Annotated in this window: 43 protein-coding genes (2 of these 43 running past the window's edge); 22 read left to right on the forward strand and 21 right to left on the reverse strand. The window is 61.8% G+C overall.

Going from position 1 to position 57,671, the window contains the following annotated elements; all coding sequences use genetic code 11:
* Positions 1-467: the 5' portion of a WbqC family protein gene (locus QIW53_RS07120; RefSeq protein ID WP_371048927.1), read on the reverse strand. The gene continues 235 nt to the left of window position 1, outside the view; the window shows 467 of its 702 coding nt (coding positions 1-467); the start codon lies at positions 465-467; the stop codon falls past the left edge of the window.
* Between the two features lie 198 nt (positions 468-665).
* Positions 666-2,225, reverse strand: coding sequence for a sigma-54-dependent transcriptional regulator (locus QIW53_RS07125; RefSeq protein ID WP_371048928.1), 1,560 nt, complete (start codon positions 2,223-2,225; stop codon positions 666-668).
* Positions 2,226-2,496: 271 nt separating this feature from the next.
* Between QIW53_RS07125 and phhA the strand changes: the two genes are divergently transcribed.
* The 6 genes from phhA to QIW53_RS07155 all read left to right on the forward strand — a co-directional run bounded on the left by phhA (position 2,497) and on the right by QIW53_RS07155 (position 6,961).
* Positions 2,497-3,282 (forward strand): phenylalanine 4-monooxygenase, encoded by a 786-nt coding sequence (phhA, locus tag QIW53_RS07130; RefSeq protein WP_371048929.1) that lies wholly within the window; start codon positions 2,497-2,499, stop codon positions 3,280-3,282.
* Positions 3,283-3,386: 104 nt separating this feature from the next.
* Positions 3,387-3,743 carry a 4a-hydroxytetrahydrobiopterin dehydratase gene (locus tag QIW53_RS07135; protein WP_371048930.1) on the forward strand — a complete coding sequence of 119 codons (357 nt, stop codon included), beginning with the start codon at positions 3,387-3,389 and terminating at the stop codon, positions 3,741-3,743.
* Positions 3,743-4,936 (forward strand): amino acid aminotransferase, encoded by a 1,194-nt coding sequence (locus tag QIW53_RS07140; RefSeq protein WP_371048931.1) that lies wholly within the window; start codon positions 3,743-3,745, stop codon positions 4,934-4,936. Before QIW53_RS07135 ends, QIW53_RS07140 begins: the two co-directional genes overlap by 1 nt.
* 319 nt (positions 4,937-5,255) lie before the next feature.
* Positions 5,256-5,387: a hypothetical protein gene (locus tag QIW53_RS07145; RefSeq protein WP_274610415.1), complete on the forward strand. Its 132-nt coding sequence runs from the start codon at positions 5,256-5,258 to the stop codon at positions 5,385-5,387.
* A 73-nt stretch (positions 5,388-5,460) separates the two neighbouring features.
* Complete coding sequence (locus tag QIW53_RS07150) at positions 5,461-5,643, forward strand: hypothetical protein (protein WP_371048932.1); 183 nt, start codon at positions 5,461-5,463, stop codon at positions 5,641-5,643.
* Positions 5,644-5,746: 103 nt separating this feature from the next.
* Positions 5,747-6,961: an MFS transporter gene (locus tag QIW53_RS07155; protein WP_371048933.1), complete on the forward strand. Its 1,215-nt coding sequence runs from the start codon at positions 5,747-5,749 to the stop codon at positions 6,959-6,961.
* On the opposite strand, the gene arfB is transcribed toward QIW53_RS07155, so the two are convergent.
* The 7 genes from arfB to QIW53_RS07190 all read right to left on the reverse strand — a co-directional run bounded on the left by arfB (position 6,958) and on the right by QIW53_RS07190 (position 14,140).
* Complete coding sequence (arfB, locus tag QIW53_RS07160) at positions 6,958-7,371, reverse strand: alternative ribosome rescue aminoacyl-tRNA hydrolase ArfB (RefSeq protein WP_192302172.1); 414 nt, start codon at positions 7,369-7,371, stop codon at positions 6,958-6,960. The two genes, QIW53_RS07155 and arfB, sit on opposite strands and share 4 nt — an antisense overlap.
* Before the next feature lie 174 nt (positions 7,372-7,545).
* A complete protein-coding gene (locus tag QIW53_RS07165) occupies positions 7,546-8,961 on the reverse strand; it encodes an amino acid permease (RefSeq protein WP_371048934.1) in 1,416 nt (471 codons plus the stop codon).
* 431 nt (positions 8,962-9,392) lie between these two features.
* A complete protein-coding gene (gene rluB, locus QIW53_RS07170) occupies positions 9,393-10,604 on the reverse strand; it encodes a 23S rRNA pseudouridine(2605) synthase RluB (protein ID WP_371048935.1) in 1,212 nt (403 codons plus the stop codon).
* Between the two features lie 218 nt (positions 10,605-10,822).
* Positions 10,823-11,800, reverse strand: a complete 978-nt coding sequence (scpB, locus tag QIW53_RS07175) for an SMC-Scp complex subunit ScpB (protein ID WP_371048936.1) — start codon at positions 11,798-11,800, stop codon at positions 10,823-10,825.
* Between the two features lie 11 nt (positions 11,801-11,811).
* A complete protein-coding gene (locus tag QIW53_RS07180) occupies positions 11,812-12,633 on the reverse strand; it encodes a segregation and condensation protein A (RefSeq protein WP_371048937.1) in 822 nt (273 codons plus the stop codon).
* On the reverse strand, positions 12,634-13,263 hold the full coding sequence (locus QIW53_RS07185) for an L-threonylcarbamoyladenylate synthase (RefSeq protein ID WP_371048938.1): 630 nt from the start codon (positions 13,261-13,263) through the stop codon (positions 12,634-12,636). It abuts the gene before it with no gap.
* A gap of 13 nt (positions 13,264-13,276) precedes the next feature.
* The gene (locus QIW53_RS07190) at positions 13,277-14,140 is read right to left on the reverse strand and encodes a PHP domain-containing protein (protein WP_371048939.1); all 864 of its coding nucleotides are present in this window, start codon (positions 14,138-14,140) and stop codon (positions 13,277-13,279) included.
* Positions 14,141-14,227: 87 nt separating this feature from the next.
* Between QIW53_RS07190 and QIW53_RS07195 the strand changes: the two genes are divergently transcribed.
* The 6 genes from QIW53_RS07195 to QIW53_RS07220 all read left to right on the forward strand — a co-directional run bounded on the left by QIW53_RS07195 (position 14,228) and on the right by QIW53_RS07220 (position 18,431).
* Positions 14,228-14,824 carry a septation protein A gene (locus QIW53_RS07195; RefSeq protein WP_371048940.1) on the forward strand — a complete coding sequence of 199 codons (597 nt, stop codon included), beginning with the start codon at positions 14,228-14,230 and terminating at the stop codon, positions 14,822-14,824.
* 1 nt (position 14,825) lies between these two features.
* Positions 14,826-15,125 carry a YciI family protein gene (locus tag QIW53_RS07200; RefSeq protein ID WP_371048941.1) on the forward strand — a complete coding sequence of 100 codons (300 nt, stop codon included), beginning with the start codon at positions 14,826-14,828 and terminating at the stop codon, positions 15,123-15,125.
* Between the two features lie 111 nt (positions 15,126-15,236).
* Entirely contained in the window at positions 15,237-15,650 is a 414-nt protein-coding gene (locus tag QIW53_RS07205) for a translation initiation factor 2 (protein WP_371048942.1), read from the forward strand.
* Positions 15,651-15,657: 7 nt separating this feature from the next.
* On the forward strand, positions 15,658-16,335 hold the full coding sequence (locus tag QIW53_RS07210) for a response regulator transcription factor (protein ID WP_371048943.1): 678 nt from the start codon (positions 15,658-15,660) through the stop codon (positions 16,333-16,335).
* A gap of 125 nt (positions 16,336-16,460) precedes the next feature.
* Positions 16,461-16,910: a Spy/CpxP family protein refolding chaperone gene (locus QIW53_RS07215; RefSeq protein WP_371048944.1), complete on the forward strand. Its 450-nt coding sequence runs from the start codon at positions 16,461-16,463 to the stop codon at positions 16,908-16,910.
* A gap of 180 nt (positions 16,911-17,090) precedes the next feature.
* Positions 17,091-18,431 carry a sensor histidine kinase gene (locus QIW53_RS07220; RefSeq protein WP_371048945.1) on the forward strand — a complete coding sequence of 447 codons (1,341 nt, stop codon included), beginning with the start codon at positions 17,091-17,093 and terminating at the stop codon, positions 18,429-18,431.
* Between the two features lie 108 nt (positions 18,432-18,539).
* On the opposite strand, the gene QIW53_RS07225 is transcribed toward QIW53_RS07220, so the two are convergent.
* Positions 18,540-19,106 carry an NAD(P)H nitroreductase gene (locus tag QIW53_RS07225; protein ID WP_371048946.1) on the reverse strand — a complete coding sequence of 189 codons (567 nt, stop codon included), beginning with the start codon at positions 19,104-19,106 and terminating at the stop codon, positions 18,540-18,542.
* 121 nt (positions 19,107-19,227) lie between these two features.
* Here QIW53_RS07225 and QIW53_RS07230 point away from each other — a divergent pair, with 121 nt between their 5' ends.
* Positions 19,228-20,682, forward strand: a complete 1,455-nt coding sequence (locus tag QIW53_RS07230) for a TrkH family potassium uptake protein (RefSeq protein WP_371048947.1) — start codon at positions 19,228-19,230, stop codon at positions 20,680-20,682.
* Here QIW53_RS07230 and QIW53_RS07235 read toward each other — a convergent pair.
* Positions 20,639-21,700 (reverse strand): AraC family transcriptional regulator, encoded by a 1,062-nt coding sequence (locus tag QIW53_RS07235; protein ID WP_371048948.1) that lies wholly within the window; start codon positions 21,698-21,700, stop codon positions 20,639-20,641. The two genes, QIW53_RS07230 and QIW53_RS07235, sit on opposite strands and share 44 nt — an antisense overlap.
* Before the next feature lie 160 nt (positions 21,701-21,860).
* On the opposite strand from QIW53_RS07235, the gene QIW53_RS07240 reads away from it, so the two are divergent.
* On the forward strand, positions 21,861-22,172 hold the full coding sequence (locus QIW53_RS07240; RefSeq protein WP_371048949.1) for an Mpo1-like protein: 312 nt from the start codon (positions 21,861-21,863) through the stop codon (positions 22,170-22,172).
* A gap of 44 nt (positions 22,173-22,216) precedes the next feature.
* Positions 22,217-22,807: an HD domain-containing protein gene (locus QIW53_RS07245; protein ID WP_371048950.1), complete on the forward strand. Its 591-nt coding sequence runs from the start codon at positions 22,217-22,219 to the stop codon at positions 22,805-22,807.
* Positions 22,808-22,921: 114 nt separating this feature from the next.
* Here QIW53_RS07245 and QIW53_RS07250 read toward each other — a convergent pair whose 3' ends face one another.
* Entirely contained in the window at positions 22,922-23,737 is an 816-nt protein-coding gene (locus QIW53_RS07250) for a UDP-2,3-diacylglucosamine diphosphatase (protein WP_371048951.1), read from the reverse strand.
* Positions 23,738-23,872: 135 nt separating this feature from the next.
* Here QIW53_RS07250 and QIW53_RS07255 point away from each other — a divergent pair, with 135 nt between their 5' ends.
* The gene (locus tag QIW53_RS07255) at positions 23,873-24,637 is read left to right on the forward strand and encodes a helix-turn-helix transcriptional regulator (protein WP_371048952.1); all 765 of its coding nucleotides are present in this window, start codon (positions 23,873-23,875) and stop codon (positions 24,635-24,637) included.
* An 86-nt stretch (positions 24,638-24,723) separates the two neighbouring features.
* Positions 24,724-25,617 (forward strand): DMT family transporter, encoded by an 894-nt coding sequence (locus QIW53_RS07260; RefSeq protein WP_371048953.1) that lies wholly within the window; start codon positions 24,724-24,726, stop codon positions 25,615-25,617.
* Here QIW53_RS07260 and QIW53_RS07265 read toward each other — a convergent pair.
* From QIW53_RS07265 to recQ, 4 genes are all read right to left on the reverse strand, one after another.
* Positions 25,611-25,898 carry a SelT/SelW/SelH family protein gene (locus tag QIW53_RS07265; protein WP_371048954.1) on the reverse strand — a complete coding sequence of 96 codons (288 nt, stop codon included), beginning with the start codon at positions 25,896-25,898 and terminating at the stop codon, positions 25,611-25,613. The two genes, QIW53_RS07260 and QIW53_RS07265, sit on opposite strands and share 7 nt — an antisense overlap.
* Before the next feature lie 45 nt (positions 25,899-25,943).
* The gene (locus tag QIW53_RS07270) at positions 25,944-27,725 is read right to left on the reverse strand and encodes a FimV/HubP family polar landmark protein (RefSeq protein WP_371048955.1); all 1,782 of its coding nucleotides are present in this window, start codon (positions 27,723-27,725) and stop codon (positions 25,944-25,946) included.
* Between the two features lie 127 nt (positions 27,726-27,852).
* On the reverse strand, positions 27,853-28,287 hold the full coding sequence (locus tag QIW53_RS07275; protein WP_371048956.1) for a MarR family transcriptional regulator: 435 nt from the start codon (positions 28,285-28,287) through the stop codon (positions 27,853-27,855).
* Positions 28,288-28,416: 129 nt separating this feature from the next.
* The gene (gene recQ, locus QIW53_RS07280) at positions 28,417-30,543 is read right to left on the reverse strand and encodes a DNA helicase RecQ (protein WP_371048957.1); all 2,127 of its coding nucleotides are present in this window, start codon (positions 30,541-30,543) and stop codon (positions 28,417-28,419) included.
* Between the two features lie 356 nt (positions 30,544-30,899).
* Here recQ and QIW53_RS07285 point away from each other — a divergent pair, with 356 nt between their 5' ends.
* The 3 genes from QIW53_RS07285 (at position 30,900) to QIW53_RS07295 (ending at position 36,503) form a co-directional block, all read left to right on the forward strand.
* On the forward strand, positions 30,900-31,487 hold the full coding sequence (locus QIW53_RS07285; protein WP_371048958.1) for a UPF0149 family protein: 588 nt from the start codon (positions 30,900-30,902) through the stop codon (positions 31,485-31,487).
* A 40-nt stretch (positions 31,488-31,527) separates the two neighbouring features.
* Positions 31,528-31,893, forward strand: a complete 366-nt coding sequence (locus QIW53_RS07290) for a YbaN family protein (protein ID WP_371049080.1) — start codon at positions 31,528-31,530, stop codon at positions 31,891-31,893.
* Positions 31,894-32,006: 113 nt separating this feature from the next.
* On the forward strand, positions 32,007-36,503 hold the full coding sequence (locus QIW53_RS07295) for a hypothetical protein (RefSeq protein WP_371048959.1): 4,497 nt from the start codon (positions 32,007-32,009) through the stop codon (positions 36,501-36,503).
* A gap of 8 nt (positions 36,504-36,511) precedes the next feature.
* On the opposite strand, the gene QIW53_RS07300 is transcribed toward QIW53_RS07295, so the two are convergent.
* On the reverse strand, positions 36,512-36,787 hold the full coding sequence (locus QIW53_RS07300; protein WP_371048960.1) for a hypothetical protein: 276 nt from the start codon (positions 36,785-36,787) through the stop codon (positions 36,512-36,514).
* On the opposite strand from QIW53_RS07300, the gene QIW53_RS07305 reads away from it, so the two are divergent.
* Positions 36,786-41,783: an Ig-like domain repeat protein gene (locus tag QIW53_RS07305; protein ID WP_371048961.1), complete on the forward strand. Its 4,998-nt coding sequence runs from the start codon at positions 36,786-36,788 to the stop codon at positions 41,781-41,783. The two genes, QIW53_RS07300 and QIW53_RS07305, sit on opposite strands and share 2 nt — an antisense overlap.
* Before the next feature lie 70 nt (positions 41,784-41,853).
* Here QIW53_RS07305 and QIW53_RS07310 read toward each other — a convergent pair whose 3' ends face one another.
* The 4 genes from QIW53_RS07310 to QIW53_RS07325 all read right to left on the reverse strand — a co-directional run bounded on the left by QIW53_RS07310 (position 41,854) and on the right by QIW53_RS07325 (position 56,492).
* Positions 41,854-44,148 (reverse strand): autotransporter outer membrane beta-barrel domain-containing protein, encoded by a 2,295-nt coding sequence (locus tag QIW53_RS07310; RefSeq protein WP_371048962.1) that lies wholly within the window; start codon positions 44,146-44,148, stop codon positions 41,854-41,856.
* Between the two features lie 185 nt (positions 44,149-44,333).
* Positions 44,334-46,256 carry a hypothetical protein gene (locus QIW53_RS07315; protein WP_371048963.1) on the reverse strand — a complete coding sequence of 641 codons (1,923 nt, stop codon included), beginning with the start codon at positions 46,254-46,256 and terminating at the stop codon, positions 44,334-44,336.
* Positions 46,257-46,356: 100 nt separating this feature from the next.
* Positions 46,357-48,294, reverse strand: coding sequence for a hypothetical protein (locus QIW53_RS07320; protein WP_371048964.1), 1,938 nt, complete (start codon positions 48,292-48,294; stop codon positions 46,357-46,359).
* A 323-nt stretch (positions 48,295-48,617) separates the two neighbouring features.
* Entirely contained in the window at positions 48,618-56,492 is a 7,875-nt protein-coding gene (locus tag QIW53_RS07325) for a retention module-containing protein (protein ID WP_371048965.1), read from the reverse strand.
* A gap of 589 nt (positions 56,493-57,081) precedes the next feature.
* Here QIW53_RS07325 and QIW53_RS07330 point away from each other — a divergent pair.
* On the forward strand, positions 57,082-57,671 hold the 5' end (the start) of the coding sequence (locus QIW53_RS07330; protein ID WP_371048966.1) for a TolC family outer membrane protein. 769 nt of this gene lie beyond the right edge of the window; 590 of the gene's 1,359 nt are visible here — the first part of the coding sequence; it begins with the start codon at positions 57,082-57,084; its stop codon lies beyond the right edge, outside the window.

Genomic DNA, 57,671 nt, shown 5'->3' on the forward strand with positions numbered 1-57,671 from the left:
ATCAGACGCTCATTCCTGCCCTCCACACCGCCCAGCTCCTCCGACCGGTAGAGCGGTGTATGAATGCCCAGCAGTGGACACAGCCCCGCGATAAACAGATGGTTGATGGCGCTCAGGTGGGTCAGGTCGGCAGCCTGCTCGTAGAGCGCGCGAATCGGCGCCTCCATCTGGGTGAAGCACGGTGCGCGCCGGTAACTCTGTTCGATGGTCTTCCAGTGCGCTGAAGCCCACCCCGGATCGCTGACCTGCACCTCGTTGATCAACTGACCCAGGAGCCCCTTCTTTTTAACCGGGATACTCAGCCAGTGCTCACCCTGCGCCGTCTTGATCTTGTTGCGGTTGCGCCAGTCACTGCGGGTGTACTGAACATCGTCATACAGGACGAATGCATCGACGCTGCGAATCAGATCGAAATAGCCCTTCCAGGGGATATAGTTCGACTGCACCACAGCAATTTTCTTTTGCATCCTGAACCTCATGCAGGCAGCGGAAACCGGGGCGGTGCCCTGTCAAAATATCGCCACCGAACATGGAATAGCGGGGACTAGCCCCGATATAGCAAATCCCATACCACCCCCACTGCCTGCACGGGCAGCCCAAGGCACGGCAATCACTGTGGGAGTGGCTTGTCCGCCAGAGGGCCGGCACTGCCCAAGCAGTGAGCGCTAAGTTTCAGCCTTGCCCACCTCATACCCGCGCAACTTGTTGGCAATGGTCGTATGCGAAACCCCCAGCCGCTTGCCCAACTGCCGACTGCTCGGGTGTTCGGCATATAGACGCTCCAGCACCGCTTTTTCAAAGCGCCCGACGATGGCGTCCAGCCCGCCCTCGAGCGAGAAATCGCCAAGCGGCTGACGCACGCCGTAATCCGGCAGGCGAATGTGCTCGGCCTTGACCGTCCCGCCCTCGCACAGCGAAACCGCCTGAAACAACACGTTTTCCAGCTGCCGGACATTGCCCGGCCAGTGGTAATGGCTGAGTCGCTCCATCGCCGCCGGCGCCAGTTTCGGCAGCGGGCAACCGATCTGCCGGCTGGCCTGGTCGAGGAAATGCTCCACCAGTGGCGGCAAGCCGTCGAGGCATTCGCGCAGGGGCGGGATGTGCAACGACAGCACGTTCAAGCGGTGATACAGGTCCTGGCGAAATTCGCCGCGCGCGCACAGCTCCGACAGATCGACCTGGGTCGCGCAGATCACCCGCACATCCAGGTAAACCTCTTCATCGCTGCCGACACGCCGAAAGCAGCCATCCTGCAGGAAGCGCAGCAGTTTCACCTGCAGGCGCGGGCTCATTTCCGCGACCCCGTCGAGAAACAACGTACCGCCGGCCGTCAATTCCAGCAGACCGAGTTTGCCTTCTGCCCGCGCCCCTTCAAACGCACCCGGTCCGTAGCCGAACAACTCGGTTTCGGCCATCGACTCCGGCAGCCCCGCGCAATTGAGCGCCATCAACGGCGATTGCCCACGCGGGCTGGCCAGGTGGCAGGCGCGGGCCAGCAACTCTTTGCCGGTGCCGGTTTCACCCTCGATCAACAGCGGCGCATCCAGCGGTGCCATGCGCCGGGCTTCACGCACCACCGCCGCCATCACCTTCGAACTCTGGAAGATGCTGTCAAACCCCCGCAACTCCTGCTTGCGCACGTTGTAGATGCGCTCGCCCACCCGGTCGGCGCGGTGCAGCGTCAACACGGCACCGGCCATGGCTTCGCTGTCGTCATGCTCCGATTGCAGCGGCGCGATGTCCGCCAGAAACACATCACCCCTGACCTTGACCCGCAGCCCGTTGATCCGTGACGGGTTGGCGCGCACCAGCGCCGGCAAGTCGAAGTCCTCGGCATAGCGCGACAAGGGAATCCCCGGCACCTCGTCCACGCGCACCCCGAGCAACTGTGCGGCGGCGCGGTTGGCCGCGACGATCGAGCCGCCCATGTCGATCGACAGCACCGGGAACTCCAGGGCCCCCAACAAGGCATTGAGCTCCATGTGCCGACGCTCGCTGGGCATCAGCCCGACACGCTTGACGCCGAAGACACCGGCTATCGACTCGAATTTCGGACGCAGTGCCTGGAACTGCAGGTTCACCAGGTTCGGACAGTGCAGGTAGATCGCGTTGCCGTGCTCGCCACCGACTTCCCCGCGAGCCACGTTGACGCCGTACTCCACCAGCAGATTGAGGATGTCGCGCAGGATGCCGATGCGGTTCTGGCAGTGGACTTTGATACGCATAAAAGAACCCGAAAAAGCGAGCAGGATCAGGAAACCGTGAAAGCACTTTTTTCACAGGCAGCCAAACAGTCGTAAAGATTATGTGACACCTGCGGGCTGTTTGACACTCAGGAAATCCAGCAATATCGCTGAAAACCAAGAGACGTAACGAAAACTTTACGAAACAGGCGAGACAAGACCGACTATCGAGCAGGCTCTCCCACTCCAATCACGAAACAAATGCGCTACTTCTAAGCTCATAACAAGAGCGAATCCCCAGCAGGAGAACAGCATGAAGCAGACGCAATACGTGGCCCGCGAGCCCGATGCGCAAGGTTTTATCGACTACCCCGCCGAAGAACACGCGGTGTGGAATACGCTGATCACCCGCCAATTGAAAGTGATCGAGGGCCGTGCGTGCCAGGAGTACCTGGACGGCATCGAAAAACTCGGCCTGCCCCACGACCGCATTCCGCAGCTCGGTGAAATCAACAAAGTCCTCGGTGAAACCACCGGCTGGCAGGTGGCCCGCGTCCCTGCGCTGATTCCCTTCCAGACCTTCTTCGAACTGCTGGCCAGCAAGCAGTTTCCGGTGGCCACCTTCATTCGCACCCGCGAAGAACTGGATTACCTGCAAGAGCCGGACATTTTCCACGAGATTTTTGGCCACTGCCCGTTGCTGACCAACCCGTGGTTTGCCGAATTCACCCACACCTACGGCAAACTTGGCCTGCAGGCGACCAAGGAAGAACGCGTGTACCTGGCGCGCCTGTACTGGATGACCATCGAGTTCGGCCTGATGGACACACCCCAAGGCCTGCGCATCTACGGCGGCGGCATTCTCTCCTCGCCCAGGGAAACCGTTTACTGCCTGTCGGACGAGCCCGAACACCAGGCCTTCGATCCGCTGGAATGCATGCGCACGCCCTACCGCATCGACATCCTGCAACCCCTGTACTTTGTCCTGCCCAACCTCAAGCGCCTGTTCGACCTCGCCCACGAAGACATCATGGGCATGGTCAGGCAGGGCATGCGGTTGGGCCTGCACGCGCCGAAATTTCCGCCGAAAGCTGCGTGATACGCCACTTTCAGTCACACGTGAACCTGTCCGGAACTGTCGCCATGGTTTAGCGTGGCGTCACTGACGGCAGATTTTCAATCATTCGAATTCAGGAACACATCATGTCCACTTTGAACCAAGCCCACTGCGAAGCCTGCCGCGCCGACGCTCCACAGGTCAGCGACGAAGAACTGCCGGTGCTGATCAAGCAGATCCCCGACTGGAACATCGAAGTTCGCGACGGCATCATGCAGCTGGAAAAGGTCTATCTGTTCAAGAACTTCAAACACGCCCTGGCGTTCACCAACGCGGTCGGTGAAATCTCCGAAGCCGAAGGTCATCACCCGGGCCTGCTGACCGAATGGGGCAAGGTGACCGTGACCTGGTGGAGCCACTCGATCAAGGGCCTGCACCGCAACGATTTCATCATGGCAGCGCGCACCGACGACGTGGCCAAGAATGCCGAGGGCCGTAAATAATGCATTTCGACGCCATTGGTCGAGTACCCGGCGACCCGATCCTGGGCCTGATGGAGGCCTACGCGCAGGACCCGAACCCGCGCAAGTTCGACCTTGGCGTCGGTGTCTACAAGGATGCCCATGGGCTGACGCCGATCCTGGCGTCGGTAAAACTCGCCGAGCAGCGCCTGGTGGATCGCCAGAACACCAAGACCTACATCGGCGGACATGGCGAGCCGGCGTTCGGCAAAGCCATCAATGAGCTGGTGCTGGGCGCCGACTCGTCGCTGATCGCCGAACAACAGGTTGGCGCCACCCAGACACCGGGCGGCACCGGCGCGTTGCGCCTGAGTGCGGACTTCATCGCCCAGTGCCTGCCCGGTCGCGGCGTGTGGCTGAGCAACCCGACCTGGCCGATTCACGAAACCATCTTCGCCACGGCCGGGGTCACGGTGAAACACTACCCCTATGTCGGCAGCGATAACCGTCTCGACGTGGAGGCGATGCTGGCGGTATTGAAGACAGCGCCCATCGGCGATGTGGTGTTGCTGCATGCCTGCTGCCATAACCCGACCGGCTTCGACCTCACCCACGAGGACTGGCGCCGTGTGCTGGAGGTGGTGCGCGACCGCCAACTGCTGCCGCTGATCGACTTCGCCTACCAGGGCTTTGGCGATGGCCTGGAACAGGACGCCTGGTCGACCCGGCTGTTTGCCGCGCAGTTGCCGGAAGTGCTGATCACCAGTTCCTGCTCGAAGAACTTCGGCCTTTACCGCGACCGCACCGGCGCGTTGATCGTCTGCGCCAGCGCTGCTGACAAGCTGCTGGACATCCGCAGCCAACTGGCCAACATCGCCCGCAACCTGTGGTCGACGCCGCCGGATCATGGCGCTGCCGTGGTGGCGACGATCATCGGCGACCCGGAACTCAAAAGCCTCTGGAGCGATGAAGTGGAAGCCATGCGCTTGCGCATCGCACAACTGCGCAGCGGGCTGCTCGAAGCCCTGGAGCCGTATGGATTACGCGAGCGTTTTGCGCACATCGGCGTGCAACGCGGGATGTTTTCCTACACCGGATTGACGCCGGAGCAGGTCAGACAGCTGCGTGACCGTCACAGCGTGTACATGGTCGGGACGGGACGGGCGAACGTGGCAGGAATCGACGCGACGCGCCTGGACTCGCTGGCAGAGGCGATTGCCGAAGTCTGCAAGTAAATCGGCTCACTGCTGGCTCATCCACCGCCATCGCTGGCAAGCCAGCTCCCACAGTGATCTCGGTGGATTCGAGATTTCTGACTGACGCAAAGTCTGTGGGAGCTGGCTTGCCAGCGATGGACTTCAACGAAAATGCGGGCTGTCTGAAGACCCGCACCATGCCCGCGCCCACAGACACAAACCTGTCTAGACAAGCCCATCCGTCGAAACAAACGGATATAAAAGTCTATTTGTCATTTCTCCTGCTGTATCCTGCCCAGGCTTTTTCAAAAGCGCGGATCTACCAGATCTATCAACAGACTTAGCGAGGAGCGCGACTATGCACGAGATTCCCAATCTCCCCTTCCCAAGCCTGCACGAACCTGAGCAGACGACCACGCAACAAGCCGGCGCCCAACAGCCCGAGCCGAAAGAAGCCACTGACAGCCGAACAGCTGACAGCGAAGACTGAAACACCCGCCGTACAGACCGTGTGGAAAGCGCTAACATGCGCTTTCCACACTGCCTGAACCCTGAGCCCTCCCATGACCGATGAATTCGACGAACAGCAAGCGAGCGTTCTGATCGGCACCGCCGAAAAAATGATCGATATCTGGAACCGCCTCTCCCCGGAAAAACAGGCCGCGTTGCTCGCCCGTTTCGGCAGCGAAGAAAATGCCCTGGCTGCACTGGTCACCACGCAGCTGGTGGCACCCGCAAAACCCTGACGCGCCCGCCCGGCAAATAGTTTTACTTTTCCACGCCTGATCGCCGCTCGCGCCGCTATCATAAGCAGCCTATCTATCCTGCTTTCCCGTGGACCTTTACCCCATGTCTGAAAACCAGCGCCCCCTGGCGGTCACGCTGCAAGTCGTTTCCATCGTTCTGTTCACGTTCATCGGCTACCTCAATATCGGCATTCCCCTGGCCGTGCTGCCGGGCTATGTCCACAGCGAACTGGGTTTCAGCGCGGTGATCGCGGGCCTGGTGATCAGCGTGCAATACCTGGCCACCCTGCTCAGCCGCCCTTACGCGGGCAAAATCATCGACAGCCTGGGCAGCAAGCTTGCGGTGATGTATGGCCTGGCCGGTTGCGGTTTGAGCGGCGTATTCATGCTGATATCAGCCTGGACCCAGAGCCTGCCGATGCTCAGCCTGATCAGCCTGTTGATCGGTCGCCTGGTGCTCGGCAGTGCAGAAAGCCTGGTGGGCTCCGGTTCGATCGGCTGGGGCATTGGCCGGGTCGGCGCGGCCAACACGGCCAAGGTCATCTCCTGGAACGGCATCGCCAGTTACGGCGCCCTGGCCGTCGGTGCGCCGCTGGGGGTGTTTCTGGTCAGCCGGATGGGGTTGTGGAGCATGGGCGTGAGCATTGTGCTGCTGGCCATCCTCGGGCTGGCCCTGGCCTGGCCGAAAACCGCTGCGCCCATCGTGGCCGGTGAACGCTTGCCGTTCATGCATGTGCTGGGACGCGTGCTGCCCCACGGTTGCGGCCTGGCGCTGGGCTCGATCGGTTTCGGCACCATCGCCACCTTCATTACCCTGTATTACGCCACGCAACATTGGGATAACGCGGTGCTGTGCCTGAGCCTGTTCGGTGCCAGTTTCATCGGAGCGCGCCTGCTGTTCGGCAACCTGATCAACCGTCTTGGCGGTTTTCGCGTGGCGATTGCCTGCCTGTCGGTGGAAACCCTGGGTCTGTTGCTGTTGTGGCTGGCGCCGGATGCCCATTGGGCCTTGGCGGGGGCAGCGTTGAGCGGCTTCGGTTTTTCGCTGGTGTTCCCGGCGCTGGGCGTGGAGGCCGTCAACCTGGTGCCCGCTTCAAGTCGTGGTGCTGCGGTGGGTGCCTATTCGCTGTTCATCGATCTGTCGCTGGGCATCACTGGCCCGCTGGCCGGTGCGATTGCCGCCGGGTTCGGCTTCGCCTCGATCTTCCTGTTCGCCGCGCTCGCCGCGTTGAGCGGACTGATCCTCAGCGTCTACCTGTACCGGCAGGTACCGAGGCAACTGGATGAAAAGCACCGCGAAGAACGATCGGCCCGCTAGAAGTCGACTTTGCCACGACCGGCCTTGATGCTGCCGCGCTTGCTCTTGGTTTCGAGCCGGCGCTTTTTCGAGCCGAGGGTCGGCTTGGTCGGGCGGCGTTTCTTTTCGACCTTGGTGGCACTGAGGATCAATTCGGCCAGCCGCTCCAGCGCATCGGCGCGGTTGGCTTCCTGCGTGCGGTATTGCTGGGCCTTGATGATCAACACGCCGTCACTGGTGATGCGACTGTCGCGCAAGGCCAGCAATCGCTCCTTGTAGAACTCGGGCAGGGACGAGGCCGGAATGTCGAAGCGCAGGTGCACGGCGCTGGAGACCTTGTTGACGTTCTGCCCACCCGCCCCCTGGGCGCGAATGGCCGTCAACTCGATCTCGCTGTCCGGGAGGTGCACGTTGTTGGAAATCACCAGCATGGCAAAGCGTCCGTGTCGGAACCAGCAGGATACCGCGAAAAAATGGGGTGAATGCGGTCCCTGTGGGAGCGGGCTTGCTCGCGAAGGCGGTGTGTCAGTCTGTAAATTCTGCTCTGACACACCGCCTTCGCGAGCAAGCCCGCTCCCACAGGGTAGCTGTTTACATCCGAATGATTACTTCAACCCAGCCCCAGCCAACTCACGCTGCACACTGCGCTTGTTCTTGACCCAGTAGCACAGCCACATGAACACCAGCCACACCGGGATCGCATACACGGAGATGCGGATGCCCGGGATCAGCAGCATCACGCCCAGGATGAACAGCACGAAGGCCAGGCAGATGTAGTTGCCGTAGGGATACCACAGCGCCTTGAACAGCGGCGTCTGCCCGGTTCTGTCCATGTGCTGACGGAACTTGAAGTGCGAGAAGCTGATCATCGCCCAGTTGATCACCAGGGTTGCCACCACCAGCGACATCAGCAACTCCAGGGCGTTCTGCGGGATCAGGTAGTTCAGCAGCACTGCAATCAGCGTCACCGCTGCCGACGCCAGAATCGAACGCACCGGCACACCACGCTTGTCGATCTTCGCCAGAGCCTTGGGCGCATCACCCTGCTCGGCCATGCCCAGGAGCATGCGGCTGTTGCAGTACGTGCCGCTGTTGTACACCGACAGCGCCGCCGTGAGGACCACGAAATTGAGGATGTGCGCGGCGGTGTTGCTGCCAAGCATCGAGAACACCTGCACGAACGGGCTGCCGCTGTAGGAATCGCCGGAAGCGTTCAACGTGGTCAACAAGGTGTCCCACGGCGTCAGCGAGAGCAGGATCACCAAGGCACCGATGTAGAAAATCAGGATCCGGTAGATCACCTGGTTGATGGCCTTGGGGATCACGGTTCTCGGCTTGTCCGCTTCGGCTGCGGTGAAACCGAGCATTTCCAGACCGCCGAAGGAGAACATGATGATCGCCATGGCCATCACCAGGCCGCCGACGCCATTGGGGAAGAAGCCACCGTGGGCCCACAGGTTGCTCACCGACGCTTGCGGGCCACCGTTGCCACTGACCAGCAGGTAGCTGCCCAGGGCAATCATGCCGATGATCGCCACGACCTTGATGATGGCGAACCAGAACTCGGCTTCGCCGAAGATTTTCACATTGGCCAGGTTGATCAGGTTGATCAGCACGAAGAATCCGGCCGCCGTGACCCAGGTCGGGATGTCCGGCGCCCAGTAATGGATGTATTTGCCGACAGCGGTCAGTTCCGACATGCCCACCAGGATGTACAGGATCCAGCAGTTCCAGCCCGACAGGAACCCGGCGAACCCACCCCAGTATTGGTGGGCAAAGTGGCTGAAGGAGCCGGCCACCGGTTCTTCGACGATCATTTCGCCGAGCTGGCGCATGATCATGAACGCGATGAAACCACAGATGGCATAGCCGAGGATCATCGACGGGCCAGCGGATTTCAGGACACCGGCAGAGCCCAGGAACAGGCCGGTACCGATCGCGCCACCGAGGGCGATCAGTTGAATATGACGATTTTTCAGGCCGCGTTTCAGCTCGCCTGACTGCGAGGTTTGCCCGCTCATGAATGGAGTCCCACGTTCAGCGTATTTACAACGGTCATGCGTCACCTGTTTGTTTTTATCTGTGACGAAATCGAACCCGACACGCTTGTGACGTGGCGGAGTGAACAAAGCGGGTAGCCTTGAGGGTTGCGCAGCGGCGCAGGAGGTCACAGGTAAAACGGGGCGCATTGTACACGCCTGGCCTCTTGCTGCCAGACGCCGGCTGATCAACGCAGTGTTGCGGGGATTGTCCGGGCTTGATTCTGATTCAGCGATATTGGCGGTGTGCTCACCGGCCCCTTCGCGGGCAAGCCCGCTCCCACAGTGAACACTGTCCCTTGTGGGAGCGAGCCTGCTCGCGATAGGGCCATAAAAACCATCAAATCACCCCAGCCGAGCGGCCCAAAAAAACGCCAACCCGAAGGTTGGCGTTTTTCATGTGGCGCCGGCGATCACTCCGGCTTGCGACGGCCAAAGCCCGGACGCTGGCCCGAACCGGCCGGTCCGCCACGACGCTTGCCCGACGGCGCATCGCCGTCGACCAGTTTGATCCCCGGACGTTTCGGCGCCGGCTTGGCCGGGCGCTTGGTCTCGACCGGACGATCGGCAACCGGCGTGCCGCGACCTTCGCCCCGCTCGGTCCGGCCATTGGCCGGACGCGGTGTACGCGGACCCCGTTCGCCATCCTGACGCGCGGCCGGCTTGCGCCCCGCACGTTCGCCTTCCAGCTGTGGCTCGCGGCTGGCGCGTGGGGCAGCAGGCCCGTCTGCGGCCGGACGCAGGGTACGCACGCGCTCGGTCCTGGCCATCGGGCGGGACGATTTACGCTGCATCCGCTCCAGCTTGTCCTTGCTCTTGGCGTTCATTTGCGGCATCTCCACCGGCGTCAGGCCCACTTCGGCACTGAGGATATCGACTTCGTACTGGCTCATTTCGCGCCAGCGGCCCATCGGCAGGTCGGAATTGAGGAACACCGGACCGAAACGCACACGCTTGAGGCGGCTGACCACCAGGCCCTGGGATTCCCACAGGCGACGCACTTCGCGGTTACGACCTTCCATCACCACGCAGTGATACCAGTGGTTGAACCCTTCCCCACCCGGTGCCTGCTGGATGTCGGTGAAACGCGCCGGGCCGTCTTCGAGGACGACACCGGCTTTCAGGCGCTCGATCATTTCGTCGTCGACTTCACCACGCACACGCACGGCGTACTCGCGGTCCATCTCGAAGGACGGGTGCATCAGGCGGTTGGCCAACTCGCCGTCGGTGGTGAACATCAGCAGGCCGGTGGTGTTGATGTCCAGGCGGCCGATGTTGATCCAGCGCCCTTCTTTGGGCTTGGGCAACTTGTCGAACACGGTCGGACGGCCTTCCGGATCGACACGGGTGCAGATTTCGCCGTCGGGCTTGTTGTACATGATCACGCGGCGGACCGACTCGGCAGCCTCTTCGCGCTTGATCACCTTGCCATCAATGGTGATGGCGTCGTGCATGTCGACACGTTGACCCAGGGTGGCGTCTTTGCCATTGACCTTGATGCGGCCGTGGCTGATCCACGCTTCCACGTCACGGCGCGAGCCGACGCCGATACGGGCGAGGACTTTCTGCAGTTTTTCGCCTGCTGGGCCGATTGGCTGGTCGTCGTTCTGGTCGTTGATACTCATCTGGGCACCTCCCGGTGTGGTCTGTTCAGGCTTGGCCTGAAGTGTTGTAAAGCGGTTGCCTGGGCGAAGGGATCGCCGAAGGGTCGCGAATCATACGCTCATCGAGGCGTTTGCGCATCAGAGCGTAGTCGAGAAATGAACCGGTCGGTTGTGCGCCGACCGGTGGAGAGCTGTGTCAATACATCCAGCACCCCAATCCCTGTGCAACACAATGAGGTTCAGTCCTCGAACTCGCGGCGCTCGGCCTCGATGGCTTCGGCCAGGGCGCGGGCTTCGGCTTCTTCTTCGGTCAATTCGGGTTCGGGATGGGATTGCTCCAGGGCGGCGACGGCTGCCAGGAGTTTTTCACGGGCCTCGGCGACACCCAGCACATCGTCGTCCTGCTCCGGTTCGGGCTCGGGCTCGGCTTGAGCTTCAGGCCCGATTTCCACGCCGTCGGTTTCGGGCGGAGCGTCGGCCACATCAGTTCCCGACACCTCACCATCGCGCAACACATCATCGAAATCGGTCTTGAGCCCCTCCTCCATGCTGTCCAGTTCGAGCAGCAGCGTGTGGAAACTGGTTTCTTCCCTGGGCTCCTCCGGTTCGGCGCTGGCGTCCGCCAGTTCCTGCAAGCCGGCGGGCACTGGCGCGTCGTCGAAGTCGAGCACCGGGTCGGGCTCCAGCTCGCGCAGGTCGGCAAGCGGCGGCAAGTCGTCGAGGTTTTTCAGGTTGAAATGGTCGAGAAACGCCTTGGTCGTGGCAAACATTGCCGGTTTGCCCGGCACGTCGCGGTAGCCGACGATGCGAATCCACTCGCGTTCCAGCAGCGTCTTGACGATGTGGCTGTTGACCGCCACGCCCCGCACGTCTTCGATCTCGCCACGGGTAATGGGCTGGCGATAGGCGATCAAGGCCATGGTTTCGAGCATGGCGCGGGAATAGCGCTGCGGGCGTTCTTCCCACAACCGGCCCACCCACGGCGAGAATTTTTCGCGAATCTGCAGGCGATAACCGGACGCCACTTCCTTCAGTTCGAAGGCCCGGCCGTCACAGGATTTGGCGAGCAGGGTCAGCGCCTTCTTGAAGACGGGGGGCTCGGGGCGCTCGCCTTCCTCGAACAGTTCGAACAGGCGTTCAAGCGATTGCGGTTTTCCCGAGGCCAACAGGAAGGCTTCAAGCAGTGGCGCCAGCTCGCGGGGTTCAGTCAGGTTCATGATTCAACTCGTTATTCGGCTCGGGCTCGCACGTGGATCGCCGCGAATGGCTCATTCTGCACCAGCTCGACCAGAGATTCCTTGACCAGTTCAAGGATGGCCATGAAGGTCACCACCACCCCCAGGCGTCCTTCTTCGGCGGTAAAAAGCTCGATAAAAGGCACGAAACCGCCGCCCTTGAGGCGCTCCAGCACATCGCTCATGCGTTCGCGGGTGGACAGCGCCTCGCGGCTGACCTGGTGGCTTTCGAACATGTCGCCACGGCGCAGGACCTCGGCCATGGACATCAACAATTCCTCCAGACTGACGTCCGGCAACAACTTGCGCGCCCGGGCCTCCGGGGCGTCGAGCTTGGGGACGACCAGGTCGCGACCGACGCGGTTCAGGCCGTCGATGCCTTCGGCGGCGTTCTTGAAGCGTTCGTATTCCTGCAAGCGGCGGATCAGTTCGGCGCGCGGGTCGTCTTCTTCCTCTTCGACGGTTTCGGCCCGGGGCAACAGCATCCGCGACTTGATTTCGGCCAGCATCGCGGCCATCACCAGATACTCGGCGGCCAGCTCCAGGCGCACCGACTGCATCAACTCGACATAGCCCATGTACTGGCGGGTGATTTCCGCCACCGGGATGTCGAGGATGTTGATGTTCTGCTTGCGGATCAGGTACAGCAGCAGGTCGAGCGGGCCCTCGAAGGCTTCGAGAAACACCTCGAGCGCATCCGGCGGGATGTACAGGTCCAGCGGCATTTCCAGCACTGCCTGGCCATAGACCATGGCGAAGGGCAGCTCCTGCTGGGCGCCGGCCTGGCTGTCGACAACGGGTTCCACGGCGGACATCTAGGCCTCGGCCATGAACGGCGAGGGGTCGCCGCAACCGACGCGAATCACTTCCGGCTCGCCGTCAGCGAGGTTGATCACGGTGGACGCCTTGATCCCGCCGAAACCACCGTCGATGATCAGGTCCACCTGATGCTCCAGCAACTGGCGCATTTCGTAGGGGTCGCTCAGCGGATCACTGTCGCCGGGCATGATCAGCGTGACGCTCATCAGCGGCTCGCCAAGCTCCGCCAGCAGCGCCAGGGCAATCGGATGGCTGGGCACCCGCAGGCCGATGGTGCGCTTTTTCGGGTGCAGCAACAGGCGCGGGACTTCACGGGTGGCGTTGAGAATGAAGGTGTAAGGCCCCGGCAAATGCGCCTTGAGCAGGCGGAAGGTGCCGGTGTCGATCTTGGCGAACAGCCCGAGCTGCGAAAGGTCGCTGCAGATCAGCGCGAAATTGTGCTTGTCGTCGAGCCCGCGCAATCGTCGAACGCGCTCCACAGCCACCTTGTCGCCGATCTGGCAACCAATGGCGTAGGAGGAGTCAGTGGGATAAATAACCACCCCGCCCTTGCGGATGATTTCGACAGCCTGCTTGATCAGGCGCGCCTGCGGGTTTTCCGGATGAATCTGGAAAAATTGACTCACATTCTCTACCTGTTCAGACAGCGACGATATTTGGGTCATGTTTGAACCGACACCACAATGGCGGCAGATCCTCCGGGAGCGGGCGGTATTCACCGATCTCGGACCAGCCTCCAGGGCCATGGAAATCACTGCCGGCACTGGCCAGCAGGCCAAACTCGCGGGCAAGTATGGCCAGGCTGCCCACTTGCTCGGCGGGCTGATGGCCATTGACGACTTCGAGCGCCTGGCCTCCCGCTTGAATATAGTCAGAAATCAGCCGACGCCGCTTGCTGCGCGTGAAATCGTAGTGCCAGGGGTGCGCCAGACTGACCCAGGCATCCGATGCCCGCAGGGTCTCGACGGTCTCCTCCAGGCTCGGCCAGTGCTGCTTGACGTCGCCCAGCTTGCCGGCCCCGAGCCATTTGCGGAACGCCTCCGCACGGTCCTTGACGAAACCCTCGCGGACCATCCAGTCCGCGAAGTGCGGCCGGGCCGGCGCATTGCCGCTGTCGCCCAGCGCCTGCTGAATGGCGCGTGCACCTTCCAGCGCACCCGGCATGCCCTTGAGCGCCAGCTTGCGACTTATCTCTTCAGACCGCAGCCAACGGCCGTCGTGCAATTTGGCGATGGCCTCGACCAGTGGCGGCGCACTCACATCGAACCCGTAGCCCAGCACATGAATGGTCGCGCCGCCCCAGGTGCAGGACAACTCGACACCGTTGACCAGATGCATGCCCCGTGCGGTGGCTGCGCTGCGGGCCTCTTCAAGGCCTTCGACGGTGTCGTGATCGGTCAGCGCCAGCACTTGCACGCCTTTCTCGTGCGCGCGCGCCACCAGGGCAGCGGGCGCGAGCGCACCATCGGAGGCGGTGCTATGGCAGTGCAAATCGACGTTCACGGGGAGTCTTGACCTCAAATCAGCTGGCGCTATCGCGCGCCCATATGTTTGTTATTATGCCGCCACATCCTGCTTCTGGCTGCCACTGTGAAACAATTCATCGATTTCATCCCGCTTCTGCTGTTTTTCATCGTGTTCAAGATCGAGCCACGGGTCGTCGACATTGCCGGCCATCCGGTCACTGTAGGCGGTATCTACAGCGCCACCGCGATGTTGATCATCAGCTCCCTGGTGGTCTACGGCACGCTCTTCATCAAGCAGCGCAAGCTGGAGAAGAGCCAGTGGCTGACCCTCATCGCCTGCCTGGTCTTCGGCAGCCTGACCCTGGCGTTCCACAGCGAGACCTTCCTCAAATGGAAAGCTCCGGTGGTCAACTGGCTGTTCGCCCTGGCGTTCATCGGCAGCCACTTTATCGGCGATCAGTTGCTGATCAAGCGCATCATGGGCCACGCACTGACCCTGCCGGACCTGATCTGGACGCGCCTGAACATCGCCTGGATCGCGTTTTTCCTGTTCTGCGGCGCGGCCAACCTGTTTGTCGCGTTCACGTTCCAGGACTACTGGGTCGACTTCAAGGTTTTCGGCAGCCTGGGCATGACGGTGCTGTTCCTGGTCGCCCAGGGCATTTATCTGTCGCGCCATCTGCACGACGCCGAGACCACCACGCCAAAAACCGAGGACTGACATGCTTTACGCAATCATTGCCACAGACGTCGCCAACTCCCTGGAAGCCCGCCTGGCCGCACGGCCTGCACACCTCGAGCGCCTGCAGGCGCTCAAGGGCGAAGGCCGCATCGTGTTGGCCGGTCCGCATCCGGCCGTCGACAGCAACGATCCAGGCGCGGCGGGTTTCACCGGCAGCCTGATCGTCGCGCAATTCGATTCCCTGAGCGCTGCCCAGGCCTGGGCCGATGCCGATCCGTACATCGCCGCCGGCGTCTACGCCAACGTGACGGTCAAGCCGTTCAAGCAAGTCCTGCCGTAATCCTGTCCCCGCGCGATGAACCTTCCCGGTTCATCGCGTTCTCAATCGCTCATTATTCTCGTTTGCCTGCCGACAACCTGCCCAATACTTGATTGGAATTCAGGAGTTGCCATGCGCAAAGGTCCGTTGTGTCTGTTGTTGGTCACGTTGTCGATGGTGGCCCCCGCCCACGGTGAGGAAAGCACCGAGGGCGGCCATTCGACGCCGCTGTCCTTGAGCGCTGGCGCCCAGATCACCGAGTTGCAGCAACGCTTGAAGGCAAGCGAACAGCAACGGGAAGAGTTGAGCAAACAACTGCACAATGCCGATGCCGAACGTGAAAGCGCCCAGCTGGGCCGCTTGCGCCAGGAGAACCAGCGATTGAAGCTGCAACTCAAGGAAGCCCAGGCCGGCAGTCCGCTTCAGCATTTTCTCACCGACCAGCAGCAATGGTTCGTGATCGGTGCGGGAGTTGCGCTATTGGCCCTGCTCTGCGGTATCTTCGCCAGTGGTGCAAGTCGCAAACGTCGACAATGGCTAAATTGAGTGAGTCATGAGCGAGCTGTTATTAATTGATGACGATCAGGAGCTGTGTGAGCTGCTGGTCAGTTGGCTGAGCCAGGAAGGTTTCCTGGTGCGTGCCTGCCACGATGGGCAGAGCGCCCGTCGGGCGCTGGCCGAAACGTCCCCCGCCGCCGTGGTGCTGGACGTGATGCTGCCCGACGGCAGCGGCCTTGAACTGCTCAAGCAATTGCGCAACGACCACCCGGACTTGCCGGTGCTGATGCTCTCGGCGCGCGGCGAACCGCTGGACCGCATTCTCGGCCTGGAACTGGGCGCCGACGATTACCTGGCCAAACCCTGCGACCCCCGGGAACTGACCGCCCGCCTGCGCGCCGTGTTACGCCGCAGCCATCCGGCGCCAGCGTCCAGTCAGCTGGAACTGGGTGACCTGTGTTTCAGCCCGGTGCGCGGCGTGGTCAGCATCAATGAACAGGAATTCACCCTCACCGTCTCCGAGAGCCGCTTGCTCGAAGCCTTGCTCAAGCAGCCCGGCGAGCCGCTGGACAAGCAGGAACTGGCGCAGATCGCCCTCGGCCGCAAGCTGACCCTGTACGACCGCAGCCTGGACATGCACGTCAGCAACCTGCGCAAGAAGATCGGCCCCCACCCCGACGGCCGCCCCCGCATCGTCGCCCTGCGCAGCCGGGGTTATTACTACAGCCTCTGAGTATTGTCAGTCCGTTGCCAAATCGTCTTTACCCAAGCTTTACGCTCCGCTGACCGCCGCTGACCTTGAACTCCGTAATCTGAACTCATCCGGAACGTACCGGGAACGAGACAAGGAGATTCACCATGCGCAAGACTCTTATCGCCCTGATGTTCGCTGCTGCCCTGCCCACCGTTGCCATGGCCATGCCTGAAGGCGCCGGCCCGATGGGTGGCCCGCTGGACGGCCCGCGTCACGGCGGCCAGATGCACGAGATGCGCGGCAAGGGCCCGTACAGTCAACTGGACCTGAGCCGTGAACAACGCGAGCAGATCCGCAAGATCATGGGCGAGCAGATGCACGAGCGTAAGCAGGTCGTCGACAAGTACCTGGAGAAACTCTCGCCAGCGGACCAGAAGGCCATGAAGGACGAGATGGCGGCCAACCACAAGAAAGCCGAATCTGACGTGCGGGCCCTGCTGAAACCGGATCAACAGAAGCAATTCGACGAGATCCAGAAGAAAAAGGCGGAACGCCGTGCCGAATGGGCTGAATTCAAGGCCTGGAAAGCGCAACAACCGCAAAAGGCGCAATAATGCGCTGACCCCGACCCGGCGGCCTGCACCGCCGGGTTTGTTTTCATATCCCCCCTCTGTAGGAGCGAGCATGCTCGCGATGGAAGTCCAGACTCCGCGGGCATTCATGCAGCACGCGTTATCGTTGACGTCCATCGCGAGCATGCTCGCTCCTACAGGGGCCTTTTCAGAGGGCTTTCTGTGCGTTCACTGTTCTGGCGAATCCTGGCCAGCTTCTGGCTGGCCATCGCCCTGGTTGCGGGGTTGTCCATTCTGCTCGGGCACATGCTCAACCAGGATGCGTGGATTCTCAGTCGGCATCCGGGGCTCAATACCCTGGCCGAAGAATGGACGCAAACCTACGAAACGAAGGGTGAAGAGGCGGCGCAGGACATTCTCGAACAGCGCAAACGCCAGTATCACATCGACGTGCAAGTGCTCAATGAAACGGGTGACCCGGTGGTGCGCGGGACCTTTCCGCGCCGGGCCGCCGCCTTCGAGGCACGCCAGAACAACGATGACCGACGCCTGCCGTGGCGGCGCCTGACCGATGAATACACCAGTGCCAAGACCGGCGACACCTACCTGCTGATCTACCGCATCCCCCACCCGGAGCTGGACGCCTGGCACCGTGGAAGCCTGCTGTGGCCAATCAGTGCGCTGGGGATCGCTCTGGTGGTACTCACCCTGTTCAGCCTGCTGGTGACCTTGTCCATCACCCGCCCATTGGGCCGCCTGCGCGGTGCGGTGCATGACCTGGGGCAGACCACTTATCAACAGAACAGCCTGGTGAAACTGGCCAACCGCCGTGATGAATTCGGCGTGCTGGCCAACGACTTCAACCGCATGGGTGCGCGCCTGCAAAGCCTGATCGGCAGCCAGCGACAACTGCTGCGCGACGTCTCCCACGAATTGCGTTCGCCCCTGGCCCGACTGCGCATTGCCCTGGCATTGGCCGAACGGGCCAGCCCCGAGGAACGGGAAAAGCTCTGGCCGCGCCTGACCCGCGAGTGTGACCGACTCGAAGCACTGATCAGCGAAATCCTCGTGCTGGCGCGGGTGGATGCCGACAACGCCAGCGCGGAAGAGGTCGATCTGAATGCGCTGCTCAATACCCTGCAAAAGGACGCACAACTGGGCTCGCCGGAACAGACCGTGGCACTGGACGCCGAGGCGGACCTCAGCCTCAGGGGCTGGCCAACGATGATCGAGCGCGCCGTGGACAACCTGCTGCGCAATGCCCAGCGCTTCAACCCGGTCGGGCAATCGATCGAAATGCAGGCACTGCGTCAGGGCGAGCGGATTGTGGTGCGGGTGCGCGACCATGGCCCCGGCGTGGACGCCGAGCACCTGAACCAGCTGGGCGAGCCGTTTTACCGGGCGCCCGGGCAAACCGCGCCAGGGCACGGCCTGGGTTTGGCCATCGCCCGCCGCGCGGCGGAGCGGCATGGCGGTAGCCTGGTGCTGGCCAATCACCCGGAAGGCGGGTTCATTGCCAGTCTGGAGTTGCCGCTGGTGCCGGGGGCCGTCGTCCAGTCCTGACCACTTGTGGGAGCGGGCTTGCTCGCGAAAGCGGGGTGTCAGTCACCATCGATATTGACTGACCCACCGTATTCGCGAGCAAGCCCGCTCCCACATTTGATCGTTGTATCAGCTCTTGCCCGGCCAGGCGCTGACAAATTTCCCCAGATTTTCTTTCTCCGCCACCCGCGGTTCCTTTTGCGGTGTCCCCAGGTACAGAAAGGCAATCACCTCCTCGCCTTCCGCCAGGCCCAGGCCGTTGGCCACATGGGGCGAATAGGCCAGCTCACCGGTGCGCCAGACGGCGCCGATGCCCTGGGCGTATGCCGCCAGCAAGATCCCGTGGGCCGCACACCCCGCCGCCAGCAGTTGTTCGGACTTCGGATACTTGACGTGATCCTGCAACCGCGCAACGACCACGACCACCAGCGGTGCCCGCAGCGGCCCGTTGCGCGCCTTGTCCAGCGCAGCCTCCGACACTTCGCTGTCCTGCAGTCTGGCCGCCTCGGCCAGCAACTCGCCCATCTGTTCCCGTGCTGCGCCCTCGACGGTGAGGAAGCGCCACGGCTGCAAGTGGCCGTGGTCCGGCGCACGCATGGCCGCGTTGAACAGCACTTCACGCTGTTCGGCGGTTGGTGCCGGATCCAGCAATCGTGGGACGGAAACACGGTTGAGCAACGCGTCGAGAGCCTGCATCGGCCACCTCCTGAAAAAATTGTCCGGCTATTCTAGCGGTAAGCGCCCGGCAGTGCCGGTTTACATGCCCTGCCCCATGGGTAGAATGGCGCCCTCCCCACTTTCAGCCCGAGCGGACTTCATGGCGTTGCCGACCTTACGAACCATTGGTTTCATCATCGGCCTCTTCCTGATCACGCTGGCGATCGCCATGGTCGTGCCCATGGCCACCCTGGTGATTTTCGAACGCACCGGCGACATGCCGTCGTTCCTCTGGTCCAGCATGATCACCTTCCTGGCGGGCCTGGCCCTGGTCATTCCCGGTCGTCCAGAGCACGTGCACCTGCGCCCTCGGGACATGTACCTGCTGACAGTCAGCAGTTGGCTGGTGGTGTGCATCTTTGCCGCGTTGCCGTTCCTGCTGACCCAGCACATCAGCTACACCGACTCGTTCTTCGAAAGCATGTCGGGGATCACGGCCACCGGCTCGACAGTGCTCAACCACCTGGACGACATGTCACCCGGCATCCTGATGTGGCGGTCGCTGCTGCACTGGATCGGCGGCATCGGCTTCATCGGCATGGCAGTCGCCATTCTGCCGTTGCTGCGCATCGGTGGCATGCGCCTGTTCCAGACCGAGTCCTCGGACCGTTCGGAAAAAGTCATGCCCCGCTCGCACATGGTGGCGCGGTTGATCGTGGCGGCCTATGTCGGCATCACCATTTTCGGCAGCCTGGCATTCTGGTGGGCGGGCATGAGCCCGTTCGATGCGATCAACCATGCGATGTCGGCCATTTCCACCGGGGGGTTCTCCACCTCGGACCTGTCCCTGGCCAAGTGGACCCAACCGGCGGTGCACTGGGTGGCCATCGTCATCATGATTCTCGGCAGCCTCCCGTTCACCCTGTACGTGGCCACCCTGCGCGGCAATCGCAAGGCGCTGATCAAGGATCAGCAGGTCCAGGGTCTGCTCGGAATGTTGCTGGTCACTTGGCTGGTGCTCGGTACCTGGTACTGGTGGACCACCCAACTGCACTGGCTGGAGGCGTTGCGGCATGTGGCGCTGAACGTGACCTCGGTGGTCACCACCACCGGTTTTGCGCTGGGGGACTACAGCCTCTGGGGCAATTTCTCGTTGATGCTGTTCTTTTACCTGGGATTTGTCGGCGGCTGCTCGGGCTCAACGGCGGGCGGGATCAAGATTTTCCGCTTCCAGGTCGCCTACATCCTGCTCAAGGCCAACCTTAACCAGTTGATTCACCCGCGCGCGGTGATCAAGCAGAAGTACAACGGTCACCGTCTCGACGAAGAAATCGTGCGCTCGATCCTGACGTTCTCGTTCTTCTTCGCCATCACCATCTGCGTGATTGCCCTGCTGCTGTCGCTGCTGGGCGTCGACTGGATGACCGCCCTGACCGGCGCGGCAAGCACCGTGTCCGGCGTCGGCCCGGGCCTGGGCGAAACCATCGGCCCGGCGGGCAACTTCGCCAGTCTGCCGGATGCAGCCAAGTGGATACTCTCGTTCGGCATGCTGCTCGGCCGACTGGAGATCATTACGGTGTTTGTTCTGTGTATTCCGGCGTTCTGGCGTCACTGACGCGGTTCGGCGCTTCCATCAGCCGCACGCGGTACTCGCCGGGCGTCGCATCGAACCAGCGGCGGAACGCGCGGAAGAAATTGCTCGGGTCGGCAAAACCCAACAGGTAGGCGATTTCCAGCAAGGTCATGGTCGGCTGCGCGAGGTACTGCTCGGCCAGTTCACGCCGGGTGTCGTCGAGCAATATCTGAAAACTGGTGCCCTCTTCCTGCAGCCTTCGCTGCAAGGTGCGTTGTGACAGGTGCAGCGTCTGCGCCACGGCGTCGCGTTTGGGCTCGCCCTGGGGCAGCAGGCGGCACAGCACCTGGCGGGCCTTGTGGGTCACGCGGCTCTCGGAAAACCTCGCCAGGTATTCCCCGGCAAAACGATCATGCAGCAGCGCCATGGCCTCGTTGGCGGTGGGCAGCGGCGCTTCCATGTCAGCACGTTCGAAGATCAGCGCGTCATACGGCGCGTTGAACATCAACGGCGCGTGGAACGCCTGTTTGTAGGGGGCGAGATCGGCGGGCTCCTCGCCCTGCACCAGCACCTTGCGCGGGTGCAGGGTCCGCCCGCTCAACCAGCCGCAGAGGGCCAGCGCACAGGCCAGCGATGCCTCGGCACTCTGCCGGGTCGGTGGCAGGTGGTCACCGTGGACCGTCAGAATCAGCGCATAGCCCTCATCCAGCAGACGGAAACTGAGGTCGGCGCTTTCAGCGATGATGCGTTGATAGCGCACCAGCCGCTTGAAGCCCTCGGCCAGGGTCTGGCTGGACATCAGGGCGTAGCCGGCCACGTGGAAGGAGGCCGGTCGCACCACCTTGCCCATGTTCAGGCCGATGGCGGGGTTGCCGGACAGCTCGACGGCGCGCTGCCACAGTCGGGTCATGGAGTCTTGCGGGAAACGCGCATCCGGGTCATCCAGCAACGCGTAGTCGAGCCCCAGCTGCTTGAACAGAACCCGGCAATCCAGGCCGTCCATTTCCAGTGCCTTGACAATCCCCATCGCCCAGCTTGAAGAAGTCGTTCGTTCACTCATGGCGTTTACTCACATGGTGAGCCGCATGCCACGGCCAATTTGCGAAGGATACTAAAGTGGCGCCTATTGTCACTGGCTGATGCCAATGATCACTCTAGACTCAAATAAGCTACCCGCAGAACAACTTGCAGTCATAACAATAACCACAGAGATCGCAGTCGTGGAAAACATCAGGCGTTTCAACAGCTTCGCTGAGTTTTACCCCTATTACCTCAGTGAACACAGCAACAGTACCTGCCGACGGTTGCACTTTATCGGCACCACGCTGGTTCTTCTGATCGTGGCCCTGAGCGTGGGCAACGGTGCCTGGGCATGGCTGCTGGCCTTGCCGCTGGCCGGCTACAGCTTCGCCTGGGTCGGGCATTTCTTCTTCGAGAAGAATCGGCCGGCGACCTTCCAGCATCCGTTCTACAGCCTGCTTGGCGATTTCGTCATGTACCGCGACATGCTGCTGGGCCGCGTGCCGTTCTAGGCCCATGGTCCCATAACGATAAAATCAAATCCTGAGGATCGCCGATGAATGCCAGTGCCCGTTTCACCCACATGCAGGACGGTACGCAGGAAGACTGGGCGATCATCGCCGCAGACTTCAGTGCCTACGCCAGACAATTGCCGACACGGATTGTGGCGCACCTGAAGTTGCTGGAGGGTGATTTCGGCGGGTTCCCGGTGGATCGCCTGACCCACTCGCTGCAAACCGCCACTCGTGCCTGGCGCGATGGCCGCGATGAGGAATACGTGGTCTGCGCCCTGCTCCACGACATCGGCGACACCCTGGGCTCCTACAACCATCCGGACATCGCGGCGGCGATCCTCAAGCCCTTCGTCAGTGCCGACAACCTGTGGATGGTGGAAAAGCACGGGATTTTCCAGGGTTACTACTTCTTCCATCACCTGGGCATGGATCGGCATCTGCGCGAGCAGTTCAGCGATCATCCGCAGTATCAGGCGACCATCGATTTTTGCGCCCGCTATGACGCCGCCGCGTTCGACCCGGCGTATGACACGCTGCCGCTGAGTTTCTTCGAGCCAATGATGGCGCGGGTGTTCGCGCAGCCGAAGAATTCGATCTACAAGGCGGCGATGGCGGAGCCTGCGCCGGCCTGAAGGTCCCTCGGTGTCCGGGCGGGCCTCTTCGCGGGCAAGCCCGCTCCCACAGGGTATTCAGTGTTCACGCAACGTGTGCCACAACAAAACATCCCAATTCAGCCGGCGAAAAAGTCAAGCCGGTTCGGCAACCTTCAGTGCCTTCAACTCCGCCTCCCGCGCCTGGGCATCCGCCAGCCGGTACAACTCGATCGTACCGTCCCAATGCTCGATCAGCGCCGTACAGGACTCCACCCAGTCGCCACAATTGAGGTAGTCCACCTCGCCGACCTTGCGAATCTCGGCGTGGTGAATGTGCCCGCACACCACCCCGTGCAACTCGCGCTTGACGCATTCGTGGGCGATGGCTTCCTCGAAATCGCTGATGAAATTGACCGCGCTTTTGACCTTGTGCTTGAGGTACGCCGACAGCGACCAGTAGCCGTAGCCGTAACGGGCGCGCCAGTGATTGAGCCAGCGGTTGAGGGTCAGGGTGAATTCGTAGGCCGAGTCGCCGAGGAACGCCAGCCAGCGGTGGTAGCGGGTGATCACATCGAATTGATCGCCGTGAATCACCAGCAGATGGCGGCCATCGGCGGTCACGTGCACGGCTTCGTCCACCAGTTGAATGTTGCCCAGGATCAGCTTCGAATAACGGCGCAGGAATTCGTCGTGGTTGCCGGTGACATAGATCACCTCGGTGCCGCGCTTGCTCATGGTCAGCAGGCGCCGGATCACGTTGGTGTGCGCCTGGGGCCAGTACATGCCGCCGCGCAGTTTCCAGCCGTCGATGATGTCGCCGACCAGGTAGATCCGGTCCGCGTGATAGCCCTTGAGAAACTGTGACAGGTGTTCGGCCTGGCAATCCCGGGTGCCCAGGTGCACATCGGAAATCCACAAGGTTCGCACACGTTGCTTGCGACTGGGTTTGGCGAGCTCGGCGCTGGTCATGGGCAACCCTCTGCGATTGTTTTTGCAAGCTTGCGCCGCTCGGGTTAATCGCCCATGACAAGCGCAAGTCAGTCCTGTGACAGCACGCCGGCGCATCTGGGGTGTAGACTGTCGGCCTAGTTCGGGAGACCCGCGATGAGACCGATCCTCACGCTGCGCCACTACACACATGACCTGATCGTCCACAGCCACGACCACGCGCAACTGGTGTTCGGGCTGTCGGGCGCGCTGGATTTCGAAGTCGACGGGCGTGGCAGCCAGGTGGTGCAGCAGAGTTTCGTGGTCGTACCCTCCAGTTTCCACCATGCCTGCGGCAGTCCCAACGGCAGCCGCTGCCTGGTGCTGGATGTGCCGAGTGATGCCTGGATCAGGCAATCCCTTGGCGATCATGCCGACGCCAGCCGTCGACTGCTTGACCACCCCGGGCGGTTGCCACTCGATCCTGCACAAGACAGGCTGGTCAACTGGCTGGCGAACAGCCCGGTCGACGACCCGGTCATTGCGCAACAGGGCGCGGTGCTGTTGCTGGCCAGCCTCAACCGGAGCGAACCCGAGGTGACAGCGGGTAGACGCCTGCCCTACGCCGAGTTGAACGCGCACATCGACCTGCACGCCGCCCATCCGCTGCAGGTGGCTGACCTCGCACGGATCACCGGCCTGTCCAGCGCCCGGTTGCATGCGCGATTCGTTGCCGAATGCGGGCAGACGCCCATGGACTACATCCGCAGCCGTCGCCTGCACATGGCCGTTCGCCTGCTGCGCACCTCGGCGTTGCCCATCGGTGAAATCGCCATCCAGGTGGGTTACGGCTCCCAAAGCGCGTTTTCAGCCGCGGTATTGCGTGAATTCGGCACGACGCCGGGGAAACTTCGACGCGAGGCTGGCGACAAAAGTCGCTAGTTTGCCGACAGACCAGGCGGGGGCGATGGGTTCTAATGGAGCCACTGACGCTGTCAGCCCGACTCCCCTGCTCTTCAAGGACTGCAATGACTCCCCGTACCGCCCTCGGCGCCCTGCATATCGGCGCCCTGATGTTTGGCCTGACTGGCGTTTTCGGCAAGCTCGCCGCTGCGTCGCCGGCCGTCATCGTCTTTGGCCGTGCCGCCTTCGCCGTGCTCGCGCTGTTTGTCTTTGCGCGTTTTGCCAGCCAGACACGCTGGCAACAACTGCGCGCCGTGGACGTGCGGCGCCTGCTGCTCGGCGGCGTGCTGCTGGCCGGGCACTGGGTGAGTTTTTTCATTGCGGTCAAAGTCGCCGGTGTCGCCATCGCCACCCTGGGTTTCGCCAGTTTCCCCGCGTTCACGGTGATCCTGGAAGGGCTGATTTTCCGCGAGCGCATCCGCGCCAACGAGATCGTCCTGGTGGTGCTGGTGAGCATCGGGCTGGTGCTGGTCACGCCGGAGTTCGACCTGGGCAGTGGTGCCACCACCGGCCTGCTGTGGGCGGTGGGTTCGGGCCTGCTGTTTTCGCTGCTGTCGCTGACCAACCGCGCCGGTTCCGCCAGCGTTCCACCGGTCCAGGCAGCGCTGTGCCAGAACGTGGTGGTCGCCCTTTGCCTGCTGCCGGTGGCGGCCCCTCAGTTGAGCGACGTCCGCGCCCTCGACTGGCTATGGATCAGTTTGCTCGGGGTGTTCTGCACCGGCCTCGCCCATAGCCTGTTCGTGGCCAGCCTCGCGGTGATCAAGGCCCGCACCGCCGCCGTGGTGTTTGCCATGGAGCCGGTGTACGGCATCACCGTGGCCTGGCTGCTGTTCAACGAAAATCCGACACTGCGCATGCTGATCGGCGGTGCCTTGATCATCGTCGCGATCGTGGTGTCCAGCCGGCTGTCAGGCGGCGCGAGCAGCAAAGCCGTGGCGGCCGAAGCCTCCTCTCACTGAGTGCGGTCGTTGTGCCCGAGGTCGCGTTCCGGGTCGATCTGATCCCGGACGCGTTGCTTGAGCACCTTGGCTTCCGGAAAACCGCCGTCGGCCTTGCGCTCCCAGATCTGCACGTCGTTGCAGGTGATGTGAAACACCCCGCCCGTGCCCGGCACCAGCGACACCCTGCCCAGGTCATCGCCAAAGGTGCTGAGCAGTTCCTGCGCCAACCAGGCGGCGCGCAACAGCCATTGGCATTGGGTGCAGTAGGTGATGACGATTTCCGGTTTTTGCGTGTTCATGACGGGGCAGATTCCTGAGCCAGCGGGCGCCGCCATGATAGAGGCTCAGCGAATGCCGGCCAACAGCGTGCGCGCGGTTTGCCTGAGCGGTTCGTCAGCCTCCCTGAGCAACTCGTTGAGCAGCTCGACGGCACTGTCCAGATCGCCGTCATCGATGCAGGTCTGGGCCTGCTCGAGTTTTTCGGCGTTGCTCGCCGCTGCCGGATCGAGTTCCAGCGGGTCGAGTTCAAGCGGCTCAAGTTCGAGCGACGAGCCTTCATCACTGAAGCCATCGAGAAAGTCGTCATCCAGCGTCTGAACATCGGGGTCGGCGATCCATTCCAGTTCGGGCTCGGGCTCGTCCAGCGATGGCTCTTGTGGCAGGTCGAAAGGCAGCACCTGCAGATTCGAACCCAGTTCGGAAGTGGGTGGTTTTTCCTGTGGGGCATCGCTCTCGAACGGGCTGACCAGATCCCAGCTCGAATCCATCGACAGTTCATCCAGATTCAACTGGAAATCGTCGCTGGCCGGTTGTGCGTCTGCTGGCGTCGCAATCGGCACGGCTGCCGCCGCCAGCGGCGCCGCCGAGCGGCTCAATTTGGGAAAACGCGCGCGCATGTCCTCGAGCTGCTGTGCATCGACGCCCGTCTCGCGCAAGCCGGCCTCCTGGGCATCGTAAGCGGACTCGTCGCCCTGTTTGCCCAGCACGTCCAGCAACTGCAAGGCAAGGTCGGTCCGTTGCGGCTCCTTGGCCAGGGCATCGCGCAACAAGCCTGCCGCCTCGGAAAACCGTCCGTAGGTCAGGTACAGGCTCACGCCTTCCAGAACATCGCCGGTTGGCGCCTCGTCATGATGATCCGGAACGGGTTTGAACAAACCGGGCTGTTGCAGCGGCTCATAATCCGCTTCAGCCACTTCGCCCTCAAGTGACGGGGAGACAGGCGCCTCGTCGGGCAATGCCTGGGCCGATTCGCGCTGACGACGCACGAACCACACCAGCAGCAACAGGCCAAGCAACACCAGCAAACCCGCCATCAGCAGCCAATTGATGCCCTCGGACTCCTGAACCGCGACCGGCGCTGGCGCCACCGCTTCCGGCACGGCGGCCGGCGTCGGCGCCGGTTTGACTTCCGCCAACCGCGTCTGCAGTTCCGTGATCTGTTTTTTCTGCTCGGCGATCTGTTGCTCCTGGCCTTGCAGTTTCGCGCTCAGTTCATCGACGTTTTGTTGCAGTTGCTGGTTTTGCAGGACGCTGGCGGCCAATTGCTCAGCCGCTGGGTCGATAACGGGGGCGGCGGGGGTCGGGGTCGGGGTCTCGGTCGGGGCAGGCCTTTTCGCGGCGGGCCGCGCAGGGGTGGCCGGGGTGACGCTCGGAAATGGCGAGTTAGTGGAAGCGGCGGCCGGCTCATCGGCCACCGGCACGATGCCGGGCGCCCCAGGTGGATCGATCAACACCGTGTACTCGCGCAGCACACGTCCGTTGGGCTGATTGAGCTGCACGACAAAATCCAGGAAGGGCTCGTTGACCGCCTTGCTGGAACTCACCCGCACCAGGCTGCGGTTACCGCGCAGGATCGGGGTGAACTTCAGGTCATTGAGAAAGAACACCCGCTCGACCCCGGCGCGGTTGAATTCATCGGCCGTTGCCAGGCTGACGGACAGGTCGCCCTCCTCCAGGCCCGCCGCATCCTCCAGGGCGATATCGGCCCGAAAAGGCTGATTCAGCGCCGAATGCACGGTGATCTCCCCCAGCCCCAGCGCGGAGGCCCATGACGAGTAAGCCACCACCCCAACGGCCAGCAGCAACCTGGCGCACCCTCGCTGTACTACGTGCCAACTCTCGAGCATGAGCATCCCTTAGATAAGCAGAACCAACTGCGCGTGATCGCATATCCGGTACGAACACGATATTGCCTGGTAGTTCTTTATAGTCTGCTCGGCGGGGTATCTCAAAAAGATCCCCCCCGGTTGTGCCTCAGGATTTTTCCAGGTTGGCCAGGATGTGCCCGTGAACGCGCATGCACACCTTCATGTCGGCTTCATCGATTCCCTGAAACAGCTCGTGTCGCAACTGGGTGGCGATGGTTTCGATCTGTTCGATCAGGGGCCGGGCCGGGGCACAGAGGACAATTTTTTTTGCGCGACGGTCTTCGACCACGGATTGGCGTTGAACAAGCCCCTGGCTTTCCAGGCTGTCGAGCAGCCGCGCCAGGGTCGGCCCTTCGACGCCGACGCTTTGCGCCAGCTCCCGTTGGGTGGGCGCGGCGTCGAAACGGGCCAGGTGCAGCAGCACCAGCCAGCGCGCCTGGGACAGACCCAGGCCGGCCAGACGGCGGTCCAGCTCGGCCCGCCAGCCACGGGACATCTGGGCCAACTGCATGCCAAAGCGGTGTTGATCGGTTAACGGCATAAAACACTCATGGTTAAACTGAAATAGAGAAAACTAATTATTAGTCAGCTAAGCATGGCCTTTGGTTTGAGGCAAGGTTTGCTCTGTACTGAATCGTTACATCAGCAAACCCTGATCAGGATTTGCGCATCAGATCTCGAATTCCGATTGCAGCGCCGCCCTGACGCAATACAACACGCCCTCAGGCACCCGCCCGGCGAACAGCGCAGCGACCTCTGCCACCGCTGGCAGTTCGCCCTCGCCGTCGAGGAACGCATCCTGCACTTCCCCCATCAGGTCCTCGGGAAGGTCCAGGGCTTGCTCCAGTGACAACTGCTGCTTGCCAATGGCTTCGGCCAGCATCGTGTAGACGTTTTTTTCCGAGCATTGCAACTGGCCGGCGATCTGCAACGGCGTCATGCCGGCCCGGGCGAGCGTGATCAACTCGTGGCGCACATCGGCCACCACTTTGGGCGCCTCGACCTGACCCCCGAGCACTTCGAGAAAGGCTTCGCCGTAACGCTCCAGCTTGCGCGCGCCGACGCCACTGACCCGAGCCATTTCCGCCAGCGAGGTCGGCTGGCTGCGCAGCATCTCCAGCAGGGTCGAATCGGGAAAGATGACGTAGGGCGGCACACCGTGCTCTTCGGCGAGCTTGCGGCGCAGGGCGCGCAAGGCTTCCCATTGCTCGCGCTCTTCGCCGCGCACCAGTTGGCTCGCCTGGCTCTTGCTGCTTTTGGCCGTGGTCTGCGGCTTGAGGTCGCGGCGCAGTTCCAGGGTGACTTCCCCCTTGAGCAGCGGCCGGCAGCTGTCGCTCAGGCGCAGGCCGCCATACCCCTCCAGGTCGATGTCGGCCAGCCCACGCGCCACCAACTGGCGGAACAGCGAACGCCACTCGCTTTCGCCCAGCGCCTTGCCGACGCCGTACACCGACAAATGCTGATGACCGAAACTGCGGATCTTTTCGTTGTCCTTGCCCAGCAACACGTCCACCAGATGGCCGACACCGTAGCGCTGACCGGTGCGGTAGATGGCCGACAGCGCCTGACGCGCCGGTTCGGTGGCGTCCCAGGTCTGCACGCCATCGACGCAGTTGTCGCAGTGGCCGCACGGCTGGGGCATGTCTTCGTCGAAGTAGGCCAGCAACGTCTGCCGGCGGCAGCGGGTTTCCTCGCACAGCGAGAGCATCGCGTCGAGCTTGTGCTGCTCCAGACGCTTGTGGCGCTCGTCGCCTTCGGAGTTCTGCAGCATCTGCTTGAGCATCACCACGTCTTGCAGGCCGTAGGCCATCCAGGCGTCCGCCGGCAAACCGTCACGACCGCCGCGCCCGGTTTCCTGGTAGTAGGCTTCAAGGGATTTGGGCAGGTCCAGGTGCGCGACGAAACGCACGTTGGGCTTGTCGATGCCCATGCCGAACGCCACCGTGGCCACCATGATCAGGCCTTCCTCGTTGAGGAAACGTCGCTGGTGCTCGGCCCGGGTTTCGTTGGCCAGGCCCGCGTGATACGGCAACGCCGGAAAGCCTTGCTCGCTGAGGAACACGGCCACTTCGTCGACTTTCTTGCGCGACAGACAGTAGACAATGCCGGCGTCACTGCGGCGCTCGGCGAGGAACGCCAGCAACTGTTTGCGCGGCTGCTCCTTCGGCACGATGCGATAGAAAATGTTCGGCCGGTCGAAGCTGGAGAGAAAACGCTCGGCATTCTGCAGGTGCAGGCGCTCGACGATTTCCTCGCGGGTGCGCTTGTCGGCCGTGGCGGTGAGGGCAATCCTCGGGACATGGGGAAACAACTCCGCCAGTTGCCCCAATTGCAGGTATTCGCGGCGGAAATCATGGCCCCATTGCGACACGCAGTGGGCTTCGTCGATGGCAAACAGGGCGATTTCCAGGCTTTGCAGAAAGGCCAGCATGCGCGGCTGGACCAGGCGCTCGGGGGCGAGGTAGAGCATCTTCACCTCACCCCGCTTGATCCGCGCCGCGAGGTCGCGTTGCTGCTCGGCGCTCAAGGTGGAATTCAGCGAGGCGGCGGCCACACCCAGTTCTTCCAGGGTCGCGACCTGATCGTCCATCAGCGCGATCAGTGGCGACACCACCACGGCCAGGCCTTCGCGCAACAACGCCGGGACCTGGAAGCACAGGGACTTGCCGCCACCGGTAGGCATCAGCACCAGGGCGTCGCCGCCGCTGGCTACGCGCTCAATGATTGCACCCTGACGGCCACGGAAACTGTCGTAGCCGAAGATGTCCTTGAGGACGCGTTGAGCCTGTTCGAGCATAAAAACTCCAAAAATCATCAAAACATCCCTGCAAGGCTGGTACACAACCCGCCATGCTGCACAGACAAATGGTAAGTGCACATTGCGTGAGGTTTCACATTCCAGCCGGTCTGCCTGCAGGGGCATCACAAAACGCGGGAGTATACCCGAGGGCTTCCCTGCAAGGGGCGCCGCTTGGAGGAGTGCCTCCCCTTCAACACCTCGGTCCACGATGGCGACGGGTCTGCCGCCATCGCGAGCAGGCTCGCTCCCACCGGGATTGCGCTCTTGTGGGGCAAATATGCCGCGCGGCTGGCCTGTGTGCGCAAGAAGGCCTAGAATTCCCGCATCTGTTTAATTCCCAAGGTAGCCCTTTAATGTCCTTCGCTGAGCAACTAACCCGCCTGCAAGTCTTCCTCGACGCCGATGAACTGCATGACGAGGCGCTGGACTACGTGGCCGCACACGGCTACCTCACGGCCCTGTCGATCTGTTCCGAACAGGTTCCCGACCGTGAATGGATCGACGCCCTGTTCGCCGAAGAGCCGCATTACGCCGACGACACCGAGCGTGAAGCGATCGAATCCACCCTGCTGGCCCTCAAGGCGCACATCGCTCGCCAACTGGCGTCCGACGAAGAATTCGAACTGCCCTGCGAACTGGACCTGGGCGATGACCCGGACGACTCCGAACTGCGCGGCTGGTGCATCGGCTTCATGGAAGGCGTGTTCCTGCGCGAGGCGGCCTGGTTCGAAACCGCCGAAGAGGAAGTCAGCGAAATGCTCCTGCCGATCATGGTCGGTTCCGGCCTGTTCGACGAGCAGCCCGAGTTTTCCGACATCGCCGCCGATGCCAACCTGATGGACGACATGATCGTGCAGATCCCCGAAGCCCTGACCGCGCTGTACCTGCTGTGCAATGCGCCAGACGAAAAACCGGCGATCCTCAAGCCCCGTCACCACTAAGGTTCTGCCTGTGGACAACCCCATAGGCAACCGGCCCCTGATGTTGCGCTACGTGCTGCTGGCCGTCGGCTGGCTCAGCGTAGCGTTGGGGGTGATCGGGATCTTCCTGCCGGTGTTGCCCACCACGCCGTTCCTGCTGCTGGCGGCCGCCTGCTTCGCCCGCAGTTCGCCACGCTTCTACAACTGGCTGGTGGACCACCCACGGCTGGGTCCGTGGATTCGCGACTACCTCGAAGGTAACGGCATTCCACTCAAGGGCAAGGTCTACGCCATCGGCCTGATGTGGGTCAGCATCCTGTTTTCCTGCTACCTGGTGCCAATGCCCTGGGCGAGGGGTTTCATGTTGACCAGTGCAGTGCTGGTGACGGTGTACATTCTGCGTCAGCCAACGCTGAAAAATCCTTGATTCAGTGCCCGACCGTTCGTCGTGTAACTGCCTTTCCCTGTCAGATATGACAGTAGTCAACCCTCCCCACCTCGCGTTAAATCACTCCGTGCCCTTCCGTTCGGAGTTTCGCCATGAACACCCTCGGCCCGTCCGGCAACACCCCGCTGATTCTGAAGGAACTCGACATCCCCGGCCGTACCGGACCGGTGTCGAGCAACCCGGACGTGTGGGGCATCAACATTGCTGCGGCTCAGGACAATTTCCCCCGTCAGGGCTTGCTGTGCCGTGCCGGTCCCTGGAGCACCATGGGGCGTGGCGACAAGCTGGTGGTGTCGTGGGGTACCGGTAATCAGGTCATCAACGCCACCGTCGAAGACCACGAGATCGGCACCACGCTGACCAAGTTCGTGCCGACGGCGCGTATTCAGGATGGCCGCTACAAGGTGTCCTACGCGGTGACTCGCTTCGGCCAGACCGCCGAGCCTTCCGAGGTGATGGACGTGCTGGTCAAACTGGACCGCCCCGGCGGCCAGGACACCAGCGAAGAGCCGGGGCATCCCTCTCTGATCATGACCATTCCCAAGGACATTCTCGAGGGCGGCATCGACAAGGACAACGTGGCCGCCGGGGTGTTGATCACCATCGGCCCGGATCCTGATTCGGCACAGCCTTACCCCAACGCGGCGGCAGGTGATGTGATCCAGGTGTCCTGGGGCGGCGTGTTCGTACTCGGCGCTCCGCTGACCCAGGATCAGGCGGACGGCAAGGCACCGGTCACCGTGCACGTCACCGAAGCGCACATTCGCGAAGCCTCCGACTCCGACAGCAGCGGCCTGGCGGTGGCCTACGAAGTGTACGACCTGGTCGACAACCGCTCCGAAGACTGGAGCGTCGCCCAGCGCGTGGTGGTGGCAATCGACACGAGCCGGTTACCGGCGCCGTTGCTCAAGGAAGCGAGCAACAACGTGCTGGACGTCGACAAGCTGGGCGACGCCAATGGTACGGCACAAGTCGTGGCCATGGACGAAAGCCAGTTCAAGGTCGGCGACATCATCATTCTCAGGATCAAGGGCACGCCCACTGAGGGCGGGCCGATCGATGTGGAAATCAGCAGCGACCCGCTGAGCAACGTGCCGAGCATTCCCGAAATCTCCATCCCCAATGCCCTGTTGCGGCAATTGGCCAAGGCACAACTGGCCCTGTCCTTTCGTCTGCAGAAAGCCGATGGCTCGCCAGACTTGCCGTCGAAGACGCGCTTCATCAACGTCATCGGCGAAGTCCGGCGGTTGCAGGCACCGGTGGCACTCGACGCAGAACAAGGGGCACTCGACCCGGACCTGGCGCAGGTGCGGGTGGAAATTCCGTTCGATGACTCGTTCCTCGCCGGCCAGGCGATCAAACTGTTCTGGCTCGGTACCCGCCCCGATTTGAGCACCTACCTGCCGGACCTGCCGCTGCGGCCAATCAGCCCGAAAGAGATCGATGACAAAAAACCGCTGCCGATCACGGTCCCTGGCGCGCACCTCAAACCCATCGAAGGCGGCACCCTGGAGCTGTATTACCAGTTGCTGATCGAAGACGCGGTGCTCGGCACCATGAACCGGGCCAACGCCACCCACGCCATCCGCGAATCGATCCACGCCGAGCCGCTGCAAGTCGGCGAACCGCGCCTGGAATTGCCCGAGCCGAAGGTCGACTTCGTGGTGGACGGTGTTCTGCCACCCGACACCGCCGGCACCACCCTGACCGTGCTGTACCGGAACACGGTCAAGGACGACGAGGTCTTTCGCGAATGGCAGGGTTCGAAAACCGGGCCGGACAGCGACTCGATCAAACTCACTTCCTTCACCGCCGGCCAGGAGGTGCCGTTCCCGATTTCGGCCGAGCTGATCAAGGGCAACGAAGGCGGCACGGTCAAGGCGTCGTACTCGATCAAGTGGGCCGACGGGCGCCCCACCAGTTTCTCGAACGCTTTGGAATTCAGCGTCGGCACGGTGCTGGACCTCACACCACCGCGCCTGAAGGAAGCGCCGGACGACATCAGCCTCGACCCGATCGCGGCGAAAGACGCGCTGACCGCGCTCGTCAACTACAGCGGCATGGCCCTGAACGATGAAATCGTGGTCACCTTCACCGGTGCCCCAGGCTCACCGGCAGGAGGTTCCTATACCGCGCCGGCGAAAAAAGTGCAGGTCCTTGGCGTGCAGGAAATCGCGCTGGTCAACAGTGTGGTGGCCTTCAATCTGGGCAAGGCGGTGAGCGTCAGCTACACGGTCAAACGCGGCGGCAATGCGCCCTTGCCCTCGACGGCCCGGCAGCTGGTGGTGCTGGCCCTGCGCCTGGACCTGAGCAACGTGCCGAAAATCCTCCAGGCGGAAAACGGCGGGGATGGACCGACACTGAACCTGGCGGCGATCAGTACGGCGACGATTCACGCGCCCAATTGGCCGCTGATTGCCCTGAGACAGTACGTCTGGCTGCGCTTCAAGGGCACGCTGGCCAACGGCACGGTGTACGACAAACTGATCTGGCAGGCACCGACGTCCATCACCAACCCGGCCTGGCTGACCGGCTTCTACGAATACAACCTGACGGCAGCCTGGTTGAACGAACTCAAGGGGCTCAAGCACGGCTCGACGTTCAGCCTCGAATTCAAGGCTGCCCTGGGTGGCAGCCAGGTCGAAGCCGAGGCGCAGACCTTTCCGCTGCGCACCTACACCCTCAATACGGTGGCAGATGAAAAACCGCTGATCACCAAAGCCGAAGACTCCAAAGGCGTGGAGATTCCGCAGGCCGACATCACCGTCGACACCACCGTGAAACTGACCGGCAGCGCCGCCAAGGGGCAGCAGGTCCAAGTGCGCGATGGCACCACGATAAAAGGCGAGCCCGTCGCCCACGCCACGACCGGCATCTGGGAATGGACGATGACCACACTCAGCGTGAGCGCCCACAGCTTCACGGCCAAAGCCTTGTACGGTTCGGGGCTGGAGTCGACTGCCCGGACCCTGACCATCGTCGCCGCCGATGCGCCGACCATCACCGCAGCGAACGGCCTGCCCAGCGGCGCCGCCATCGCCAATGGCGGAATCACCGTGGAGACCGGCGTGAAACTCACCGGCAGCGCGGCCAAGGGCTTGAAGGTCGATGTCCGCGATGCCACGGGATCCAAAGGCACCCCGACGGCACACGCCACGACCGGCATTTGGGAGCAGACCGTCAGCGCCCTGACGGTGGCCACCCACAGCTTCACGGCCAAGGCTTTGTATGGCGCGGGTCAGGAATCGGCGGCACGCACACTGACGGTGGTCGCCAACATCGTTCCGGAACTGCGCTTGATCACCGACCCGAAAGGCGTGGAGATCGCCAATAACGGCCAGACCGTGCACACCACGGTCATCGTCAGCGGCATCGCCACGCCCGGCTCGACAATCGATCTGGTCAACGCCGGCGCACCGATTGCCGGCACCGAAATCCAGGTCAACCCGCAGGGTAACTGGGAGTTTTCCCTGACCGGCCTGGTGGCCGGGACCACTTATGAGCTGCGCGCCAGGCGCCAGGGTGGCGCAGTTTCCAATGCCCGCAAGGTCGCAGTGGTGGCTCTGCTGGTCCCGACCCTCGACAAGGTGTTGGACAGCGCGGGGGTGGAAATTGGCGAAGGCGGGTTCACGGCCAGTACGTCATTGAAATTGTCGGGGAAGGCAAGCAATGGTCAGCAGGTGGAAATATTTGACGGGCAAGGGACCGGTGCAGCTTCCAAAGGCATCGCGACCGCTCACACCACCACCGGTCTTTGGGAACATACGATCACCGTACCGCTGGGCGGCCGCCGGCTGTATGCGCAATCGCTGTACCACAGCGCGGCGACCTTTTCCAATGTGCGCACGCTGACGGTCGCAGCCCTCGTCGATCCAACCATCATCTCGATAAAGGACACGAAGGGCGCGGAAATTGCGCATGACACCACGACCAAAGAAACCACCTTCGCCTTGACAGGCAAGGCTGCGGCAGGCCTGACGGTGGAGTTACGTGACAAGGGCGGGGTGGTTGTGCCAACGATCAGTGTTGGCGCGAACGGCGAGTGGAAACATACGCTCGCCAGCCAGGCGCCGGGGGCGCATAGCTACACGGTGAAGGCGAAGTACGGAAACTTGCCGGAGTCAGCACCTCGAATCCTGACTGTTATCGCACTGACAACGGGCTTCGAGGATTTCCCGGTCAGCACAGCATTTGAATTAACAGAAGTAGGAGAAAAACATGCAAGCACAAGTGGCCTGGAGTTCACGGTGACCGCTGCAGGAGCCGGAATGCGGGTAAACAAAGTACACCAGGACCGACTTTTATACCTCTATGCCGCTGCTAGAATAAAGATCATAAATGGATTCGCACGCTCATTTACAATCCGATATATCCGCATCCAAAACCCCGGACGGGACGATATCGCAAAAGTTGTCTTCTACAACTTAAGCGGACAATCAATAGGTGAAAAAATTCTTTCTAAAATCGGAAGCACCCCGTCCTTAGAATATACCTATGATGCGCCATCCAACTCTGAAATTTCATACATAGAAATTGACAATTGGGCAGTCGTAGGCGCCACGCAATATGTCGAATTTCGCTGGAGATGAAACACAGGTCAACAAGTTACTTGATCAATCAAAAACGGCCGGAGGGCCGCTTTTGATTGATCGTCGCCCTGCAACCAGCTACCACCCGTCGAAAACAGCCACCATCCTGTCAAATCTGACAGTAGCCCACCGCCCGATCCTGAGGCCCAATGAAACTCCAGGCTGAACCAATGGCCATGCTCGATCAGGAGTTTTGTCATGTCTTCCAATCGCCCCCGCACCGCCACCCGGCGTGCATCCGCAAACACCCTGGCCTCCATGCGTCCCCTGCGGATCTCGGGCATGGTGACTCCGCTCATCGACGTCAACGTCGATGGCGGGATCAACATTGAAGTGGTCAGCGAGTCCCCCAGTGGGGTCATGTGTGCGATCCCCGCGTACCTGGAGATGAAGGAAGGCGAAAAAAGTGTCGTCTACGTCGATGATGTCGAAGTCCTGACTCGGGAGGTCCAGCCTGGCGAAGTCGACACCCCTCTGTTCTTCTATTTGCCCAGCGCACTGTTCGCGCCCGGCGTGTCGACCTGTTACTACCAATTGACCCGCGATGGCCAGACCACACCCGAGGACCCGTCGGTGCCGTTGGCGTTGCGGGTCAAACTGAACCTGCCGGGTGGGCGTGACCGGGAACCGCACTTACCCGACGGACATTCCGAGCTGCACATCGTGCAGTTGCCACCGGAGCTCATCGCCCAAGGCGTGGTGGATGCCGAGTGGGCGAGGAAAGGCGTGCCGATCACCATTCCGTTCTACCCCGATATCGCCCCGCGAGATGTGATCCTGATGCGCTGGGGCACCTGGACGCTACCGCCTCACGTGGTCACGCAAGCGCAGGCCGATCGCACCGATGCGATTGTGATCGTGGCAGATCAGGACGCGATCCTGGCCGGTGGCGACAGTGCCGCGCTGGAGCTGAAATACGACGTTCGCGACGAGGTTTTCAATTGGGCGTCCCGGCACTCCAAACGCACCCGGATTGCCGTCGACGCAGGCGCCTGGCGTCTGGATGCTCCCATCATCAAGGAAGCGATCAATGGCGTAATCACCCTCAAGGACCTGAACAAACAGGATGTCACGGTACAAGTCTTCGCTCAGGACACCGATTTCGAGGTAGGCGATACCGTCACCATGACCTGGATCGGTACACCCTTTGCCGGCGAGCCACTCACCCACACCGAGTCCAAACCGGTGCTGAGTACGCCCAGCATCATGGAGTTCAAGGTGCCTTACGCCGATGTGCGGGCGATTGCCATGGGCAGCGCAGACGCCTCCTACGTGCTGACCAAAACCAATGAAAAGCTCTCTTCCAAGCGACGTTTCGCCGATGTCTCGGGAGACGTTTCACTGCTGCCCGAACCGCAGATTCGCGAGCTGCTCGGGGACATTCTGGAACCGGATACGGCGGTTGCCACCGTGGATATCCGTTATCCGGGCATCACCAATGGTGATCTGGTGATGTACCACTGGTTGGGCACAACGGCGGCCGGCCAGACCTATGAGCATGAAGATGACCATATCATCAGCGAGAGCGAAGCCGAGAGCGGCGGATCCACCTTTTACGTCGGCAACGAGCACATCGCGGTGCTCGACAACGGCCGCCTGGACTTGTCCTACACGGTGTCCAACGACAGCATGGCGCGCTATGCCGTCAGCGAGTCGGAACACTTGCTGATCAGGGTCGAAGCGGCGCGCGCGACGCTGCCCGCACCAAAAGTGGAAGAAGCCGACCCACCGGATGTACTGGATCCCTCCAAGGTTTTCGATGTCGTCCACGTGCTGATCGACTACCTCGGAACCGCCAAGGGCGACATCCTCACGTACTATTGGCGCGGTGACAGCCCGCTGGGCAGCACCGGCGACTGGCTGCCCATTACCTCTCCCGTTGCTGGCAAACCCTTGCGCTTCAGGGTCGAAGCGGAATATGTCATGGCCAATATCGGTCGATACGTCGACGTGCGTTATTCCCTGTGGCGGGCCGCCACCCAGCGCTACGATTATTCCATGCCGCTCAAGCTGTTGATCGGCGAGCTGGTCGGCGAGCTGCCGCCGCCCAAGGTCGTGCAGGCACCCGACGACGTCCTGAACCCGATGGACGCACTCACCGGCGTCGACGTGCGTGTCAGCTACCCAAGCATGAAAGAGAACCTCGACACCATCACCCTCAAATGGCTTGGCACACCGGGTACCGGGACCTCACTGGACCTGGAGCTGCCCGGACACGCCAGCGGCGCCGTGACGTTCCGCGTCCCCAGCCCTGTGATCGGTGCCAATATAGGCCGTCCGGTCACTGTCAGCTACGAGGTGACACGTTACAACTTCAGTACGCCTTCGCAAGCGCTGGATCTGTACGTCTCGGACTTCCAGAATCCCGAGACCGAACTGCCTCGTCCACGCGTGACACAGGCCACTGGCGACGTACTGGACCTGACGACCTTCACTGGCGATGCCGACGCACTGGTTGACCGCTGGCCTTTCATTGCGCTCAAACAACACCTCTGGCTGTGGCTGGAAGGCACGACAGAAACCGGCAGCGCGCAGCGCATCACGCTGCTCGATGGCGTCGAGATCAACGCTACGCAAGTTGCCAACGGTCTCGACGAACCCTTGCCCAGAAGCGAATTGATGAAGCTCGGGCACGCCACCCCGGCGAGCGTCATCTGCAAAGTGGCGTTCGATGGCTCGGATCAGCCAAGCAACGCCATTGAGTTCCCGCGCCTGCAACTGACGGTCAAGACCCGCTATGACTGGCTGACGCCGGTGATCAGCGACGTGATCGACTCCAAGGGATCAGTACCGGAGGGCGGCGACACCTTCGACCTGCAAGTGATCGTCGAGGGCTCCGCCACCCGGGGCGAACAGGTGGAGCTGTTTGACGGTTCGACGTCCCTGGGCAACGCCGATGTCGGCACCGATGGCGTCTGGCGCAAGTCCCTGGCCAATCTCGCCACCAAGGACTATCACCTCGCTGCACGGGCTCTGTATCCGGCCGATCCAGTGTCCAGCCTGCTGCGCGCGTTCACCGTGAGGGAAACGCTTACCCCGGCGATCACCAGGGTGACCGACTCGCTGGGTGATGTCGCGCACAACGGCACCACCTATGACACTGGCGTGACAATCATCGGCAAGGCCAGCCCCGGGCAGACCGTGCAACTGTATGACGACACCACCGCGCTGTTGCCGGTGATCGCAGTCGACGGCCAGGGCGACTGGCGCCAGCCAATCGCCGGTCTGACAATCGCCACGCACAACATCAAGGCCAGGGCGCTGTATGGTGCCGAGCCGGAATCCGGAACATGGACGTTCCAGGTGGAGGTCGCCCAGCCTCCAGCGATCAGCAGCATTACCGACTCCACGGGCGAGGTGCCGCACAACGCCACCACCTTCGACACCAGCGTCACCGTCAGCGGCACCGCCAACGCCGGTCTGACCGTGCAGTTGCATGACGGCAACACGCCGCTGCTGCCGCTGATCACCGTTGATGGCCTGGGCACCTGGCGTCATGTCCTCAGCAACCTGAGTGTTGCGTCGTACAACATCAAGGCCGTGGCGCAATACGGCGGCAAACCGGAGTCAGCGGTGCGCGCCTTTGTCGTCGCCGTCGCCGATGCACCCTCGATCACCAGCATCACCGACTCCAGGGGTGAGGTGCAGCACAACGGCACAACCTTTGACACCAGCGTCACTCTCACTGGCACGGCCAACGCCAATCAGACCGTGCAGCTCTATGACGGTAGCACTGCGCTGCCAACGGTCACTCCGGTCAACGCCCAGGGCATCTGGACCCAGGTGCTGTCCGGTCTGACGGTAACCCTGCATACCATCAAAGCCAGGGCGTTGTATGGGCAGCAGCCGGAGTCCGGCACCCGTGCGTTCACCGTGGCGGTTGCCCTGGCGCCGAGCATTGAAAAGGTCACCGACTCCAGGGGTGATGTCGCGAACAACGGCACCACGTTCGACACCAGCGTGACGGTCAACGGCAAAGCGACCGCCAACCTGACCGTGCAACTCATCGACGGCAACACACCGCTGACACCGGTGATAACGGTCGATGGCCAGGGCACCTGGACCCGCCAACTCACCGGTCTGACGGTCGCCGAACACCCGCTCAAGGTCAAGGCGTTGTACGGCGCCCAACCGGAGTCCGAAACCTGGACCGTCAATGTCGCCATCGCGGTGCCGCCAACCATCACCAACATCACCGATTCCAGAGGTGAAGTTCAGCCCAATGGCACCACTTACGACACCAGCGTCACCGTCGCCGGCAAGGCCCACCCCAACCAGACCGTTCAGGTGTATGACGGCAGCACGGCGATCCCGCCTGTCACCGCGGTCAACGCCCAGGGTATCTGGACGCGTGCGCTCAGCGGTCTGAGTGTGGCAACGCACACCATCAAGGCCAAGGCGTCTTACGCGACACAACCGGAGTCTGCAGTGCGCGGGTTTACCGTGGCCACTCATATTGCCGCTACACTGGATTCGGTCCGGGATTCCCGGGGTGAACTGCCGAACGGCGGTGAAACCACCGATACCACGGTGACGCTGCAAGGCCGGGTGACGGCGGCGCACGCGGTGCAAATCTTCGACAACAGCTCGCCCAAACATAATGCGACCGCGCAGGCCAACAACATCTGGACCACCACCCTGGCGGTCGGCGTCGGCGGTCATTCCGTGTACGCCCGGGCCGTCGCCACGGGGCAGAACTCCAACGCCCGGAGTTTCACCGTCAAATCGCCTACCCCACCCCTGAACTTCAACACCGAGCCGGTCACCCTGAGCGGCAAGACGTACCTGATTCCCGGCAACCCTGACGTACTGCCCACCTTCGGCCCGGGAACATCGGTGCAGCACCAGGCAACCGGTGGAGTACCGCAATTCACCTACAGCTCGAGCAACCCTGGGGTGGCTGTCGTGGATGCCCGATCGGGGTTGGTCACCGTGAGAGGACGCGGGACTGCGACGATCAGCGTCAAGGATACCGCCAACCAGACCAAGAGCTATACCGTGACCGTGACAGGCGTGATCCACTGTTTCGGACTCGGCCGCAGCGCTCTGGGAATCATCCTGCGTAACGCCAGCAATATCGGCGCGCGCGTCCCCTCCATGGCCGAGCTGAGGGAAATACACAGTTTGTATGGCGGTCGCTGGCCGATGGGTAACGACTATTACTGGTCAGTGGACAAGGCCACTCCGTTCCCCGTCCGGTACTGGGTGAAATACCTGGTCACGGGAGCGGAGGGCCAGATCGGAGAGATCGTCAGCGCCAGCGGGGTCGGAATAAAGTGATACGGCACTAGCCACCGTCAAAAAAAACGCCTCGCAGATTGCGAGGCGTTTTTTTTTGTCTCAGCAGCGCTTACCAGCTATAGCGCACACCGATGTTACCGCCCCAAGGCTGCTCGATATGCTCGCCGTTTGCGTAATCGAGGTCGACGTGCACCTGCCACTTCTCGGACATCGCTACCGCTACACCGGTGCCGAACTCGGCGCGGGTGCCGGACAGATCGTTGTTGAAGGTATTGTTGTTGACCTTGACCTCGTTGTTGTTGGCGAACTCATGGGCAACCGCTGCCCGCAGATACGGCTGCGCGGTGGCGCCGTTGCCGATATCGAAGTTGCGGCCGAACGTGGCACCGGCCTTGCCCAGCACCGAGCGGGTACGGTCGCCATCGGCGTCCATGTCGTTGTCCAGCGAGTAGCGTTTACCCTGAATCTGCACCGCCGACAGTTGGGTGAACGGTTCTACGAAGTAACCGTCGTCAAGCTTGATGTGCCGGCCGAATTCCGCCGAACCGCCGACGCCCCAGTTGTCGTAGGTGCCTTTGGCGCGCGTGCCGTCGCTCAGGCCGACCTTCGACTCGTTGCGAAAGCGGTTGAACTTGAGCACGCCGTCGAAGTAGTAACCGGTGTCGGCGTCCAGCCAGGTGACATACGGTCCCACGTAGTAACTCTTGACCGTGCCGGATGTGCCCTGATTCAGGTTCAGGTCAGACTTGCTGTAACCACCCATCACACCCACCAGCACCTGGCTATCGCCCAGCCGTGCATCGGCACCGAAGGACAGGCCTTGCTGGTTTTGCTGATAACCCACGCCGGAACTGTCGGCCACGTTGTATTTGTTGCCATAGGTGCGCATCCATCCGCCGGACTGACCACCGTTGAAGCGCAACTCGCCCATGCGGCTGCGCAGCGAGCTCGATTCGCCGTACCACACGGTCGGCGCGGTGTTGAACAGCGCCAACACCGAACGCGCGCCGGGGCTGATGGTTTGGGTGGTCGGATCGAGGAACCAGTCGGTGCCGCCCGCGCCGTCGGAACGCTGCGCCAGTTCATAAGACCAGGTACCCACATCGACACGGCCATTGGTCAGGGCGAATTGCGCATCACCAGCGGCGGTATGCACCAGGGTCAGTTCCTGCGGCGACACTGCATCCAGCCCGGACGCCGCCACCAGCAAACCGAACTGCCCGGTGGCGACACCGGTGACGTTGAGGAAGTCGTGCTGGCCAGTGGCAAAGTTACCCTTCATCGCGAACACGCTGCTGCCATCCGCTGAGCCGGCCAGCGTTCCGACATTCAACTGGTAGAACGTGCCGGGGACGTCTTGCGCACCGAAGCGAACCGTCCCGCCACTCATGGCAAGCGTTCCAACGGTATCGTTGCCAGTCAGGGTCCAACTCGAACCGCTGTTGACGGTCACGCCGTCAACCTTGTCGAGGCGACCGGTGAATTGCGAATTGTTCTGCAGAGTGACGTTGGCGGTCGAGCCATCCTCGACCAGCACATCGCCAGTCATTTGACCCTGGTCGAACGTCAGGTTGCCGGTGCTGTTGCCGGCAATATTGATATTGCCTTGCAAGATGCTGTTACCTACTGTCATGGCGACGGTGGAGGCGCCTTGCACGTCAAGCAAGAGGTTGTTGCCGGCGATCAGTTGAGTGTTGTTCAGTACCTGAATATCGGCGTTCACCCCGCCCTCGGCGAGAATCGCAGCGCCGCTTTGGCCTTCCACCCGCACATTGCTCAGCGTCAGTTTGGCACCATCCCCAACACCCTCGGCGTCGGCTCGCAGCCGAGCGCCATTGGTGCCACCGGTGAAGCTGCCTCCGGTGGCCGTGACGTCAGCGCCAAAGGAGTTCAGGCCAATGCCGTTCGAGCCAGTGGCTGTCACCACGGTGTTGGTCAATACGGTCGTACTGCCGCCACCGGTTTCGACCCCGGCGGTGACGCCGGTGATTCGACTGTTGCTGACGGTGGCGGTCGAACCCGTGGTGGTGCCGCTGGCGCGGTTGATGAGCATGCCCATGGCGTTACCGGTCACGGTGACGTTGTCAAGCGTACCGCTGGCGTTGGTAATGTTCACACCCGCGCTACTGAGGCGCCCCGTATATGTGCCGCCCACGGCATTGAACGTCGCCCCCGTGTTGACCAAAACCTCAAAAGTATTCGCACCGTTGGAGTTCAATACACCACCGTCACGCACCAGGTAGTTATCTGGCGCGGTATCTTGATCGATGTCCACACTTTCCCCTGTACCGATCGTGGTCAATGCAAGTGCCAGGGGACTGCATAACAGTGTCGGGGAAAAGATCAGCCAGACCAGGGATTTGTTTATTCTGCGTATGGGAAACAACGGCAAACGAGCTTCCATGGTAACTCCTTCCAAATTTGAGCGGGACTTACCCCTCGGAGAAGGGCGTCAGAAATTCGGGCGCAGAATACAAAGATAAAAACAAACGCTATGTAGGATTAATCCGAGCGTTAGGGGGATTTATCCCCGTAGAAGTACGAGCAGAGGCGGGAAACTTTCCCGCCTCCAAGTGCAATAAAAACTGCTTAAAAGCGGCAGGCGCCGCCTCCCGTATCGATCAACACAACGCGCACTTTGTGCCCATTGGACGTGTGGGTTTGGCCATTGATGACCACGGTGTAGATGATTTCTCCTTCCCCGTCGGTGATCGGCACGAGTGCGGTCTGGTACGGCAGGGAAACCTCGAACCCATCAATATGCTCGTTGCCCTCCAGCGTCTTCGAGAATGGGTAATCAGGAATATCCGGATCACTGGGAACACCCTGTGTTCCTATCCAATTGAAGTCCAGCGTCATACCGGCCTCCAACGCCCCACCGCCGGGAATCTTGACGATGGCTGCCCTGCCGACCACCGGTACTATTTTCACCGACGAGCAATCCAGAAATTTCTTGCCTAACGGGTTGGTCGCAAGGTGCAAAATCTCAGGATCCGGAAGGTCGACCGGATTGATGAGAACATCAACTATCGTAGGCGGCGACGGATTTTCGTTCGCACCATTGATAGGTGGATTGGTGATCTTGTATTGCGCTCTCCAAAAACCATTCCCGGTCGCTTCGAAGATTGCCGATGGCAGTTTGAACGGAATTTTGAAATCCGGAGCTTCCGAGCCGTCCACCGCATAATGCCCATCAGGCGCTGGAACTTTTACCTTGTTCCAATAAAGATCGACCAGGTCGCCAGCCTTGTAACCGTCATAAATCTCCAACTCGATATCGATAAGGTTGCCTACATCCCCTGGCCGTAGTTCATTATCGGCAGTTGAACCCTTCACCACGAGTTTATCCAGGTTAGGGTTACCCAGTTCCGGATCGGGATTGGGGAGGACCGGGCCTGGGGTGGTCAAGTCAATATCGACCTGTTCTCCCACCGGCTCCGGGTACCTGTCGCTGCCACGGAGAATCACATAGGTCACATCGGCTTGTTTGGGACCTTCACCCCCTAACGCCACATCTGCGAACGGAACATCGACAATGACCGCCGTGGTCCCATCGGAGTTGGCGAGCGGCTGAACAACGCCGTTGAACGTGACCTGCACCTGATCACCTGGCTGCCCGCCGGTGAAGGCTGGAATGACAACTGCCACGTCGGGCCAGGCGTCATTCAGGTCTATGACGCCATCGTCGTCAAACTCGCCAACCACCGGTGGCAGCAGTCCGCTGGGCGCCGGTGTCAGCCGAATGTTCAAATCCACGGGAATGGAAGAAGGCCCGGAATTCCCAACACGGTCTTCAAACTTGGTATAGAAAATACAACTGCCTGGTCCCACCGTCGTAACAATGTTCTTGGGAACCTTGAATACAATCGGTCGGGTCAGATCACTCGTCACAATAAAGGGTGCAACGGCAATACCTGGATCACTCTTGCCGTAATAACCGGTATAGATATCGCCCTCCCGCATATCATCCGGTGGGTCGATAGTCAGGGGAATACCATCCAGTTCGTCCAGAATTTCCTTGGTGACCACACCGTTGATAATCTTTGGATCCGGGACGGGTTCGTCGCCGGGAGCACCGTGATGGGGTGCGGTATTATCGATGTAAAAGACGAATTCATCGGATTTAACCGTGTTGGTCGCATAGAACGTTTCATATTTCAACCGGAAAGTCCCGGGAGTGGCCGTTTCCAGAGCCGGTATGTGCATCGTGAGAGTAGCAGGCGGTGGAATCGGAAGTGCTACCGCTGCCGTAATCGCTACATCATCCTTCAGCAGGTAGATACCGGTATCACCATTCTGAGCGCCCGGTGGCACTTGCACATCGTCAATGGTCACCTCGCAATCAGTCCCCTGACGACTCAATTGCAGTTTCATGACGTTGTCCGAGGGCAGCGCCGGTAATAAATTAACCACTACCGGTGCCTTGCCAGCCCGCTTGAGCAAGCGCTTGCGCAAGGCGGATAAGTTCGAGCGGGTGCTTTGACTTACGGAAAGATCGTTGAAATCGTTCATTGCATTTCTCCTTCTCAATAGGCACGTCAGGTCATCTGCACCCACTGCTGACTCTCAAGACAGATTCCGGACAGTTACTTTCACTGCTTACTCGAACACATCAGTTTTCGTCACACAGATCGTTGGTCGGTGAACAAATTTCTCCACTGGGTAACGTGCGATTGATCACCACGAAATCCGCCCGGGATCGCCCTCGACCGCCGTTCTTTTTTTCCAGCCTGTAATAGGCCAGCCCGGATCCGTTATTCACCATGGGTGCAATCAACCTGTCGTAATCCTGCACCAGGATGTCGATATCTTCGCCAGGCCGGTACGGCGTCAGTTCTTTCGGGATTTCGTCGAAAACCCCAGGGATGGGGTGGGAACCGTTCGGGCCCGAGCAGCCCTGCCATACCAGCACAATCCGGTCACCCTGCTCGATCCGGGGATCGGCCGGGACCCTCACCGTCACGCCCTCCCACAAGCGGGGCCTTGCACAGCAATGGAGGACGCCGTCCTTGCCGGCGTGAGGGAACTGAACCTCCTTGAGATCTTCGATCAGGACAATGTTCACCTCGACCGAAGACGGCAGTGACTGCTGCTCGTTCACACCGTTGCTGGTGATGTAGTGGACAGGCAACGCCGGGTTCTGTTTGTCGGTGTCGACGACGACCCAGGGCACCAAAACCTCGATGGATTGACCTGAAACGTCGCCCAGCTGAACGTCATAGCGAGCCGCAGGCCCCGGATAGCTGCCCCAGAAAAAATCAATCCATTGGCCTTGTTGTGGATCGTCATACAGATCCATGCGCAGGATGGCCGGGAAGCCGTAGTCGTCCGCAGTCAACGTATTCCTGGTCGCGGACTTCTCCCCGTATACGTCCACCAGCACGAGATCCTCGTTGAGCAAGGCCGGTGCCTTGGCGTGATCCTGACCCGCCACGGTCAGGTTGACCGGTACCGAAATATCCGGTGAACGCGGGGTGTAGACCGTACCCTGGCGAACCCGGTAATCCACCTTCGCCCGTAGCGGGCCGTCGCCCTTGGAATGCAATGCTGGCCAGGGGACTGGAATTTGCAACGGAAAGGCGGAAGGGTCGACAGGGAATTCGCTGAGCGCGGTCCCATCCCAGTCAACCGCCACCCACTGCTGTGGGTCGGCGAAATCGAATCGTTCGATCTTCACCCATACGCCGTCGCGAGCATGCTGCCGATCCAGCAGCCCCCTGGGCGTCAACTCCACGACGGGCGGATGCAAGCCCCCCGGTAAAGGCGTCAGATCCACACGGATTTTCGATAAATAGGAAAACGGTCCGGTATTACCCGCCAGATCTCTCAGCCGGTAATACATAAAGCGATCACCGGTGCCCCATGCACGGATCTCGTCGGCATACACGGTGATGCGCAAGTGCTTGGCAGCAACGTCCTCAGCACTGAATTCCTGTTCGCGAATCGGTATTTCGCTGTCGGGAGGGTTGTCCTGATCAGTCCAGAAATACTCGGCCCGATCCCGGGCTTCGGCATCGATGTACCAGGGCACCGTGACGTTGACCTCGCCTTCGCTCGTTAGAAAATCCTCAGTGATGGTGCCGTTCAACTCTGGGGGAAAAATCACGGCATCAGGCTTGTTACCGAAGTTGGGTTTGCCAGTGTCGATGGTCAAAACCTTCCTGACGCCCTCAAGCGGATTGATGCCGTAGATTGATACCCGCAGCGACACTTCGTAGACGCCAGCCACCAGCAGGTTTTTCGGTACTTTGAGTGTTTGGGGGAAGAACACCAGGTCGCTGGTTGGAAAGAAACTCTGGTCCACCCTCCTGAAGGGTGTGCCTATCGACATGAAACCCAGTTCGACCCAATCGACTTCGTCCCTGACGGGCCCACGTCCGTAGTCATCGAACTCGATAATCAAATCGTTGCCCAGTGCCGACAGGGGTAATAGCCCCCTAGGGTCGGCCGGGTCGATGACGGCCGGGACGCGGGGCGCGTCGATGACCTCGACGCTGGAGGGCGGTCCGTCAGCCGGCGTCTGATCGGCGGGAATAATGGGCTTCACCATTGCAGGCCTTCCTCGATTGAGGTGCCTGGCATGTGCGGTGTTGGCGCCAGGCGAATGGCTTCATTTAAAGCTCATACCTTCAAGCTGCCTACTGTCATAAATTACAGGTATGCCTACCACCCGTCGGACATCAGCCGGTTGAGCGCCTATTCATACGCAGATAAGCGCCCAGGTTTGCGCTGGGTGCGCTCGGACGGGTCAGGGTTCGGCTCCCGGGGCACGCGAATGGGTGGAGCGACGAGCCGCGCCCCTTTGTTCCAGGCATGAAAAAACCCGCAGCCCTTACTATCGGAGCAGCGGGTTTTGTCGTTTCAGCGATCAGGTCAGACGGTATCCACCTTCAGCGAATGGTCATTGAGCATGCCGTTGATGATGGTGGCGGTGTCCGCCCCGGCGATCAGCCCGCCCGCCCCCGGTGTCACCCCGTAGTGGCGGGCCAGGTCGACCCCGGCCAGGTCGATGGTCTGGTTCGGCGCGGCGCCGGCCATGCCGCTGACGTCGATGGTGGTGACCAGTGAATCGCCGCTGCCGGTGACCTTGAAGTGCAGGTAGTCATCCAGCGACGCCGCCGTGCCGTTCTCGCCCTGCAGCAGTTGTGACAGGTCGAGCTTGTCGGTGCCCGGGGTGAAGTCGGTGACCACGTCGTGGCCGCTGTTGCCCTGGAGCCACTGGAAGGTGTCCGAACCCGTGCCTCCGGTCAGGGTGTTGTTGCCCAGCCCGCCGATCAGCAAATCATCGCCAGCGCCACCGTTGAGCACGTCGTTGCCGAGGCCGCCGACGAGGGTGTTGTTGTGGCTGTCGCCGATGAGCGTGTCGTTGTAGTCGGAACCGATCAGGTTCTCGATGCCGGTCAGGGTGTCGGTGCCTGCCCCCAAGGTGTTTTGCGGCCCCAGCAGGCTCAGGTCGACCTTGACCCCGGCCGTGGCGTGGGCATAGCTCGCGGTGTCGATGCCTGTGCCGCCGTCCAGCAGGTCGTTGCCCGCGCCGCTGTAGAGCAAGTCGTTGCCGGCCTCGCCGTGCATTTCGTTGTTGCCGGACCCTGCGGTCAGCACATCGTTGCCGTCCCCGGCGTTGATCACGTTGTTGCCGGTGCCCGCCACCAGTACGTCATCGCCGGTGGTGCCCGTGAGGGTATGGCCATCCTGGTAGGTGATGCTCACGGCGGCACTGTCGCTGCCACCATGGCCATCGTTGGCGGTGTAGGTGCCGTGGTAGTCCGGCGTGCTGTCGTGGGCGCCGGAATAATCCACTGTCAGGGTCAGTTTGTAGTTTTCCGCGCCTTTGCCGCTGTCGTACCGGCCACCGTCATCGATATTGGTGACACGGATCTGGTAGGTGCCGTCGGCATCGGCGTTGATGGTCTTGCCATCGGCGATGGCGATGAAGGCGCCACCGTTGACCGAGTACTCGAGGGTGATGTGACCGGCCGCCAGGTTGTGGTCCAGGTTGAGGGTTTCTCCCTGCTTGAGGTTGACGGTGATGCGGTCGACGTCGTTGGTGTTGCTGTTGCTGACGGCACCCAGCGCACCGCTGACCACCAGCATCGCCGTCATGGCGGTGGTGTTGGCGACGAAGGCGCTGCGGGCGATAGCCACGGTCTGGGCATTGCTGCCGGTAAAGCCGAAGTTCGGGTTGCTGCCGGTGAAGTCCGCGCCCTTGGCCACCCAACCTGTGTTGAAGGTAATGGGCGAGGCGGTCAGCGGGTTGCCGTTGGGGTCGGTGTCATTGGCCAGCAACGCGTCGCCTGGCAGCGTGATGTTGCCCGACAGCACGTTGGTGATGACATGGTCGTCGACCGCCACTGGTGGCGCGTTCGGCACGACCTTGACCACCAGGGTCGAACTGGCCAGGTCGCCGTCGTTGTCACTGAGGGTGTAGCCGATGTTCTCGGTGATCTGCGTGGTCGTGGCTTTTTGCGAGGTATAGGTGTATTCGCCGGTGTCGAGGTTCACCAACAGGGTGCCCTTGCCATCGGTGGCGACGCTCAGGGTGTTGTTGGCCGTATTGAAGGTGCCGTGGTTGGCGCCGCCGCTGGCACTCAGCGAACCCTGACCGTTGTTGGCTTTAGGATCGTAGGTGTAGGTGGTGCCATCGACCGTAAGGGACTTGACGAATCCGCCGTCGGCGCCAAACGAACCGCCGTCGCCCAGCAGTGAACCCGTCACCGGTGCACCGACCACCGTGCCCGACAACACCGAGTTGAGCTGGTTGAGGTCCGTCACCACCGTGGCGTTGGTGTTGGTGCCGTGACCGGTGCCGGCGCTGCCGTTGTAAGCCAGCGGGTCGAGGTTGCTGTTACTGACGCCGCTGCCCAGGCCGATCGCGTAGTTGTTGATGTGGTTGTCTTCGAGGAAGTTTTTCCAGTTGGCTTCATCGGTCTTGCCGATGTCGCCTTCATTGGGTTTGCCGTCCGAGAAGAAGTAGCCGACGTTCTGCGCCCCGGTGAGCTTGCCACTGGTGTCGAACGCGTCCTTCGCCACGGCCACCGCCGCGTCGTAGTTGGTGTTGCCGCCCGCCGTCAGGCCGGCAATGATCGTCTTGGCCGAGGCTACATCGACCCAGACGTCGGTTTTATCCGACGCACCGCTGCTGAAGGTGACGATCTGCACTTTCACGTCGCCCAGGTCGTCGTATTTGTCGAGCAAGGCGCTGATCGCCTGCTTCGCCAGGTCCAGGCGGGACAGGTTACCCACGCCCGAAGCGTCTTTCATGCTGCCGGACACGTCGATCACCAGCAGCAGGTTGGTGTCGACTTCGGCTGCCGCCACCGAACGCTCGGACGCCACTGCCTTCGGTACGTCATCGACAATGTTGACCTTGATGGTGCTGAGGCTGGTGTTGCCCAGGTTGTCGGTGGCCTTGTAGGTGAAGGTCTCGCTCAGCGTATTCGCGCCGTTGTTGGCCGACGGTGAGGTGCTGGCCGGCGAGGTCAGGGTGTAGGTATAGGTGCCATTGGGGTTGAGCAGGATCTGGCCGTAATTGCCATGGTCACTGCCCACCAGGGTGTAGGTGATGGTGCCGGAGCCACCGGTGACCGAGCCGACCAGGGTGCCGGACGCGGTTTCGCCGGTGTGATGTGGATCGCTGCCGGTGACCGTGCCGGGGGCCAGGTCCTGGCCGTCCTTGCTCAGGTCCAGGGCTTTTTCGTAGACGGTCAATTCGTTATCGACAGCCGCCGTGAGGCAGCTGTTGATCACGTCGACCGTGACCGTGGTCGTGCTGACGTCACCGTCGGCGTCGCGGATCGAGTAGGTGAAGGTGTCACTGGCACCCGGGCCGCTGACCGCGTTCGGGTTGCTGTGGTATTCGGCGTTGCCCTGAGCGTCGAGGATCAGGTAGCCAAAAGTGCCGTTGATCTGGGTGTTGAGGCCACCATTGACCGGGGTCGAGGTGTCAGAACCTGCACGCACGCCCACTACGCCACCGCCCGCCGCCAGGCCGTCGGCACCCGCCACGTCATTGGCCAGCACGTTGCCCTGAATGATGCCGCCTTCGCCCACCGAGGCCTTGTCGGCGTGGGCTTTGGGCACGTCGTCAACGATGTTGACGACGATGGTGCTGGTGACCTTGTTGCCGATCCAGTCGGTCGCCTGGTAGGTGAAGGTTTCTGTAACGGTGTTGGTCCCGTTGTCCGCATGCGGCGTGGTGCCGGCCGGCGAGGTCAGGGTGTAGGTGTAGGTGCCGTCCGGGTTGAGCAGGATCTGGCCGTAATTGCCATGGTCACTGCCCACCAGGGTGTAGGTGATGGTGCCGGAGCCGCCGGTGACTGAACCCACCAGCGTGCCGGAGGCCGTTTCGCCGGTGTGGGTTGGATCGCTGCCGACGACGGTGCCAGGCGCGAGGTCCTTGCCATCCTGGTTCAGGTCCAGGGCTTTTTCGTAGACGGTGAGTTCGTTGTCGACAGCCGCCGTGAGGCAGCTGTTGATCACGTCAACCGTGACCGTGGTGGTGCTGACGTCGCCGTCGGCATCGCGGATGGAGTAGGTGAAGGTGTCACTGGCACCGGCGCCACTGACCGCGTTCGGGTTGCTGTGGTATTCGGCGTTGCCCTGGGCATCCAGAATCAGGTAGCCATAAGTACCGTTGATCTGGGTGTTGAGGCCGCCAGTGACCGGCGTCGAGGTGTCGGAGCCGAAACGCACGCCCACCACACCACCGCCCGCCGCGAGGCCATCGGCACCCGCCACGTCATTGGCCAGCACGTTGCCTTCGATGATGCCGCCCTCGCCCACCGACGCGTGGTCGGCGTGGGCTTTGGGCACGTCGTCGACGATGTTGACGACGATGGTGCTGGTGACCTTGTTGCCGATCCAGTCGGTCGCCTGGTAGGTGAAGGTTTCTGTAACGGTGTTGGTCCCGTTGTCCGCATGCGGCGTGGTGCCGGCCGGCGAGGTCAGGGTGTAGGTGTAGGTGCCGTCCGGGTTGAGCAGGATCTGGCCGTAATTGCCATGGTCACTGCCCACCAGGGTGTAGGTGATGGTGCCGGAGCCGCCGGTGACTGAACCCACCAGCGTGCCGGAGGCCGTTTCGCCGGTGTGGGTTGGATCGCTGCCGACGACGGTGCCAGGCGCGAGGTCCTTGCCATCCTGGTTCAGGTCCAGGGCTTTTTCGTAGACGGTGAGCTCGTTATCGACAGCCGCCGTGAGGCAGCTGTTGATCACGTCGACCGTGACCGTCGTGGTGCTGACGTCGCCGTCGGCATCGCGGATCGAGTAGGTGAAAGTGTCACTGGCACCCGGGCCGCTGACGGCGTTCGGGTTGCTGTGGTACTCGGCATTGCCCTGGGCATCCAGGATCAGGTAGCCGTAGGTGCCGTTGATCTGGGTGTTGAGGCCGCCAGTGACCGGGGTCGAGGTGTCGGAGCCGAAACGCACGCCGACCACGCCCCCCCCCGCTGCCAGGCCGTCCGCACCCGCCACGTCATTGGCCAGCACGTTGCCTTCGATGATGCCGCCCTCACCCACCGAGGCCTTGTCGGCATTGGCGGTCGGCAGGTCGTCGACGATGTTGACGTCGATCTGCCCGGTGGCGGTGCTGCCATCGGTGTCGGTCGCAACCACGGTGAAATGCTCGGAGACGCTGTTGGTGCCGTCGGCATTCGGATGGGTGTCGGCGTTGTTCAGGGTGTAGCTGTAGGTGACCACGCCGGTCGCCGGGTTGTAGCCGGTGATGGTGAAGTTCGCCCCGCTGTCGGTGAGGATCGTTTGCGGGAAGCCTGCCGTCACACCGCCGCTGATGACCGGAATGCCGCCGACGGTGAGGGTCTGCAAGCCATCGGGCGCGGTCACGGTGAAGGTGCCGGTCTGGGTCAGCGCCGGGGCATCCGGATCGGTGCCGTAGGTGAGGTTTTTCTCGTAGACGGTGAGCTCGCCGCCATTGGCATCAAGGCCACCCAGGGTAACGCCGCTGTTATGGACGTTCAGCACCAGGTTGGCGGTGCTGGTGTCACCATCAGCGTCGGTCAGGGTGTAGGTGAAAGTCTCGGTGCCGCTGCCGCCTTCGTGCAGCGCCTGGAAACCTGCGCCGCTGGTGTTCAGCGTGTAGGTGTAGGTGCCGTTGGCGTTCAGCACCAGGGTGCCGTAGGTACCGGTGAAGGTCCCGGCGGTGATCGGTCCGCTGTCCGGGCCCGTCGGCACACGGTCGGCGCCCTGCACATCGTTGGTCAGCACGTTGCCTTCCAGGGCCTGGTGGGTCGAGGTGGCCGTGCCGGCGTTGCTGTCGTCCACGGCTTTGGGCACGTCGTCGACGATATTGACGACGATGGTGCTGGTCACCTTGTTGCCGATCCAGTCCGTGGCCTGGTAGGTGAAGGTTTCGGTCAGCGTATTGGCCCCGTTGTCCGCATGCGGCGTGGTGCTGGCCGGCGACGTCAGGGTGTAGGTGTAGGTGCCGTCCGCATTGAGCTGAATCTGGCCGTAATTGCCCTGATTGCTGCCCACCAGAGTGTAAGTGATGGTCCCGGAGCCGCCGGTGACCGAACCCACCAGCGTGCCGGAAGCCGTTTCACCGGTATGGGTCGGATCGCTGCCGGTCACCGTGCCGGGGGCCAGATCCTTGCCATCCTGGTTCAGGTCCAGGGCTTTTTCGTAGACCGTCACCTCGTTATCGACCGCCGCAGTGAGGCAACTGTTGATCACGTCGACCGTGACGGTGGTGGTGCTCAGGTCGCCATCGGCATCGCGGATGGTGTAGGTGAAGGTGTCGCTGGCACCCGGGCCATTCACCGCGTTCGGGTAGCTGTGGTACTCGGCGTTGCCCTGGGCATCGAGGATCAGGTAGCCGTAGGTGCCATTGATCTGGGTGTTGAGGCCGCCGCTGACCGGGGTCGAGGTATCGGAACCTGCGCGCACGCCGACCACGCCGCCGCCCGCCGCGAGGCCATCGGCACCCGCCACGTCATTGGCCAGCACGTTGCCTTCGATGATGCCGCCTTCGCCCACCGACGCCTTGTCGGGATTGGCGGTCGGCAGGTCGTCGACGATGTTGACGTCGATCTGCCCGGTGGCGGTGCTGCCATCGGTGTCGGTCGCAACCACGGTGAAATGCTCGGAGACGCTGTTGGTGCCGTCGGCATTCGGATGGGTGTCGGCGTTGTTCAGGGTGTAGCTGTAGGTGACCACGCCGGTCGCCGGGTTGTAGCCGGTGATGGTGAAGTTCGCCCCGCTGTCGGTGAGGATCGTTTGCGGGAAGCCCGCCGTCACGCCGCCGCTGATCACCGGTATGCCGCCGACGGTCAGGGTCTGCAAGCCATCGGGCGCGGTCACGGTGAAGGTGCCGGTCTGGGTCAACGCCGGGGCATCCGGGTCGGTGCCGTAGGTAAGGTTTTTCTCGTAGACGGTGAGCTCGCCGCCGGTCACGTCGAGGCCGCCGAGGCTCACGCCATTGTTGTGGATGTTCAGCACCAGGTTGGCGGTGCTGGTGTCACCATCAGCGTCGGTCAGGGTGTAGGTGAAGGTCTCGGTGCCGCTGCCGCCTTCGTGCAGCGCCTGGAACCCGGCAGTGCCGGTGTTCAGCGTGTAGGTGTAGGTGCCGTTGGCGTTCAGCACCAGGGTGCCGTAGGTGCCGGTGAAGGTTCCGGCGGTGATCGGCCCGCTGCCCGGACCGGTCGGCACGCGGTCGGCGCCCTGCACATCGTTGGTCAGCACGTTGCCGTCGAGGGTCAGATGGGTCGAGGTGGCGGTGCCGGCGTTGCTGTCGTCCACGGCTTTGGGCACGTCGTCGGTGATGTTGACGTCCAGCGAACCCGTGGCGGTATCACCATCGCTGTCCGTGGCGACCACGGTGAAGTGTTCACTGAGGTTGTTCTGTCCGTCCCCCGTCGCATGCGCTTCGTTGCCGTTGAGGGTGTAGCTGTAGCTCACCACGCCGGTGGCCGGGTTGTAACCGGTCACGGTCAGGGTGTTGCCCAAGGGCGTCGTGACCGTTTGTGGAAAACCGGCGACCACGCCATTGCTGACCACGTTGATCCCGCCGACGCTCAGGTTGCTGACGCCGTCGGGCGCCGTCACCGAGAACGTACCGCTCTGGGTCAGCGCTGCCGGGTTGTCGAGGGAACCGTTGCTCAGGTTCGCTTCGTTGAGCGTCAGCTCGCCGCCTTCCACCGACAGGCCGTCGAGGGTGACGGGATTGTCCGGGGTGTCGGGCACGATCGGCGTGATGGGCGCATCCGGCCCGTCGTTGTCGGGGTCACCGGCCAGGCGCTCCAGGGGAAACTCGGGAATGCCGTTGAATCCGGCCGTGGGAAAACCGATCGTCGGATCGACCCGTCCCGCCACTTCCTCGAGCATCACGAAGCTGTGGCCGCCTCCCAGTGCACCACCACCCGGATTGCCAGGTGTGCCGGGACCGGCTGCCGTTGCTTCGGCGGTTTGCGTCGGGTCATCGCCGGCGGCGATGGCTTTTTGCAGTTGTTCGACGTCTGTCAGTTGGGCCTGGGTCGGCGTCGTCGCTTCGGCCGTTTCCACATGAGGCACACGATCGGCCAGCAGCTGCGCATTCATGTTCAGGCTGCTGCCGCGCCCGAGGGTCAGTTCCTGGCCATTTTGCAAATGCACTGCCACCGCACCGTCGGCTCCGGTCACCAGTTGATCGCCGGCAAACAGGCGGTCCCCCTCGATCAGTGCGCGGCGAGTACCGTCGCCGGACTCGGCGAACACCTGACCAATGACCTTACTGACGATACCGATGAGCGTAGCCATGTGCATTTCCTCCGCTGCCAACGGCTGTTGGCATCCTGTTGTTGGCGAAGAAATGCGAGGGCTCGAACGGGTGAACGGCGAGTCGTCAACCGAACAGCGGCCTGATCAGTCCAGCCGCTGCCCTGGCGACGTTCTCGCCAAGCGATTCGCTCGCGGCCGGGGGCTGCGTTTCAGCCTGAAACCCAATGCAATCAAGCACATTGAGAGGCTGTTACGAGTCCACCCTCCTGCGAGCGATGCGTAACGGTTTTGAATCAGTGAGTGACAAAAAACCGTCACTCAAAACCGCGCCGCGTCCCTCCCCTCCAACACTTCTTCGTCCCCTGTCGATAAGTCGATGGAACTTTGTTCAACCCCTCGATAAGCTCCCTAAGGCTGGTGAAACAAGGGGTTTACGGATTGAACAATGTGCTGGATTTTTCGCAGTGCATAAGTTTTTTTTGGAATATCTTTTATGAGAAAAACTTCTAAGCTTCTCGCAAGAATGTTCTTAGCTCTGATGTTACAAGTATGAAACGGTTTTACCCATAAATGTCGTCAAATATTTGGCGACTGATAAAGCACTATTAGGATTCAGGGAGATGTAACCATGCGCCGACTGACCCCCCTTTGCAGCTCGATTCTGTTGGCCATGGCCTGCATCTCCCAGGCACAGGCCATGACGATGACCGAGGCGATCCAGAGCACCATCGCCACTCACCCGGAACTGGCCTCGCGGGTGGACAGCCGTCTGTCGGCGGATGAAGACGTGAAAGTCGCCAAGGGCGGTTTTTATCCTTCCGTGGACCTGAATGCCTCGTATGGGCGCGGGTACAGCGACAACACCAACACCCGGGCCTTCGGTAATCACCACACCGAAATTCTCAACTACACCCAGTCGGAACTTCGTTTGCGGCAGATGCTGTTCGACGGTTTCAACACGTCCAACGAAGTCGAACGGACCAAGGGCGTGGTCAACTCCCGGGCCTATTACGCCCAGGGCACCGCCCAGGACCTGGCCCTGCGCACCATCGAGGTCTACCTCGAAGTGCTGAAGCGCCGCGAGCTGGTGACCCTGGCCAAGAACAACCTGCAGGCGCACCTGCGGGTCAACGACCAGATCGGCCTGCGCACCCAGCGCGGCATCGGCAGCAACGCCGACGCCGATCAGTCCGTGGCCCGTCGCGCCCTGGCCGAGAA

The sequence above is a fragment of the Pseudomonas fluorescens genome, assembly GCF_041354075.1.
GTDB classification, from domain to species: Bacteria; Pseudomonadota; Gammaproteobacteria; order Pseudomonadales; family Pseudomonadaceae; genus Aquipseudomonas; species Aquipseudomonas fluorescens_CE.

Excerpts from the sequence above, each read along its gene's own strand:
- QIW53_RS07125 (WP_371048928.1), bottom strand. The coding sequence starts at position 2,225 with ATGCGTATCAAAGTCCACTGCCAGAACCGCATCGGCATCCTGCGCGAC.
- arfB (WP_192302172.1), bottom strand. The coding sequence starts at position 7,371 with ATGCTGGTGATTTCCAACAACGTGCACCTCCCGGACAGCGAGATCGAG.
- QIW53_RS07310 (WP_371048962.1), bottom strand. The coding sequence starts at position 44,148 with ATGGAAGCTCGTTTGCCGTTGTTTCCCATACGCAGAATAAACAAATCC.
- QIW53_RS07155 (WP_371048933.1), top strand. The coding sequence starts at position 5,747 with ATGTCTGAAAACCAGCGCCCCCTGGCGGTCACGCTGCAAGTCGTTTCC.
- QIW53_RS07140 (WP_371048931.1), top strand. The coding sequence starts at position 3,743 with ATGCATTTCGACGCCATTGGTCGAGTACCCGGCGACCCGATCCTGGGC.
- recQ (WP_371048957.1), bottom strand. The coding sequence starts at position 30,543 with ATGCTCGAACAGGCTCAACGCGTCCTCAAGGACATCTTCGGCTACGAC.
- QIW53_RS07200 (WP_371048941.1), top strand. The coding sequence starts at position 14,826 with ATGCTTTACGCAATCATTGCCACAGACGTCGCCAACTCCCTGGAAGCC.
- QIW53_RS07165 (WP_371048934.1), bottom strand. The coding sequence starts at position 8,961 with ATGAGCGGGCAAACCTCGCAGTCAGGCGAGCTGAAACGCGGCCTGAAA.
- QIW53_RS07210 (WP_371048943.1), top strand. The coding sequence starts at position 15,658 with ATGAGCGAGCTGTTATTAATTGATGACGATCAGGAGCTGTGTGAGCTG.
- QIW53_RS07305 (WP_371048961.1), top strand. The coding sequence starts at position 36,786 with ATGGTGACTCCGCTCATCGACGTCAACGTCGATGGCGGGATCAACATT.
- QIW53_RS07315 (WP_371048963.1), bottom strand. The coding sequence starts at position 46,256 with ATGAACGATTTCAACGATCTTTCCGTAAGTCAAAGCACCCGCTCGAAC.
- QIW53_RS07135 (WP_371048930.1), top strand. The coding sequence starts at position 3,387 with ATGTCCACTTTGAACCAAGCCCACTGCGAAGCCTGCCGCGCCGACGCT.
- rluB (WP_371048935.1), bottom strand. The coding sequence starts at position 10,604 with ATGAGTATCAACGACCAGAACGACGACCAGCCAATCGGCCCAGCAGGC.
- QIW53_RS07215 (WP_371048944.1), top strand. The coding sequence starts at position 16,461 with ATGCGCAAGACTCTTATCGCCCTGATGTTCGCTGCTGCCCTGCCCACC.
- QIW53_RS07235 (WP_371048948.1), bottom strand. The coding sequence starts at position 21,700 with ATGAGTGAACGAACGACTTCTTCAAGCTGGGCGATGGGGATTGTCAAG.
- QIW53_RS07300 (WP_371048960.1), bottom strand. The coding sequence starts at position 36,787 with ATGCCCGAGATCCGCAGGGGACGCATGGAGGCCAGGGTGTTTGCGGAT.
- QIW53_RS07295 (WP_371048959.1), top strand. The coding sequence starts at position 32,007 with ATGAACACCCTCGGCCCGTCCGGCAACACCCCGCTGATTCTGAAGGAA.
- QIW53_RS07225 (WP_371048946.1), bottom strand. The coding sequence starts at position 19,106 with ATGCAGGCTCTCGACGCGTTGCTCAACCGTGTTTCCGTCCCACGATTG.
- phhA (WP_371048929.1), top strand. The coding sequence starts at position 2,497 with ATGAAGCAGACGCAATACGTGGCCCGCGAGCCCGATGCGCAAGGTTTT.
- QIW53_RS07265 (WP_371048954.1), bottom strand. The coding sequence starts at position 25,898 with ATGAACACGCAAAAACCGGAAATCGTCATCACCTACTGCACCCAATGC.
- QIW53_RS07145 (WP_274610415.1), top strand. The coding sequence starts at position 5,256 with ATGCACGAGATTCCCAATCTCCCCTTCCCAAGCCTGCACGAACCTGAG.
- QIW53_RS07285 (WP_371048958.1), top strand. The coding sequence starts at position 30,900 with ATGTCCTTCGCTGAGCAACTAACCCGCCTGCAAGTCTTCCTCGACGCC.
- QIW53_RS07270 (WP_371048955.1), bottom strand. The coding sequence starts at position 27,725 with ATGCTCGAGAGTTGGCACGTAGTACAGCGAGGGTGCGCCAGGTTGCTG.
- QIW53_RS07230 (WP_371048947.1), top strand. The coding sequence starts at position 19,228 with ATGGCGTTGCCGACCTTACGAACCATTGGTTTCATCATCGGCCTCTTC.
- QIW53_RS07180 (WP_371048937.1), bottom strand. The coding sequence starts at position 12,633 with ATGTCCGCCGTGGAACCCGTTGTCGACAGCCAGGCCGGCGCCCAGCAG.
- QIW53_RS07260 (WP_371048953.1), top strand. The coding sequence starts at position 24,724 with ATGACTCCCCGTACCGCCCTCGGCGCCCTGCATATCGGCGCCCTGATG.
- QIW53_RS07150 (WP_371048932.1), top strand. The coding sequence starts at position 5,461 with ATGACCGATGAATTCGACGAACAGCAAGCGAGCGTTCTGATCGGCACC.
- scpB (WP_371048936.1), bottom strand. The coding sequence starts at position 11,800 with ATGAACCTGACTGAACCCCGCGAGCTGGCGCCACTGCTTGAAGCCTTC.
- QIW53_RS07255 (WP_371048952.1), top strand. The coding sequence starts at position 23,873 with ATGAGACCGATCCTCACGCTGCGCCACTACACACATGACCTGATCGTC.
- QIW53_RS07205 (WP_371048942.1), top strand. The coding sequence starts at position 15,237 with ATGCGCAAAGGTCCGTTGTGTCTGTTGTTGGTCACGTTGTCGATGGTG.
- QIW53_RS07325 (WP_371048965.1), bottom strand. The coding sequence starts at position 56,492 with ATGGCTACGCTCATCGGTATCGTCAGTAAGGTCATTGGTCAGGTGTTC.
- QIW53_RS07245 (WP_371048950.1), top strand. The coding sequence starts at position 22,217 with ATGAATGCCAGTGCCCGTTTCACCCACATGCAGGACGGTACGCAGGAA.
- QIW53_RS07320 (WP_371048964.1), bottom strand. The coding sequence starts at position 48,294 with ATGGTGAAGCCCATTATTCCCGCCGATCAGACGCCGGCTGACGGACCG.
- QIW53_RS07290 (WP_371049080.1), top strand. The coding sequence starts at position 31,528 with ATGTTGCGCTACGTGCTGCTGGCCGTCGGCTGGCTCAGCGTAGCGTTG.
- QIW53_RS07250 (WP_371048951.1), bottom strand. The coding sequence starts at position 23,737 with ATGACCAGCGCCGAGCTCGCCAAACCCAGTCGCAAGCAACGTGTGCGA.
- QIW53_RS07275 (WP_371048956.1), bottom strand. The coding sequence starts at position 28,287 with ATGCCGTTAACCGATCAACACCGCTTTGGCATGCAGTTGGCCCAGATG.